Genomic DNA, 45,861 nt, shown 5'->3' on the forward strand with positions numbered 1-45,861 from the left:
GGACCCGGGGCTCGGCCCCGGGTCCCTCTTCTCACGCGTACAGCGCCGGCTTCTCCACCAGGTCGATCTCCACCCGGCCGCCGTTCTCCAGCGCCCTGACCCCCGCCTCGCACACCGCCGCCGCGGCGTAGCCGTCCCAGGCGCTCGGGCCGGTGACCTCACCGCGGCGGGTGGCGTCGACCCAGGTCTGGATCTGCCGGTCGTAGGCCGTCTCGAAGCGTTCGGTGAAGTCCTGGGCGATGGTGCCGCCCCAGCGGCCGGCCATGTTGGTGACCAGGGCGTGGCCGTCGCCGATGCGGGCCGTGCCGCGTTCGCAGACCACCTCGGCCTGGACCTGGTAGCCGAAGCCGCAGTTGACGAAGATCTCGACGTCGCTGAGGGCGCCGCCGTCGGTCTCGAAGACGACGAACTGGGGGTCCTGCAGCGCGTCCGGGGCGTTGGCCGACGGGGTGGGGCGCAGCACCGTGACGGCGGTGATCTCGTGGCCCAGCAGCCAGCGGGTCGCGTCGGCCTCGTGGGCGACGGAGTCGCTGATCAGCATGGAGCTGGTGAAGAAGGGCGGGCTGGCCGCGTTGCGGTGCCGGTTGTGCACCATGAGCGGGCGGCCCAGCTGCCCCGTGCCCAGCAGGGCCTTCAGCTTCGCGTACTCGGGGTCGTAGCGGCGCATGAAGCCGACCTGGACCCGGCGGTGGCCGAGGCGCAGTTCGGCGTCGAGGACGCGCAGGGCGGAGGCCGCGTCGGGGGTGAGAGGCTTCTCGCACAGGACGGGCAGATCGTGCTCGAAGGCGGCGAGGAGGGTGGCCTCGTGGGCCGGGCCCGGGGAGGCGATCAGGACGGCGTCGACGTCGGACGCGGCCATCGCGGCGGCCGGATCGGTGTGGGCGGTGCAGCCGTCGACATGGGCGGCGACGGCCTTCGCGCGCTCCGCGTCGACGTCCACGACGGCGGCCACCCCTGCTCCGCTGGTGACGTCGTGGATGCGGCGCACGTGGTCGGCGCCCATCCGTCCGGTACCGATGACCGCGATTCCCAGCGGGGCACGCTCCGTCATGGCCGTCCTTTCGGGTCGTCAGGCGCCGCAGGACCTCAGGAACTTGCGGGTGCGCACCGCAATCGGCAGCGGCTTGTCCGGCTCGCAGGGGTACATGTCCTGCTCGACGATGGCGAACAGGTCCACGCCCAGCTTCTGGGCGGCCGTGAGGACCGGGCCCAACTCGGGGACGCCTGCCGGCGGTTCGCACATCACACCGCGCGCCACCGCGGGGCCGAACGGCACCTCGTTCTTCACCACGTCGGCCAGGATCTCCGGGTCGACCTGCTTGAGGTGCAGGTAGCCGATGCGCTCGCCGTACGTCTCGATCAGCTTGACGCTGTCGCCGCCGCAGTAGGCGTAGTGCCCGGTGTCCAGGCACAGGTTCACCGCGTCGGAGTCGGTCGAGTCGAGGAACCGCTCGACGTGCTCCTCGGTGTCGATGTGCGTGTCGGCGTGCGGGTGGACGACGATGTCCAGGCCGTAGGTGTCCTTGACCTCGCGGCCGAGGCGCTCCATGCCCGTGGTGAGGTTGCGCCACTGCTCGACGGTGAGTTCCGGCGCTTCCAGGATCTCGGCGGTCTTGTCGTCGCGCCAGAAGGACGGGATGACGACCAGGTGCTTCGCGTCCATGGCCTGGGTGAGGGCGGCGACCCGGCTGACCTGCTCCCAGGTGGAGTCCCACTCGGAGGGGCCGCGGTGCAGGCCGCAGAAGATGGTTCCGGCGGAGACCTTGAGGTTCCGCTTGGTCACCTCGTCGGTGAGCCGCGCCGGGTCGGTGGGCAGGTAGCCGTACGGGCCGAGTTCTATCCAGGAGTAGCCGGCCTCGGTGACCTCGTCGAGGAAGCGTTCCCAGGGCACCTGCTGGGGGTCGTCGGGGAACCAGACTCCCCAGGAGTCGGGGGCGGAGCCGACCCGGATGCGGTCGAGCGCGAGGGCCATGTCAGGACTTTCCTTCCGAAGAGGTGGCTACGGGTGCGGTGAGGTCTCCCTCTTCGGGGAGCTCTTCGACGTCGACACCACGAACCTGCGACAACTCATGCTTGAGAGAAGCCAGTTCGGCGCCGCCGGCCATGTGGTTGGTCAGTTCCTCGAGGGAGACGTCGCTGCGGGAGGCGGACAGCTCCATGGTCCCGAGGCGCAGCACGCTGAAGTGGTCGCCGACCATGTAGGCGTGGTGCGGGTTGTGGGTGATGAAGATGACGCCCAGGCCCTTCTCGCGGGCGGCGGCGATGTACTTCAGCACCACACCGGACTGCTTGACGCCGAGGGCGGCGGTCGGCTCGTCCAGGATGAGGACGCGGGCGCCGAAGTAGACGGCGCGGGCGATGGCGACGCACTGGCGCTGGCCGCCGGAGAGCGTGCCGATGGGCTGCTCCAGGTCGTCCAGGACGATGCCCATGTTGCGCAGCTCTTCGTCCGCGGTCTTCTTCATCCGCTCGATGTCGAGACGGCGCAGCGGCCAGGGGCCCTTGGTCATCTCGGAGCCGAGGAAGAAGTTGCGCCACACCGGCATCAGCGGGACGACCGCGAGGTCCTGGTAGACCGTGGCGATGCCCTTGTCGAGGGCCTCGCGCGGGGTGGAGAAGCGCACCGGCTCGCCGTCGACGAGGAACTCGCCCTCGGTGTGCTGGTGCAGTCCCGAGATGATCTTGATGAGGGTGGACTTGCCGGCGCCGTTGTCGCCGAGGACGCAGGTCACCTTGCCGGGGTGGACTTCGAGGTCCACGCCGTGCAGGGCGCGGATGTTGCCGTAGGACTTGCCGGCGCCGCGGAGTGCGACGAGAGGACGCTCACCGGCGGGCGGGGCGTCTTCGAGGACGGCACCGTGGGTGCCCGTTTCTTTGCTGGTCATCGCGGTCACCTCCGGGTCGCCGTGCGCTGGACCCACAGATTGATGAGGACGGCGCCGAGGAGCATCACGCCGAGGAAGGCCTTGAACCAGTCGGGGTTCCAGCCGGCGTAGACGATGCCCTGCTGCACCATGCCGAACATGAAGGCGCCGAAGACCGTGCCGATCGCGGAGCCGTAGCCACCGGTCAGCAGGCAGCCGCCGATGACGGCAGCGGCGATGTAGATGAGCTCCTGGCCCACGCCCTCGCCGGACTGCACGGTGTTGAAGGAGAACAGCTGGTGCATGCCGACGAACCAGGCGCCGAAGCCGACCAGCATGAACAGGGAGATCTTGGTGAAGGTCACCGGGACGCCGACGGCCCGGGCGGAGTCCTTGTTGCCGCCGACGGCGAAGATCCAGTTGCCGTACTTGGTGCGCAGCAGCACCCAGGTGGCCAGGGCCGCGAAGACCAGCCACCACACCACGGTGATCTTGACGTTGACCCCGCCGACGGTGAAGGTCGAGGCGAAGAGCTTCTGCGCCTGGGTGAAGCCGTCCATGTCGCTGATGTCGTCGGTGGCGACGTTGTCGGTGATCAGCTTGGTCACGGCGAGGTTCACGCCCTGAAGGATCAGGAACGTGCCGAGGGTGACGAGGAAGCTCGGCAGGCCGGTCTTGACCAGCAGCCAGCCGTTGAAGGCGCCGATCGCGAGCGACACGAGCAGGGCGACGATCACGCCGACCCAGACGTTCATGGTCAGCTGGTAACTGAGCATCGACGCGGTCAGTGCCGAGGTGACCACGGCGACACCGGCCGACAGGTCGAACTCGCCGCCGATCATCAGCAGGGCCACGGGCAGCGCCATGATCCCGATGGTCGACGACTGGTACAGGATGTTGGCCATCGAGCCGCCGTCGCGCACGGGCGGTGCCGCGAACAGGAAGAACACGAGCACGGCCACCGCACCGAGGAACACACCGACCTCGGGCCGGGCGAGCAGCCGCAGCGCCAGGGGGCGCTGCCGGGTCCGGCCGTCGGTCTGCTTCGGGCCGGGGGCCGGCGGTGTGTCCACCGCCGGCTCAGCCTGCTGGGTCATGCTCATCACCGGGTGCCCTTCGCGGCGAACTCCCCGATCTTGTCGACGTTGGACTTGTCGACGAAGGCCGGGCCGGTCAGCACGGGCTGCTCGCCGCCGCCGCTGTAGTTGCCGTTGTTCTTGTAGAGCCACAGGCCGTCGACGGCCAGGTAGCCCTGCAGGTACGGCTGCTGGTCGACGGCGAACTGGATCGAGCCGCCCTTGATGGCCTTGATCAGGTCCTTGTTGAGGTCGAAGGTGGCGACCTTCGCCTTGCTGCCGGCGTCCGAGACCGACTGCACCGCGGTCAGCGCGAAGGGGGCGCCGAGCGTCACGACGTAGTCGATGGACGGGTCCTGCTTGAGCTTGGCCGTGATCGTCGACTTCACGGACGGCATGTCGGTGCCGTTGACGTTCTGCGGGTCGACCTTGCCGTCGAAGGTCTTCGCGACGCCGTCGCAGCGCTGGGTGAGGCCCACGTTGCCCTGCTCCTGCATGACGCAGAGGACCTTCTTGGCGCCGACCTCGTTGAGCTTCTTGCCGAAGGCCTCGCCCGCGACGGACTCGTCCTGGCCGAAGAACTCCAGCAGGTTGAGGTTCTTCCAGTCGCTCAGGCCGGAGTTGAGTCCGACCACGGGTATGCCGGCCTTCTCGGCCTTGCCTATGACGCCCTTGAGGGCGTCGGGCTTGGCGAGGGTGACGGCGATACCGTCGACCTTCTGGTCGATCGCGTTCTGGACCAGGTTGGCCTGGGTGCCCGCGTTCGGGTCGGCCGAGTAGATGAGCTTGATGTTGTCCTTGGCCGCGGCGGCCTGGGCGCCCTTGCGGACGGTGTCCCAGAAGGTGTCGCCGGGAGCCTGGTGGGTGACGAGGGCGACGGTCATGCGCGGCGTGGTCGCCTTGCCGGCCGAGGCGTTCGCGGCACCTTCCTCGGACTTCTTGCCTCCGGAACTGCTGGAGCAGCCGGCGAGGGTCAGGGCCGCTGCCGCGGCCACGGCGACGACGGGCGCGAACCTGCGAGAGCGGGAGTGGGAAGAGCGGTCCATCTTTCCTGGCACCTCACTGTGCTACTGCGGGGGAAAGGAAGGGATCACGAAGGGATCCGTGGTCCCGGAGCCTTACGGAGTCCGGATCATGATGCCGCAAACGGACTGTCGTGATGCCACGGGATACAAGTCCCTGCCACGCCCGCTGTCAATACTTTGTTAAGACATCATTTCACGAGCAGGTCCGAATGTAAGTACAAACTATTGACAGCGCCGCCCTCCGGGACCTACACCTGGGGGCGGCAGGTCCCGTGGATCCACGCCCCCACCGTGTCAGGGCGTCCCAGGACCCGCATCCCCAGCTTCCCGAGGAGGTCGCGCATGGCCGGGCCAGCCCAGTATTTCGATGTGATCACGATGGGCCGCATCGGGGTCGACCTCTACCCCCTGCAGACCGGCGTCCCCTTGGAGAAGGTGGAGACGTTCGGGAAATTCCTGGGAGGTTCCGCGGCCAACGTGGCGGTCGCCGCCGCCCGCCTCGGGCGCCGTACGGCGGTGATCACGCGCACCGGCGAAGACCCCTTCGGCACCTATCTGCACGAGGAACTCAAGGGCTTCGGCGTCGACGACCGCTGGGTCACCCCGGTCGGCGCGTACCCGACGCCGGTCACGTTCTGTGAGATCTTCCCGCCGGACGACTTCCCGCTGTACTTCTACCGCCGCCCCAAGGCACCGGACCTGGAGATCCACACCGACGAGCTGGACTTCTTCGCCATCCGCGGCGCCCGGATCTTCTGGATCACCGGCACCGGCCTGAGCGAGGAGCCGAGCCGCTCCGCCACGGTCGCCGCCCTCAAGGCACGCGACAAGTCGGGGATCACCGTCTTCGACCTCGACTGGCGCCCGATGTTCTGGCGCGACCCCGAGGAGGCCCGCCCGTACTACCGCGAGGCCCTGCGGCACGCCACGGTCGCCGTCGGCAACCTCGACGAGTGCGAGATCGCCACCGGCGTGCGCGAGCCGCAGGCCTGCGCGGACGCCCTGCTGGAGGCGGGCGTGGAACTGGCCGTCGTCAAGCAGGGCCCCAAGGGCGTCCTGGCCGTGCACCGCGACGGGACCCGGGCCGAGGTGCCGCCGGTGCCGGTCGAGGTGGTCAACGGCCTCGGCGCGGGTGACGCCTTCGGCGGCTCGCTCTGCCACGGTCTGCTCGCCGGCTGGGACCTGGAGCGGACCATGCGCCACGCCAACGCCGCCGGCGCCCTCGTCGCCTCCCGCCTCGCCTGCTCCTCCGCGATGCCCACCGAGTCCGAGGTCGCCGACCTCCTCGCCGGGGTGCCGTCGCCGAGCACGAGCCACTGAAACGGAGCCTTCCTTGAACATCGGCATCCCCGACCTCACCACGGTCCGCGCCCGCAATCCCGAGGCCGTCGCCGAGGCGGCGGCCCGCCGGGTGCGCCGCCCGCTGGTCGGCGACAGCGGCCGCCTGATGATCGTGGCCGCCGACCACCCGGCCCGCGGCGCCCTCGGGGTCGGAGACCGGAGCCTGGCCATGGCCAACCGCGCGGACCTGCTGCAGCGGCTGTGCACCGCGCTGTCGCGGCCCGGCGTCGACGGGGTGCTCGCCACCGCCGACATCCTGGAGGACCTCCTGCTCCTCGGCGTCCTCGACGACAAGGTTGTCATGGGCTCCATGAACCGCGGCGGCCTGGCCGGAGCGTCCTTCGAGATGGACGACCGCTTCACCGGCCACCGCGCCGAGGACATCGCCCGGCTCCGCTTCGACGCGGGCAAGCTCCTGGTCCGCATCGACTACGACGACCCGGGCTCGCTGACCACGCTGGAGTCCACCGCCCGGGCGATCGACGCCATGGCGGCTCAGCGCCTCCCCCTGTTCGTCGAGCCGTTCATCTCCCGGCGGGTCGACGGCAGGGTCCGCAACGACCTGTCCGCCGAAGCCGTCACCAGGTCGATCGCCATCGCCTCGGGCCTGGGCGGCACTTCCGCCTACACCTGGCTGAAGCTGCCCGTCACCGACGACCCGGACGACATGGCCGAGGTCCTGGAGACCTCCACGCTGCCCGTCGTCCTGCTCGGCGGCGAGGTGGGCGACGACCAGGAGGGCGCCTACGAACGCTGGCGCAAGGCCCTGCGGCTGCCCACCGTCCAGGGCATGGTGGTCGGACGGTCGCTGCTCTACCCGGCCGGGGGCAGCGTGGAAGAGGCGGTCGACACGGCCGTCGGTCTGCTGTGATCCGGAGGATGCAATGACGTACCACCTTCCCGCCGGCAAGGCCCTCGGCGGCCCCTACGCCGTCGACGTGACGCCCGAGAAGGCCGGCTGGGGCCACTCCAGTCTGCGGATCCTGGAGCTGCCGCCGGGCGGCACGCACTCCTTCGACACGGGCGACAGCGAGTGGATCGTCGTCCCGCTGAGCGGCGGCTGCACGGTCGCGGCGGCGGACGACTTCGGCCAGGACACCTTCGAACTCCGGGGCCGCGCCGATGTGTTCAGCGGTGTCAGCGACTTCGCGTACGTGCCGCGCGACGCCCGTGCGACCGTGACGTCCGCCGCGGGCGGCCGGTTCGCGCTGACCGGCGCGCGCTGCACCCGCCGACTGCCCGCCCGCTACGGCCCGGCGTCCGAGGTGCCGGTGGAGCTGCGGGGCACCGGCAGCTGCTCCCGGCAGGTCAACAACTTCGGGGCGGCCGGGGTCTTCGAGTGCGACAAGCTCATCGCGGTCGAGGTGATCACCCCGGGCGGCAACTGGTCGTCGTTCCCGCCGCACAAGCACGACGAGCACCGGCCCGGCGAGGAGTCCGTGCTGGAGGAGATCTACTACTTCGAGTTCGCCGGGCACGACGGCACCCCCGGCCTCGGCTACCAGCGTGTCTCCCCCTCCGGCCCGGGCCGGGACACCGACGTCCTGGCGGAGGTGCGCGACGGCGACGTCGTCCTCATCCCGGACGGCTGGCACGGGCCGTCGATGGCCACGCCCGGCCACCACATGTACTACCTCAACGTCATGGCGGGCCCGGAGGCCGAGCGCGCCTGGCTGATCTGCGACCACCCCGACCACGCCTGGGTCCGCGACACCTGGCCGGACCAGCCGGTCGACCCCCGGCTCCCCCTCTACACCGCCCCGGAGACTTCCGCATGAGCGCCCCCACCCGCCGACTGACGACCGCCCAGGCACTGGTGCGGTTCCTGTCCGCCCAGTACACCGAGCGGGACGGCGTGCGCCGCCGGCTGATCGCCGGGACCTGGGGCATCTTCGGACATGGCAACGTCGCCGGAGTCGGCCAGGCGCTGGTCGAGTACGCCGAGGTGATGCCGTTCCACCAGGGCCGCAACGAGCAGTCCATGGTGCACGCCGCGGTCGGTTACGCCCGGCAGCTCAACCGCCTGTCCGCGCAGGCGGTGACGACCTCGATCGGCCCGGGCGCCACCAACCTGGTCACCGGCGCGGCCCTGGCGACGATCAACCGGCTGCCGGTGCTGCTCCTGCCCGGGGACTACTTCGCCTCGCACGCCCCCGACCCGCTGCTCCAGCAGCTGGAGCACCCGGTCGAGGCCGACGTGTCCGTCAACGACACGCTCCGTCCGGTGTCGCGGTACTTCGACCGGATCACCCGCCCCGAGGCGCTGATCCCCTCGGCGCTCCAGGCGATGCGGGTGCTGGCCGACCCGGCCGAGACCGGAGCCGTCACCCTCGCCCTGCCCCAGGACGTGCAGGCGGAGGCGTACGACTGGCCGGAGGAGTTCTTCGCCGAGCGCGTCTGGTACGTACGCCGCCCCGCGCCCGACCCCGTGGAACTGACCGCCGCGGTCGAGGCGATCCGGGCGGCCGAGCGGCCGCTGATCGTGGCGGGCGGCGGCGTGCACCACAGCGAGGCCGAGGAGGCCCTGAAGGCGTTCGTGGAGGCCACCGGCGTCCCCGTCGCCTCCACCCAGGCCGGCAAGGGCTCGCTCCGCCACGACCACCCCGCCGACCTCGGCGGCATCGGCCACACCGGTACGGCGGTCAGCGACGAACTCGCCCGCACCGCCGACCTCGTGATCGGTGTCGGCACCCGCTACACCGACTTCACCACCGCCTCGGGCACCCTCTTCCAGAACCCGGACGTGCGGTTCCTCAACCTCAACATCACCGGTTTCGACGCGCACAAGCTGGCTGCGCGGACGCTGGTGTGCGACGCGCGGTCCGGCCTGGAGAGGCTGGCCGAGGGGCTGGCAGGGCACCGGGTGCCGGAGGCGTACGAGGCCGAGTACCGCGCCGGCAAGGAGCGTTGGGACGAGGTCGTGGAGGCCGCCTACCGCGCCGCCGACGAGAACGCGGCGCCGACCCAGACGCAGGTGCTCGGCGCGCTGGACGCGGCGGTCGGCGACGAGGACGTGGTCATCAACGCGGCCGGTTCGCTCCCCGGCGACCTGCACAAGCTGTGGCGCTCGCGCAGCCCGCGCCAGTACCACCTGGAGTACGGCTACTCCTGCATGGGCTACGAGATCCCGGCCTGCATCGGCGTCCAGCAGGCCGCCCCGGGCACGCCGGTGTGGGCGCTGGTCGGTGACGGCACCTACCTGATGATGCCGACGGAGATCGTCACCGCGGTGCAGGAGGGCCTGCCGGTCAACATCGTCCTGATCCAGAACCACGGCTACGCCTCCATCGGCGGCCTGTCGCAGGAGACGGGCGGCGAGCGCTTCGGCACCGCCTACCGCTTCCGGGCCGCCGACGGCACCTTCACCGGCGCCCCGCTGCCCGTCGACCTCGCGGCCAACGCGGCCAGCCTCGGGATGGACGTGCTGCGCGCCAAGACCGTGCGCGAGCTGCGCGAGGCGCTCGCCGCGGCCCGCGCCTCGGACAGGCCGACGTGCGTGTACGTCGAGACCGACCCGGCGCCGACCGCTCCCCCGGCCGAGGCCTGGTGGGACGTGCCGGTGGCCGAGACCGCCTCCCGGGAAGCCGCCGTCGAGGCCCGTGAGCGCTACGACCGCCAGGTGGCGGACCGTCGCCGCCACCTCTGACCTCCCTCTGAACTCAAGCTCCGTGAAAGGCCCGTGCGCACCATGAAGACCATCACCCACTGGATCGACGGCAAGCCCGTCGAGGGCACCTCCGGCCGGTTCGGCCCCGTCTACAACCCGGCGACCGGCGCCCAGGAGAAGCAGGTCGCGTTCGCGTCCGTCGACGAGGTCGATGCCGCGGTCGCCTCCGCCAAGGCCGCCTTCGCGAGCTGGGGCGAGTCATCTCTGGCCAAGCGCACGGCGATCCTGTTCAAGTACCGCGAGCTGCTCGACGCCCACCGCGACGAGATCGCCGAGCTGATCACCGCCGAGCACGGCAAGGTGCACTCCGACGCGCTCGGCGAGGTCGCGCGCGGCATGGAGATCGTGGAGCTGGCGTGCGGGATCTCCGTCCAGCTCAAGGGCGAGCTGTCCACCCAGGTCTCCACCCGGGTGGACGTCGCCTCGATCCGCCAGCCGCTGGGCGTGGTCGCGGGCATCACGCCGTTCAACTTCCCGGCGATGGTGCCGATGTGGATGTTCCCGCTGGCGATCGCCTGCGGGAACACGTTTGTGCTGAAGCCGTCGGAGAAGGACCCGTCGGCCTCCCTGCGGCTGGCCGAGCTGGCCGGCGAGGCGGGTCTGCCGGAGGGCGTCCTGAACATCGTGCAGGGCGACAAGACGGCCGTGGACCGCATCCTGGAGCACCCGGACATCGAGGCGGTGTCCTTCGTCGGCTCGACGCCGATCGCCAGGTACATCCAGCGAGCGGCCGTCGAGCACGGCAAGCGGGTGCAGGCCCTGGGCGGCGCCAAGAACCACATGCTGGTGCTGCCCGACGCCGACCTGGAACTCGCCGCGGACCAGGCGATCAACGCCGCGTACGGCTCTGCGGGCGAGCGCTGCATGGCCGTGTCGGTGGTGGTGGCCGTCGGTGACATCGGCGACGAGCTGGTCGGCAAGATCGCCGAGCGGGCGAAGAACCTGAAGATCGGGCCCGGCAACGACCCGGCGTCCGAGATGGGCCCGCTGATCACCCGCGAGCACCGCGACAAGGTGGCGTCGTACGTGGCGTCGGCCGCCGAGCAGGGCGCGGAGGTCGTGGTCGACGGCACGGGCTTCTCGGTGGACGGCCACGAGAACGGCTTCTTCCTCGGCGTCTCCCTGCTGGACCGGGTGCCGCTGACGGCGGACGCGTACCGGGACGAGATCTTCGGCCCGGTGCTCGCGGTCGTACGGGCACAGACGTACGACGAGGCCATCGAGCTGATCAACTCCTCCCGCTGGGGCAACGGCACCGCGATCTTCACCCGGGACGGCGGCGCGGCCCGCCGCTTCCAGTTGGAGGTCAAGGCGGGCATGGTCGGCGTCAACGTGCCGATCCCGGTCCCCGTCGGCTACCACTCCTTCGGCGGCTGGAAGGACTCCCTCTTCGGAGACCTGCACGTCTACGGCAACGACGGCATCGCCTTCTACACCCAGGGCAAGGTCATCACCACCCGCTGGCCCGACCCGTCCGACGGCGGCATCAACCTCGGCTTCCCGAGCAACTCCTGACACCCGTGAGGGGGTTCATCCATGGCGAAGTCCGGTGACCGGGCCCGCACCACGGCCGCCCCGGCGCTCGGCGCGCTGGACTTCGCCCTGGACCGGAGCAGTCCCGTGCCGCTCTACCACCAGCTCGCGCAACAGCTGGAGGCGGCGATCGAGCGCGGGGTCCTCGCCCCGGGGAACCTCCTGGGCAACGAGGTCGACCTGTCGGTCCGCCTCGGCCTGTCCCGCCCCACCGTCCGCCAGGCCATCCAGTCCCTCGTCGACAAGGGGCTGCTGGTCCGGCGGCGCGGCGTGGGCACGCAGGTGGTGCACAGCCAGGTCAGGCGCCCGCTGGAACTGAGCAGCCTCTACGACGACCTGGAGGCGGCCGGGCAGGGGCCGACCACCGAGGTCGTGCGCAACGAGGTCGTCCCGGCCGCCTGCGACGTGGCCGCCGCCCTCGGTGTGCCGGAGGGCGGCGAGGTGACCGTCCTCGACCGGCTGCGCCGCACCCACGGCCGGCCGGTGGCACTGCTGCGCAACTACCTGCCGGCGTCCCTGCTGGAGCTCGACAGCGCCCGTCTGGAGTCGACGGGCCTGTACCGCGTGATGCGCTCGGCGGGCATCACCCTGCACAGCGCCCGCCAGACCGTCGGCGCCCGCGCGGCCACGGCGGACGAGGCGTCCCGCCTGGACGAGGCGGAGGGGGCGGCGCTGCTCACGATGCAGCGCACGGCGTACGACGACACCGGGCGCGCGGTCGAGTACGGAACGCACATCTACCGGGCCTCGCACTACTCGTTCGACTTCCAGTTGCTGGTGCGGCCGTAAGCGGCGGCCCGCCCTGCTGGACAGCTTCACGAGCGGTTCCCCCTCCGCAGCATCCTGCTGAACGGCGTGTCCGGCCGCTCCAGGCGCTCGCCGTCCAGCGTGATGTCGACGACCTCGTTGAAGAAGGCGACGCGCCCCCGGATCGCCGCCACGGCGGGCAGCGGTTCGGGATAGGTCCACACGAGGTTGGGCGGCACGTCGGCCCCGCCGCGCCAGGACCAGTAGGAGGCGGTGCCCTTGTAGGGACATCCGGTGTGGTGGTCGGTGGCGTCGAACAGGTCGAGGCGGACGTCGTCGCGGGGGAGGTAGTACCGGGTGGGCAGGGACGTCTCGAAGAGCAGGACGGGAGCGTGGCTGTCCGCGACGACCTGCCCGTCGATCTCGACCTGCACGTGCCGGCTGCTCGGCAGCGCGTCGACGCGTTTGTGCGGGTCACGGGGATGGATGAAGATCTCCTCGTCCTCCTCGTACCAGTGGTCGAGGCCCGTGTCGGTGCGCAGGAACCATTCGAAGGCGATGTGGCCGGCCAGGTCGTCGGCGGGGAACGTCCAGGCCGCGTTCTCGCGCACCTCGCCGTCGGCGTCGAGGTCGTAGAAGACCCGGGAGCCGGTGTGGGCGCCCATGGGCGGGCTCTCGGCCGGGCGGAGCAGGTCGGTGCGGACGTCCTCCTTCGGGAAGGCGTACTGCGGCACGGGCAGGTGGGGTTCCCAGACGAGCACCGGGTGCCGGCTGTCGACGACGGTGACGTCGCCCTTGCGGCCGCGCACCCAGCGCTCGCTGGGCTCCCACATGAGGCCTTCCGGGGTGGTCCTGATCGAGCGGGCGGCGGGGTGGGCCGGGCGTGTGGTCATGGCCGGTGCTCCTTCCGGAGGTCCGGATGCCGTTCCCCTCCACGGTCCACGGTGTCAGTGCACCGCGTCCAGCCGGGAGCGCTGCCCCGGGTCCACCGCGGCCGGGTTCTCCCCGGCCGGCGACTTGGAGTGCTCTTGAGGTCGCGGGCGTACGCACTCGCACACGCGCACGACAAAAGGGTCCCGCAGGCATCTGCCTGCGAGACCCTTCGTACCGTCGGGACGACAGGATTTGAACCTGCGACCCCTTGACCCCCAGTCAAGTGCGCTACCAAGCTGCGCCACGTCCCGGTGCGCGCCACCCGCGGTGAGCCGCGTGATCGCGCGAACAGCACCTTACCCCACACCCCTGGCCGCGCCGAAAACGGGCCGGGCGGGACAATCGGCGTATGGGCAGCACAGGAGAGACCGGATCGGGCCGGACGGGCGGCACACGAGACCGCGACGGCGAGGGGCGGGCGCGCAACGCCCGCCCCCGGGACGGACTCGGACGGCCCCTGCCGTACGGCGCGGACGGTGTGCCCCGGCAGCCCGAGGGCGTCGTCCGCACCCCCGAGGAGACCGTCGCGGAAGCGCAGCGGCTGCTGGACGAGGGCAAGCCGTTCCACGCGCACGAGGTCTTCGAGGACGCGTGGAAGTCGGGGCCCGACCAGGAGCGCGAGCTGTGGCGCGGGCTCGCCCAGCTCGCCGTGGGGCTCACGCACGCCGCGCGGGGGAACCTGACCGGCGGGGCCCGGCTCCTGAGGCGCGGGGCGGGAGCGGCCGAGGCCTGGGCGTCCGAGGCCGGGCAGGCCCTGCCGCACGGGATCGACGTCGCGAGCCTGGCCGCGTGGGCGCGGGAGCTGGCCGGGGAGGTGGAACGGGACGGCAGCGCGGTGGACGCGGGGGCGCGGGCGCCGCGGCTGCGGGGTGAGGCGGCCGGAGCTGACCCGCACGCCTGAACCAGGACCCGTGAAAGAGCCGTCGAACCCGTGCGGCAGACTCGGGGGGTGCGAAAGATTCATGTCATCGGTATCGGCGCGGGCGACCCCGACCAGCTCACCCTCCAGGCGGTCAGGGCACTGCGGAGCACGGACGTGTTCTTCATCCTGGAGAAGGGCGAGGTGAAGGCGGACCTCACCGGGCTCCGCCGGGACATGCTCGACGCGCACGTGCCCGAGGGGACGTACCGCGTCGTCGAGGCGCGCGACCCGGAGCGCGACCGGAGCGCCGGCGGCTCGGCCTACTCACCCGCCGTCGGGGACTGGCGCAGCGCCCGTGCCGACATCTACGAGCGGCTGATTGCCGAGGAGCTCGGCGAGGAGCAGACCGGCGCGTTCCTGGTGTGGGGCGACCCGTCGCTGTACGACAGCACGCTGGGGATCCTGGAGGAGGTGCTGGAGCGGGGCGCCGTGGCGTTCGAGTACGACGTCGTGCCCGGCATCAGCAGCGTCTCGGCGCTCGTCGCCCGGCACCGCACGGGCCTCAACCGCGTCGCCCGGCCCGTGCAGATCACCACCGGCCGGCGGCTGGCGGAGGGCTTCCCGGAGGGCGTGGACGACGTGGTGGTCATGCTCGACGCCCACCAGACTTTCCGGCAGTACGCGCAGGAGGACGTCGCCATCTACTGGGGTGCCTACATCGGCACGCCGGACGAGATCCTCGTCTCCGGCCCGATCGCCGAGGCGGCACCGCGCATCGAGCGGTTGCGGGCCGAGGCCCGTGAGCGCAAGGGCTGGATCATGGACACGTATCTGCTGCGCCGGCATCCCCGCGACTGACGGGACTCGCGGGACTGACGGGCCCATCACCGGGCACCCGTGCGGACGTTCTGGCATGCGCACGTAGCCCACAGGTGTGAAGGTGACGACGTGACCGTCGTGGAGGAAACCGCCCTGCCCGCCTCCCAGCCGCCGGTGCTGGACGCCCGTCGCCGCAACGTCGTCTTCGTGACGATCATGCTGGGGATGCTGCTCGCGGCCCTCGACCAGACCATCGTCGGGACCGCATTGCCGACCATCGTGTCGGATCTGGGCGGGGCGGACCACATGTCGTGGGTGGTCACGTCGTACCTCCTCGCGGAGACCGTCGCGACCGTGCTGGTCGGCAAGTTCGGCGACCTGTTCGGCCGCAAGGTGGTCTTCCAGGTGTCGGCGGTCGTGTTCATCACCGGCTCGTTCCTGTGCGGACTGGCGACGAACATGTCGCTGCTGATCGCCTGGCGGGCGATGCAGGGCATCGGCGCGGGCGGGCTGATGGTCACCTCGATGGCGCTGATCGCGGACGTGATCCCGCTGCGCGAGCGGGGCAAGTACCAGGGCGCGATCGGCGCGGTGTTCGGGGTGGCCACCGTCATCGGGCCGCTGCTGGGCGGGCTGTTCACCGATCACCTGACGTGGCGCTGGGCGTTCTACGTGAACGTGCCCATCGCGATCGTGGTCGTCGTGGCGGCGGCCAGGACCATTCCGGTGGTGAAGGCGGTCTCCCGGCCGGTCATCGACTATCTGGGCATCGCGCTCGTCGCGGTCGGCGCCAGCGCCCTGATCCTGGCGACGAGTTGGGGCGGCAACGAGTACGCGTGGGACTCGGGGGTGATCATCGGGCTGTTCGTGGGCGGCGTCCTCGCACTCGCGCTGTTCTGCCGGGTGGAGACCCGGGCGCGTGAACCGATGCTGCCCATGCGGCTGTTCGCCAACCCGGTGTTCACCGTCTGCTCGGTGCTGAGCTTCATCGTCGGCTTCGCGATGCTCGGCGCGCTGACGTACCTGCCGACGTATCTCCAGTATGTCGACGGCGACTCGGCCACGATCTCCGGTGTGCGGACGCTGCCGATGGTGGCGGGGCTGCTCATCGCGTCGGTCTTCAGCGGCACCGTGGTCAGCAGGACCGGGCGGTACCGGATCTTCCCGATCGTCGGCGCGCTGGTGATGGGCGTCGGCCTGTTCCTCATGTCGCTCATGGGGCCGGACACCGGATCGTGGCTGGAATCCCTGTACATGTTCGTGCTGGGCAGCGGCATCGGCCTGTGCATGCAGGTGCTGACGATCGCGGTGCAGAACACCGTCGACTACGCCGACCTGGGCACCGCGACCTCCGGGGTGACCTTCTTCCGCACGCTCGGCAGCTCCTTCGGCACGGCCGTGTTCGGCACGATCTACACCAATACGCTGGCACCCAACCTCCGTGACGGGGTGGCGCAGGCGGCGCGGGCCGGTGAGCTGGACCCGGACACGCTCAGCCGGGCGGCGACCAGTCCGGAAGGCGTCCACGAACTGCCGTCGGCCGCGGCGGGGCCGATCGTCGGCGCCTACGCCGACACGCTCCAGACCGTGTTCCTGTGGACGGTGCCGGTCGCCGCGGTGGGCTTCCTGGTAGCCCTGTTCCTCAAGCAGGTCCGGCTGCGCGACACCGCGCGGACGGGCTCGACCGACATGGGCGAGGGTTTCGGCTCGCCGAGCGGCGCGGACTCCCGGCGGGTGCTGGAGGCCGCCGTCGGCAAGATCATCGGCTCTACGGATCTGGACACCGCGCGGCGGATCGTCCTGGAGTCCGACACCCGGCTCGACGTGGCCGGGGCCTGGGCGGTGATGCAGGTCGAGCTGTTCACCCGCATGGTCGGCCACGCGAGCCTGGGGTTGATCGCAGCGCGGCGCAGGCTGCCTCCGGAGGTGCTGCTGCCGGTCTTCGAGCGGATGGTCGAGGAGGGGTTCCTGACCCGCGCCGGCTCCCTGCTCTCCCACACCGAGGCGGGCGCGCGGGAGGCCGCGGTCCTCACGCGGGCCTGGGCCGACTGGCTGGAGGACCGGCTGGGTCGGGACATCGGCCGTCCCTCGGACAGCGACCTGCGCGTAGCGGTCGACGCGATCGCGAAACGGCTGCTGGTGGAGGATCTGAGCCATGGGCTGCCGCGCAGTCAGGAGAAGTCCCTCACGGCCGGCTCACGGTGACAGCCACGGAACCCGGCCAAGTCCCTCGCGGCCGGCCCGGTGTGAGCGCCCTACGCGAGCCCCAGCCGTTCCAGCACGCCCTCCACATCGGGTACGGCCGTCACGCCGTCCGGCAGCGGCGGCCGCCGTACGACCACGACCGGCAGCCCGAGGTCCCGGGCCGCCGTCAGTTTGGCCGCCGTGGCCGTTCCCCCGCTGTCCTTGGTCACCAGGACGTCGATACGGTGCTCGCGCAGCAGGGCCGTCTCCCCGGGGACGGTGAACGGGCCGCGGGCGAGCAGCACATGGGTGTCGGGGGGCATCGGCGGCTCGGGGGGATCCACCGACCGCACGACGAAGCGGAGTCGCGTCAGGTGGGCGAAGGAGGCCAGGCCGAGGCGCCCGGTGGTGAGGAACACCCGGCGGCCGAGGCGCGGGAGCAGGTCCGCGGCGGCGTCCAGTGAGGGGACCGGATGCCAGTGGTCCCCGGGGCCGGGCCGCCATCCAGGGCGGCGGAGCACCACGGCGGGTACGCCGGTCTCGGTGGCGGCGCGGGCGGCGTTGGCCGTGACCGACTCGGCGAAGGGGTGCGTGGCGTCGACAAGCGCGTCCACGCCCTCCTCCCGCAGCCATCCGGCCAGTCCCCGGGTCCCGCCGAAGCCCCCTACGCGTACCTCCCCGTCGAGCGCCCCCGGCTTGGCGACGCGCCCCGCGAGGGAGGTCGTGACGCGGACGCCGGGGCGGGTGGACAGCGCCGTGGCCAGGGCGCGGGCCTCGGTCGTGCCGCCGAGGATCAGGACGTGAGGGGACACGGCGTCGAGCGTACGAGGTCCGGTTCCGCCCGGGGCGGGGCGGGTGCCGACCGGCGATCACCACTCAAGGTCGTTATCGTCCTGGCATGGAGTCCGTGCGTGCCGTGCTCGTGGACATCGACGGGGTGCTCACCGTCTCGTGGCGGCCGTTGCCCGGGGCCGTCGAGGCGTTGCGGGAGATCCGGGAGGCCGGGCTCGGCGTCCTGCTGGTCACCAACACCACCTCACGTACCAGGGCGTCGATCGCCGGGACACTGGCGAAGGCGGGTTTCCCGGTGTCCGCCGAGGACATCCTCACGGCGCCCGCCGCCACCGCCGCGTACCTGGCCGAGCACTGTCCCGGGGCCCGGTGCGCGCTGCTGAACAGCGGCGACATCGCGGAGGACCTGGACGGTGTCACCGTCGTCGAGGCGGGCGACACCGCCAGCGTGCCGGATGTCGTGCTGGTCGGCGGGGCCGGTCCCGAGTTCGGCTACGAGGCGCTCGACCGGGCCTTCGGGCATCTGCAGCGCGGGGCCCGGCTGGTGGCGATGCACCGCAACCTGTACTGGCGTACGGCCGAGGGGCTGCGGCTGGACTCCGGAGCGTTCCTCGCCGGGCTGGAGCGGGCCGCGCGGGTGGAGGCCGAGATCACCGGCAAGCCGGCGCGGGCGTTCTTCGCGTCGGCGCTCGCCCGGCTGGGCGTCGGCGCGGACGAGGCGGTGATGGTCGGCGACGACGTCGAGTCCGACGTGCTCGCGGCGCAGCGGGCCGGGGTCAGCGGGGTGCTCGTGCGGACCGGGAAGTTCCAGGAGGAGACGCTGCGGACCGCCGACGGCCCGCCCGACCACGTGATCGACTCCTTCGCGGACCTTCCGGCGCTGCTGCGGGAGTCAGCGCAGCAGTAGCTGCAGACCGCCCACGATGGTCGCCGCGATGACGAGCTGCTCGAACAGCCGCTGGTTGATCCGGTGCACGGCCCACTTGCCGAAGAGCGCGCCGGGCACGACGAACGCCACCAGCGCCAGGTCGAGCAGGAGCGAGCGGCCGTCGATCAGGCCGAGGCCCGCGCTGAAGGGCAGCTTGGAGACGTTGACGATGAGGAAGAAGAAGGCCGAGGTGCCGAGGAAACCGAGCTTGCGGAAGCCCGCGGAGAGCAGGTACATCGACATCACGGGGCCGCCCGCGTTGGCGACCATGGTGGTGAAGCCGCCGAGGACACCGTAGGAGCGGGCCTTGAGCCGGCCCGACCGGGTGGCGACCGACTCCGGCTCCTCCTCCTTGTCGGCCGTGCGCCGGCGCCACACCGTCACGGCGGCCATCAGCAGCAGGATCGCGCCGATCGAGGTCCGTACGATCGCGTCGTCGGCCCACAGAAGGAACACCGTGCCGACGACCACACCGGCGGCGACCGCGGGGAACAGCCGCCACAGCGTGGGCCAGTGCGCGTGCCGCCGGTAGGTGGCGACGGCCAGGAGATCGCCGGCGATCAGGATGGGCAGCAGCACGCCGGTGGAGGCGCGGGCGGGCAGCACGGCCGCGAAGATGGCGAGGCTGACCGTGTTGGCCCCGCTCACGGCGGTCTTCGAGAAGCCGACGAGCAGGGCCGCGAAGGCGAGGGCGGCGAACTCCCAGCCGGTGATGTGCCAGAGCGTCATGGTGTTCATGCGAACACTGATGCTATGTGCAACGAACCGGTGCTCGTAAGCGCTGTCTCGCCTGCTGGGCGCCCGCCGGGAGTGCTAGGTCCGCTCGACGAGGACCGCGCTGCCCTGGCCCACCCCGACGCACATCGTGGCCAGTCCCCGCCCCGCTCCCGTACGCCGCATCCGGTGCAGCAGCGTCGTCAGGATGCGGGCTCCGGAGCAGCCCAGGGGGTGGCCCAGTGCGATGGCGCCGCCGCTCGGGTTGACCAGCTCCGGGTCGATGCCGAGCTGGTCGACGCAGGCCAGGGCCTGGGCGGCGAAGGCCTCGTTGAACTCGGCCTCCTCCAGGTCGCCGACGCTCCAGCCGGCGCGGGTCAGCGCCTTGCGGGTGGCGGGGACGGGGCCGATGCCCATGACGTCGGGGTGGACACCGGCGGAGGCGCCGGCGACGTAGCGGCCCAGGGACTCCAGGCCAAGGTCGTTCAGGGCGTCCTCGCTGACGAGGAGCAGGCCGGCGGCGCCGTCGTTCATCGGTGAGGCGTTGCCCGCGGTGACCGTGCCGCCGTCGCGGAAGACCGGTTTGAGCCGGGACAGCTTCTCGGACGAGGTGTCCTCCCGGACGCACTCGTCGGTGTCGACGACCACACCGTCGGGGCGCTCCACGGGGAGGAGTTCGTCGTCGAAGTGGCCGTTCTTGCGGGCCAGGGCGGCGCGCTGGTGGCTGCGCAGGGCGAAGTCGTCCTGGCGTTCGCGCGGGATGCCGTACCGCGCGGCGACCTCCTCGGCCGTCTCGCCCATGGCCAGCAGGCCGTGCAGGTCGCGCATCGCCGGGTTGACCAGGCGCCAGCCGAGGCGGGTGTCGGCGGTCTCCATCCGGTGCGGCAGTGCCTCGTCGGGGCGGGGCAGGACGAAGGGGGCGCGGCTCATCGACTCGGAGCCGCCCGCGATCACGACGTCGGCCTCGCCGGCGGCTATGGTGCGGGCGGCCGTGGTCACGGCCTCCAGGCCCGACGCGCACAGGCGGTTGACGGTGGCGCCGGGCACGGACTCGGGGAGGCCGGCGAGCAGCGCGGCCATGCGGGCGACGTTGCGGTTGTCCTCGCCTGCCTGGTTGGCGGCGCCCCAGTAGACGTCGTCGATCCGGGCCGGGTCCAGCGCGGGCACACCGGTGACCAGGGCGCGGACCACGGTCGCGGCGAGGTCGTCGGGGCGGACCGAGGAGAGGGATCCCCGCAACTTGCCGATGGGGGTGCGGCGGGCGGCCGCGAAGTGGACGGGACGCACGAGAGGCTCCTCACGCCGCGCATCAACGCGCATTAATTAGCACTGCTAGTTTCAGACTATAGACCCTCTCTCCGCCCCCTGTGGAGATTCTGCGCCTCCCGGGGCTCCCCGCAGTCGTATCGCAGGTCAGGTGATGCCCATGCGTCGCGTTTGCACCAGAGCGCCCGGGGCACCCGCGCGTTCATGGAGTGGTTGCGGAGCGCCGCCTGCGTGGACGAGGACCCCGAGCTGTTCTTTCCCGTCGGCACCGCCGGCCCCGCCCTGCGCGACGTGAGCGCCGCGAAGCGGGTCTGCGCGCGCTGCCCCGTGACCGACCAGTGCCTGCACTTCGCGCTGGACAGTGGCCAGGCCGCGGGCGTGTGGGGCGGCACCGGCGAGGAGGAGCGCGACGCACTGCTCCGGACGACCAGGAACGACGCGAGAAGGAGAAGCGCCCTATGACGACTGTGAGGAGCACGCTGCCCGACGACGCCCGAAAGGTCGCCTGCGAGGCACTCCAGGACACCTTGGTGGATCTGCTCGGGCTCTCGCTGGTCGGGAAGCAGGCGCACTGGAACATCGTCGGACCGCGGTTCCGGTCCATCCACCTCCAGCTCGACGAGGTGGTCACGGCGGCCCGGGACTTCGCCGACACGGTCGCGGAGCGGTCCGCGGCGCTGGGTGTCCCGCCGGACGGCCGGCCGGAGACCATCGCCAAGGCCTTCACGCTGCCCGCCCCGCAGGAGGGCTGGGTGCGCGACTCGGACGCCGTGCGGGTGATGGTGGAGGCGCTGCAGGACGCGGTCGCCCGGCTGCGTGAGCGCATCGACGCGACCGAGAAGGCGGACCCGGTCACCCAGGACCTGCTGATCAGCATCACCGCGGAGCTGGAGAAGCAGCGGTGGATGTTCGACGCCGAGAACTTCCCCCGCTGACGCGCGGGCGGACCGGCGCAGAACACCCACGTACGGAAAGGGGCAGGCGATGACCGACGCCCTCGAACTCGACGCGCTGTGGGAGGACTTCCACCGCGTGGTGAACATGACCTCGCAGGAACTCGCGGCGTGGCTGCGGGTCCGCGACGCCGACGAGGCCACCGAGCCGCTGCCGGACCAGGCGGGCCCGGCCACCGGACAGCACGTCCTGGCCATCCTCCAGAAGCGGCGCACCGACCTGACCGAGGACGACCTGCGCGTGATGCGGAAGGTCGTGGACAAGGTCACCGACGAGGTGGACCTCGAGAACGAGCCCGAGCCCGAGGTGACGGCCGAGGACACCCGTCGCCGGCACCGGCTGATGACCGTCGGACACGATCCGCTGAAGGGGTAGACCGTGGACCGCCCGGAGCGCGTCGTGCGGAAACTCGTCGGCGCGCACGGCCGGACGTACGCCGAGGATGCGGGCATCGGGCTGAAGGACACGCCCCAGCCGTTGTACCGGCTGCTGGTGCTGTCCCATCTGCTCAGTGCCCGCATCCGCGGTTCGATCGCGCTGGCCACCGCCCGTGCGCTGCACGATGCGGGGCTGCGCGATCCGCGGCGTACGGCGCAGTCCTCCTGGCAGGAACGGGTCGACGCGCCGGGCCGGGGCGGTTACCGGCGCTACGACGAACGAACGGCCACCCTCCCCCAAGCTCTTCGAGCAGGGGGTACCCCCATTCGCTCCGGCTCCGCTCCGCTCGGTGACGCCGCCGAGCTGTTGACCGAACGGTGGGGCGGCGACCTGCGGCGGCTGCGCCGGGAGGCGGACGCCAAGGCCCTCCAGGGCGCCGAGCGGCTGAACCTCCCCGCGGATCCGGAGCGCCTCACCGAACTGGCCGGGGACACCGACCCGGCCGTCCTCGCCGCCGCGTTGGTGCGGGCGGCGATGGACAAGGAGGTGGCGCGGGACGCACTGCGCCGCGCCGGCTGACCGGTCACCGGCTGCCCCTCCGGCCGGCCACCGGCTCACCCCAGCAACCAGCCCCCGTCCACCGTGAGTTCGACGGCGTTGACGGACCGGTTGCGCAGCAGGAAGTCCACCGCGTCCACCACGTCCGCCATCACCGCGAGCCGCCCCGTGGGTGTTTCGGTGCGCAGCGCGGCGAGCACCTTCTCGGGTTTGGCCTGCCAGTACGGGCTGTCGCCCACGACACCGGGATGCACGGCGTTGACCCGGACGGGAGCGAGCTCGACGGCGAGGGAGTTCATCAGGCCCCGCACCCCCGCGTTGACCGTCGCCACCGTCGTCGCGCCCGGGTAGGGGCGTTCCTTGGCCTGGCCGCCGAACAGCACGATGGCGCTGTCGTCGTGCAGGCGGCCGCGCAGCGTGTGCACGACCTCCGTGTACCCGACGAGTTTGAGGGTGACCAGGCGCAGGGCGGCGTCGATGTCGTAGTCGGTCACCTTGTTGTCGTCCCGGGAGACGCCCGCGATCACCAGATGGTCGACGCGCCCCATGCCGGCCAGGGCCGCCGCGATCTCCAGCGGCCGGGCCAGGTCGAGGACGAGTCCGCGGGCGCCGACCTCCTTCGCGACCGCTTCGGCCCGCTGGGTGTCGCGGCCGGTGAGAACCACGTCGTCTCCGTTCCCGGCGCGCGACCGGGCGAACTCGAGCCCGATCCCGGACGTGCCGCCGACGACGAGCACACTGCTCATGACTTCTCCTCCAGTGCCGCGCGCAGGTAGTCCCAGTCCCGCGTGAACCGGTACGAGTGCCGTGACGGCGGTTGCGGCGCCTGTGTCTCCAGCCAGCGCAGCGGGCGGTGCCCGGCGTTGACGAACCCGTGCACACATCCGGCACCCGCCCAGGCCACATCGCCGGGCTCCAGCCGGTAGCGCTCGCCGTCCAGGGTGGCCTCGGCGACGCCCTCCAGGATCAGATACGTCTCCTCGAAGGGGTGGTCGTGGGTGCCGATGACCCCGTCGGACGCGTACTGGACCATGAACATGGTCGAGGCGACCGCGCCCAGATCGCCGTCGATCATCATCTTCACCGTGATCCCGCTGTAGACCAGCAGCGCGGTCCGCATGCTCGCCGTGGCGGCCAGCAGCTCCTGGGACTGCCTGCCGGGATCCATCTGGTCCGGCTCGAACCGGCCGAAGCAGCGGCTGCGCGGGTCGCGCACGTCCACCCGGACAGGCTCGCGAGCGGGCAGGTCCGGCACGGCGAGGGTGTCGTGCCCGTAGCGGGCGCGCGGCACGGGGGCCAGCATGTCCGCCCAGCGGCCGCCGGTGCTCCCGGCCCCGCGCCAGGCGTGCGGAACGCCGGTCGGCAGCAGGCCGTAGTCGCCCTTCTCCAGCAGGTACGAACCCTCGGGCAGGTCGAGGGTCACGGCCCCGTAGAGGAGGTGGAAGCTCTCCTCGTACGAGTGCACGTGGGCGGGCACCCGGCCGTCCGGGAGCAGTTCGCACAGGCCGAAGCCGGTGTGGACGCTGCCGTCCTCCTCGCCGACCAGCGCCCGGCGCCGGGCCCCGTGGCCGTCGTAGGGCGGCTCGGGCAGGCCGGCGGCGTGACGTACCAGGTGATTCGTCATGCCGGTGCCTTCGCTCCCTTGGCCTCCTTCGCCGCCAGGAGCCGGTCGCGGGACTCACCGACGAGCCGCAGGGCGCGGGCGGTGTCGCCGAGGAGCCGGCCGTCGCGCTTGTGGATCACGCCGTCGACGAGGACGGTGTCCACGTTGGAGACGTCGGCGGACAGGGTCACCGCGGCCACCGCGTCGTGCACCGGGGCGACATTGGGAGCGGTGGCGTCGATCGCGACGATGTCGGCGCGCTTGCCGGGCGTCAGAGAGCCGGTACGGTCCTCCAGACCGGCGACGTGGGCGCCGTTCACGGTGGCGATCTCCAGCATCTGACGTGCTGTCAGCATGGTTCCGGGGACAGGCATGTTGGCCTGCCAGCAGTCGGCGTTGACCCGGGCACGCTCGGCCGCGAAGGCCGCGCGGATCTGGGTGAACATGTCGCCGGGCACGGTGGTGACGACGTCGATGCTGAGCGCGGGCCGCAGACCGTGCTCGATGGCCTGCATCACGGGCGGCCAGCCGTGCCCCATCTGGAGCTCCACCTGCGGCGCGACCGAGATCGTGCCGCCGCTGTCGGCGACCATCCGCCACTCCTCCTCGCTGAGGTAGCAGCTGTGGACGTAGGTGGTGTCCGGGCCGAGCAGCCCCAGGCCGTGGAGCTGCTTCACCATGCCGAAGCGGCCGGCGAGGCGCCCCATGGCCACGTGCACGGTGATCGGGAGGCCGAGTTCGCGCGCCATGGCCCACTCGGCGGTGACGACCTCGTCGAGGCAGAAGCCGGGGCCGCGGGTGGCGAGACCCATGGTCAGCAGGCCGTCGTCGGACGCGAAGTGCGTCGACCGGATCCGCCGTACGTCGTCCGCGGGGATCGCGATCCTGCTCTCGAACCAGTACTCCGCGAGGGAGGTGTTGGCGCTGCCGTACGCGTACTGCGCCCGGATGCCGGACTCCGCCAGGCCCTGGACCGCCGCGTCCGGGTGCTCGGGGGTGTTGTTGATGTGCGACCAGTCGACGAGGGTGGTGATCCCGGCGTTGATGCACTCCAGCGCGCCCGCGAGGTTGCCGGCGTACACGTCCTCCGGGGTGTACAGGGGGGCGAAGGTGTCGAGGATGTCGACGAAGTAGTCGTCGAGGGTGGCGTCGGGGGCGACGCCCCGGATGGAGGCCTCCCAGGTGTGCCGGTGGGTGTCGACGAAGCCGGGGATCACGATGTGGCCGCTCATGTCGAGGACTTCGGCGTCGGCGCTGATCTCGGGTTCGACGGCCGCGATCCTGCCGTCCTCGACGAGGACGTCCCCCTGGGGCAGGTCCCCGATGCCCGGGTCCATCGAGATCACGTGACCGGAGCGCAGCAGTTTCCTGGTGGTCATCGCGCTTCCTCCCATGGGGTGTTCGGTGCGGGTGTGCGGCTCAGTACGCGGCGAGCCGGCGCACCTCCGCGACGATCTTGTCGACGGTGGGGATGACCTGCTCCTCCAGCGCGTCCGCGAACGGCAGCGGGACGCACTCCCCCGCCACCCGCCGCACGGGCGCGTCCAGCAGGCCGAATCCCTCGTCGGCGACGACCGAGACGACGGTGGCGCCCCAGCCGCCCTGGTACGGGTTCTCCTCGACGGTGACGAGCCGGGAGGTCTTGCGCAGCGAGGTGAGGACGGTCGCGGCGTCGAGCGGGACGAGGCAGCGCAGGTCGACCACTTCGGCCTCGATGCCCTCCCCCGCCAGGACGTCGGCGGCTTTCAGAGCCAGAGGGACCATCGAGGCGAGCGCGACGAGCGTGATGTCGCCGCCCTCGCGGACGACCGCGGCCCGGCCCAGCTCGACGACGTGATCGGACGGGGGCGGCGGGCCCTTGGTCGCGAGCAGCCCCTTGTGCTCGAAGAAGACCACCGGGTCGTCACTGCGGATCGCCGCCGCCAGCATGCCGATGACGTCGGCGGGTGTCGCCGGCGCCGCGACCTTCAGCCCGGGGACGGTCAGCGCCCAGTTCTCGGTGGCCTGGGAGTGCTGCGCGCCGAAACCGAGCCCGCCGCCGTTGGCGGTGCGCACGACGAGGGGCACGGTCACCTGGCCGCCGGTCATGTAGCGGACCTTGGGGATCTCGTTGGCGAGGTAGTCCCAGCAGCAGGCCAGGAAGTCGGAGAACATGATCTCCGCGACGGGCCGCATCCCGGTCATGGCGGCGCCCATCGCCGCGCCCACGATGGCCTGTTCGGAGATGGGCGTGTCCCACACACGCTCGGGTCCGAACTCCTCCAGCAGCCCCGTGGTCGTCTTGAACACGCCGCCGGCCGCGGCGATGTCCTCCCCGAGGCACACCACCGACGCGTCCCGCCGCATCTCGCGGGCGATGCCCTCGGCGACCGCGTCCCGGTAGGTGATCACGTCCGCCATGCGGCACCTCCGTCGGCCCACACGTCGGTCAGTGCCTCGCGCGGATCGGGCGCCGGCGCGGCCTTCGCCGCCGCCACGGCCCGCTCCACGACGGCCCGGGCCCGCTCGTCGGCCCCGGCGACCGTCTCCTCGTCCACACCCAGCTCGGCCAGGCGCCCCCGCGCGAGGTCCAACGGGTCGTGCTTCAGCCACCGTTCGACCTCCTCAGGCGGGCGGTAGGCCGCCGGGTCGGCGCGGCTGTGCCCGAAGTGCCGGTAGGTCTCGGCCTCCAGCACGGCGGGCCCGTCTCCGGCCCGGGCCCGCCCCGCGAGCCGCCCCACCGCCTCCTCGACCGCCACCACGTCGTTGCCGTCGACGACCTCGCCAGGGATGCCGTGGGCCGGGGCCCGGTCTGCGGCGGGGCGGGGCACGGCCGTGACGTCGGCGATCGGCGTGTACTCCATGTACAGGTTGTTCTCGCACACGAACAGCACCGGCAGCTTCCACACGGCGGCCAGGTTGAGCGACTCGTGGAAGGCACCGATGTTGGTCGCGCCGTCGCCGAAGAAGGCGACCGCGAGCTGCTCGGTGCCGCGCAACCGGGCCGACCAGGCAGCGCCCACCGCCACCGGGAGATGGGCGCCGACGATGGCGTACGAGCCGAGCATGCCGGTGGCCGCCTTGGTCAGGTGCATGGAGCCGCCCTTGGCCCGGCACAGCCCGGTCGCCCGACTCATCAGCTCGGCGAGGCACTCCTCGGGGGTGGCGCCCCGGGCGAGGGCGTGGTGGTGGCCCCGGTAGGTGGCGAACACATAGTCGTCCGGGCGCAGGGCGGCGCTCGCGCCCACGGCGATCGCCTCCTGTCCGGCGGCGAGGTGGGTGGTGCCCTTCACCAGCCCCTGCAGGAACAGGTCGTGGGCGGCCTTCTCCGTTCGGCGGACGACGTTCATCCGCTCGTACCGGTCGAGGAGCGCGGTGGCGTCCATCAGCGGTCCCCGTGGCTCGTCCGCCGACGGTCCGCGGTGTGCGCGTGTGAGCGCTCCCCGGCGCCCGCGCGTGAGCGGTCCTCGCCGTCCGCCCGTGAGGCATCCCCGGTGTCCGCGTGTGCGCGGTCCGCGGTGTCCGCGTGTGCGCGCTCCCGGGTGACCGCGCGGGTGCGGTCACCGAAGTCCGCCCGCGCGCGGTCCCCGGTGTTGAGGTGGGACTGCGCCTCGCGGCGGGTGTTCAGCTCGCCGCCCACCGTCCAGTACTTGCGTCCGGCCACCAGCAGTTCCTCGGCGGGGAACTTGGTGATGACCTCGCAGCCCTCGACGGTGACGACCAGTTCCTCCTCGATCCGGGCGGCGGACCAGCCGTCGGCGGCCGGCCAGTACGTCTCCAGGGCGAACACCATGCCCTCTTCGAGGACTTCGGGGTGGTCGAGGGAGACCAGACGGCTGAAGATCGGCTTCTCCCAGATCGACAGGCCGACGCCGTGGCCGTACTGGAGGGCGAAGGCGGCGGTCTCGTCGGCGAAGCCGAACTCCTCGGCGCGCGGCCAGACCCGCACGATGTCGGCGGTGGTGGCGCCCGGCCGGACCAGGGCGATCGCCTCGTCCATGTACTCCCGGCAGCGCACGTACGCGTCCCGCTGCGCCCGCGACGCGCTGCCCACGGCGAACGTGCGGTAGTAGCAGGTGCGGTAGCCGAGGTGGCTGTGCAGGATGTCGAAGAAGGCCGGGTCGCCGGGGCGGATCAGGCGGTCGCTGTAGACGTGCGGATGCGGCGAACAGCGTTCGCCCGAGATGGCGTTGACCCCTTCGACGTACTCGCTGCCGAGGTCGTACAGCACCTTGCTGACCACGCCGACGCACTCGTTCTCGCGCACTCCCGGGCGCAGGTACCCGTACAGCTCCTCGTAGGCCGCGTCGACCATGGCGCAGGCCTGGGTGAGCAGGGCGATCTCGTCACCGGTCTTGATGCGGCGGGCCTCCAGGAACACCTGCTGTCCGTCGACGACGTCGATGCCCTCGGCGCGCAGCGCGGCGAGGACCGGCATCTCGGCGACGTCCACGCCGAGGGGTTCGCCCGCGAGCCCATGGTCGCGCAGCTCGGCGGCGATCTTGGCCGCCACGTCCTCGGCTATCCCGGCGTCCGGGTGGAAGGCGCCGCGCAGGGTCGAGATGCCGGCGCGGGCGCCGGTGGGCGGGCCGCCCTCGCCGTCGCCGTAGTCGAGCCAGGGGTTGTACAGCTGGTGGTGGCGGGCGGCGGAGCCGAAGTCCCAGACGACCGGTCGGCCGTCGCGCACCAGCAGGGCGAAGCGGATCAGTTTGTCCATCGCCCACGTGCCGATGTGGGTGGCCGTCATGTAGCGGATGTTGGCGAAGTCGAAGCTGAGCACCGCGCCGAGCCGGGAGCGGTTCAGGGATTCACGCAGCCGGGCCGACCGCTGTCCGCGCAGCCGGTCCAGGTCGATGCGCTCTTCCCAGTCGACGGCGTTGGGGCCATATGTGCGGATCGCCATGGCGACCACCCCCACTTCGGAGTGAACGCCCGTGTGCGATGGGTGTCAAGTGTCACTGAACATCGCCGGACACGAACCAGACGCCCACCGCCGGTACCTCTCCATCGTTGCGGTAGCGGTGGGGGGTCGTCGACTCGAAGCAGACGGAATCGCCCGGCCGCAGCGTGTACTCCTCGAAGGCGAGGGTGAGGATCAGCTCGCCGGCGGTCAGATAGCCGTACTCGGTGCCGGGGTGCCGCATCAGCGCTCCCGAGCCGGAGGACGAGCCGCCGGGCCGGTACGTCACCAGCAGGAAGTCGGTCTCCGCGCCCGGGACCCGCCCGAGCCGCTCCCACACCACCCCCGAGTCCAGTTCCAGCGTCTCGCGACCGCCCGCGGCGACCAGCGGCCCGATCCGCCGCCCGGGCTCGGCGGCGAAGGCGGAGAGGGCGAGCGGCACGGTGGCGGGTGTCACGGTGGCGGAGGGCACGGCGGGCGGGACCGCCCCGGCCCCCTCCCGGACGCTCTGGCGGACCATCTTCTGTGCCCTCTCCCGGGCGTCGAAGAGCGACTCCACGGAAATCCCCAGCGCCGTGGTGATCGCGTACAGCGTGCTGACGGACGGCTGGCTCTTGCCGGTCTCGATCTGCGACACGAGGCTCGCCGACACACCGACCTCCCGGGCCAGCGCGCGCAGGCTCGTCCCGCGCTCCAGGCGCGCCTGCCGGATGCGCGCGCCGACGGGCGGCACGACGGCGGGGGACACGGGCGGCTCCTTCGTTCGGGAAGACGGGCTCGGGAAGACGGGCTCGGGAAGACGGGCTCGGGAAGACGGGCACGCTGTGCAGCTTCATTGAACAGCGCGCGCGAGCCCTGACGCCAGAGCCCGGCGGGTGAGCCCCCAGCGCCCCCTGGCGGCGATCACCCGAACGGTCCGACGCCGGTGGTGGGCCGCCGGTGGCGGTGGTGCGCTGAGGGCACGCGTCACGTTCTCAGGAGGCACTCCCGATGACCCGTCCGTCCAGGCTCGTCCGCGTTCTCTCCTCCTCCCTGGCGGCAGGCACGCTGCTCTCCACCGTCGCCTGCTCGGACGACGGCGGCACGGACGGCCCGCGCGTTTCCGGCGTCACCGCGTCGCGGGTCGCCGAGGTGCGGCAGACCCCCTCCCCCACGGCCACCCTCTCCACGGACGGCGCGCGCACCGCGCTGATCACCGAGGCGGACATCGAGGACGACTGGACGCAGGTCAAGGACACGGAGGCGGAGAACTGGCACGACAGCCTCCTCATCGGCACCGTCGACGTCTCCGACTTCCTCACCGCCAAGGCCCAGGCCTCCGACTGCCAGCGGCTCCTCGACTCCCTGTTCGACGACGATCTGCTGGGCAGGCCGTCGGGCGCGTCCGAGCTGCGCGGCTTCGAGCAGGGCGACTCCCGCCTGCTGTACCAGGTCGCCTCCTACGACCGGACCGATCCGCAGGACTCCCTTAACTGGATGGCGACCCTGCCGGAGAAGTGCGACCAGTTCACCGTGACCGACGGCAACGAGAAGCGCACTGTCCAGGTCATCGAGATCTCGCTGCCCGGGGTGGGCGACGCCCGGCAGGGCCTGCGCGTGACGGTGCAGGGCTCGGCCGGCGGCGACGACGCCACACTGACCCTGGACGTCGCCGCCGTACGGGTCGGCGACGACGCGATCACCGTCACCGCGGGCGGACTCGACGGGGACGAGAACGACTCCGCCGAGCAGGCCGTGCGGCAGGGTACCCAGCGGCTGGAGGACGTCCTGGCCGGGAAGTCGCCCGCCGCGAGCCCCACCTGAGCCGTTCGTTCGGCACGCCGGGAAGCTCCTTTCCAGCGCCGACCGCCGTTCCCGCTCCGCCGATTCCCGGGACAGCTGATCATCGGAGCGGGACAATGACGGCGATGACCGGCTTGGGTCGTGCGGGCGAGGAGAGGACGAGTCGTGAGTGATGTCCACACCCCTTCGGGAGGGTCGGCGAGACTGAACACCGGTGTGGCGCACAACGCGCGCGTGTGGAACTACTGGATCGGCGGCAAGGACAACTACGAGGTCGACCAGCGGGTCGGCGAGCACGTCGCCGGCATGTTCCCGATCATCCGGGACATCGCCCGGGCGGACCGCGACTTCCTCGGCCGGGCCGTGTCGTACCTCGCCGGCGAGCGCGGAGTGCGGCAGTTCCTCGACATCGGCACGGGACTGCCGACGGCGGACAACACCCACGAGATCGCCCAGCGGCTCGCGCCCGACTCGCGCATCGTCTACGTCGACAACGACCCGATCGTCCTGGTGCACGCCCGCACCCTGCTCACCGGCACCCACGACGGCGTCACGGCCTACATCGACGCCGATGTGCACGACCCTGACGCCATCGTCGAACGGGCAGGGCACACCCTGGACTTCACCGAGCCCGTCGCCGTGATGATGCTGGGCATCCTCAACTTCGTCCTGGACGTCGACAAGGCCCGGGACATCGTGCGCCGGGTGATGGCCGCGGTGCCCTCCGGCAGCTTCCTGGTGCTCACCCACCCGACCTTCGACGACGAGCTCGGCGGCGCGGGCCAGATCCCGGCCATGAAGTTCTGGAACGAGAACGCCACTCCCCCGATCACGGCCCGCAGCGGCGCGGACATCGCGGCGTTCTTCGAGGGCCTTCAGCTGCTCGAACCCGGGATGGTGTCGTGCGGGCAGTGGCGAGCCGAGCCCGGATCGGCCGTACTGGTTCCGCAGTACGGCGCGGTGGCCGTCAAGCCCTGACGGCGCCGCCCGCGTCGCAGAAGTCCGGAGAACCGCGGGAGGACGCATGACCACCCTGGCCGATCCCGTGCCCGGCGGCCGTCCCGGCGACGTCGAGCGGGCCACCGCGCTGAGCGGCGAGCTCGCCGGCCGGGGTGTGCACGGTGTGGTGCTGGCCTATGTCGACACCGCGGGCATCGGCCGGGTGAAGACCGTTCCGACGGCCCGGCTCTCCTCCGCGTCGGCCTGGGGCGTCGGCATGTCGCCGGTGTTCGACACGTTCCTCGCGAACGACTCGATCGTCACCACCGACGTCCTGGGCTCCCCCGACGGCGATCTGCGCCTGTACCCGGATCTGGACCGGCTCGTCGTCCTGGCCGGGCAGCCCGGCTGGGCCTGGGCGCCGGTGGACCGCATCACCCAGGACGGCGATCGGCATCCGGGCTGCACCCGTACGCTCCTGCGCCGGATCGTCACCGAGGCGGCCGAGCGGCACGGCCTCACCTTCAAAGCGGCCATCGAGGTCGAGTGGACGGTGGCCCGGGGCGACGCCCCCGACGACACGTTCGTGCCGGCGACGACCGGACCGGCGTACGGGGCGACCCGGCAGGTCGAGCTCGGTGACTACACGGCCGACGTGCTGGCCGCGTGTGCGGCCCAGGGCATCGAGGTCGAACAGGTCCATCCCGAGTACGCGGCCGGGCAGTTCGAGATCTCGGTGGGTGCCCTCGACCCGGTGGCGGCAGCCGACCGCAGTGTGCTGGTCCGGCAGACCGTCAGGGCGGTCGCCGGGCGGCACGGGCTGAGGGTGTCCTTCGCCCCCGCCGTCGTGGGCCGGGGCGTCGGGAACGGCGGGCACGTCCACCTCTCCGCCTGGCGCGACGGGGCCAATCTGCACTCCGGCGGCCCGGGACGGTACGGCATGACGGCCGAGGCGGAGTCGTTCACGGCCGGCATCCTCGCCCACCTGCCCGCCCTCACGGCCGTCACCGCCCCGAGCCCCGCCAGCTACCTGCGGCTCAGGCCCTCCCAGTGGGCCGGGGTGTTCACCGCCTGGGGCCGTGAGACCCGGGAGACCGCGCTCCGCGTCGTCACCGGCACCGCGGGCCTGCGCGACCGGGCCGCCAACCTGGAGATCAAACCCGTCGACCTGGCCGCCAACCCCTACCTCGCGATCGGCTCCCTGATCGTCGCCGGGCTGGACGGCCTGACCTCGTCCGCCGCCCTCCCCGACGAGACCACCGGCGACCCGGCCCACCTGGGCGAGGCGGAGGCGGCGGGCCGGGGCGTGCGGCGGCTGCCGGTGTCGCTGGAGGGGGCCGTCGAGGAGTTCCGCGCGGACGGAGCCCTGCGCGCGGCCCTCGGCCCGGTCCTTGCCGACGCGGTGATCGCCGTACGTCTCGGAGAGCTGGCGTCCGTCGCCGGGCTGGACGACGACCGGGTGGCGGCGGCGTACCGCTGGACGTACTGACATGACCGCGGTCCGCGAGGCGCTCGACTCGGTACGGCTGGTCGACCACCACTGCCACGGCACCGTCACGGCCGACCTCGGCCGGGACGCCTTCGAGTCCCTCCTCACGGAGGGTGAGGCGTGGCCCGGTGTCTCGCCTTTCGACAGCCCCGTGGGCGTGGCCGTGCGCCGGCACTGCGCTCCCCTGCTCGACCTGCCCCGTCACGCTCCCCCCGCGGAGTACCTCGCCCGCCGCTCGGAACTGGGCTGGCGCGAGGTGCAGCGCCGCTTCCTGCGCGCGACGGGCACGGACGTCTTCTGCGTCGACACCGGATACGCCCCCGAACGCATCACCACGCCCCGGGACATCGCCGAGGCCGCGGGCGGGACGTCGTACGAGGTCGTACGGCTGGAAGGCGTCGCGGAGTCGGTGGGGGCCGCGGGGGTCGAACCCGAGGCGTACGCGGACGCCTTCCACGCAGCCGCGCTGGACGCCGTGCGGCGGCCCGGCGTGGTGGCCGTGAAGTCGGTGGCGGCCTACCGCACCGGCTTCGACCTCGACCCGGCCCGCCCGTCGGACGCGGAGGTCACGGAGGCGGCCCGGTCCTGGCTCGGCGGAGGCGGACGTCTCGACCACCCGGCCCTCGTACGTCACCTGCTGTGGACCGCCGTCGACCTCGGTCTGCCGCTCCAACTGCACACCGGCTTCGGCGACAACGACATCCGGCTGCACCGCGTCGACCCGGCCCACCTCACGGACTGGCTGCACCTCACCGCCGGGACGATTCCCGTCCTGCTCCTGCACTGCTGGCCCTACCAGCGGCAGGCCGCCTATCTGGCGGCGGTCTTCGAGCAGGTGTACCTCGACGTCGGCCTCACCCTGCACCACGTCGGCCCCGCCCGGGCCGGTGCGGTCCTCGCGGAGGCCCTGGAGATCACACCGTTCCGCAAACTGCTGTACAGCTCCGACGCCTACGGTGTGCCCGAGTTCCACCATCTCGGAGCGCTCACCTTCCGGCAGGGGCTCGCGGGGCTGCTCCAAGAGCGGGTGGACGCCGACGAGCTGGCCCTGCCGGACGCCCTGCGGATCGCCCGCTGGGCCGCGCGGGACAACGCCCTGCGGGTCTACCGGCTGCAGGACGAGCGGCCCCAGGACGATTGAACAGGCGTGGGGCCGGTCACAGTTCCCCTGAAGCGGCTACCCAGGAAGTCCGAACGGCTGAAAGTATGATCAAGCAATGTCTGACATGACCGAAACCACGCCCGGCTGGCTGTCCTCCGACGAACTGGAGATGACACGTGCCCGCATGCCGATCCTGTACGTCGAGGCCGTCCCGGTACGCGTCGACGACAGCGGCGAAGTGACCAGTGTCGGCCTGCTGCTGCGCATCGGGCCCGACGGTACGGTCAGCCGGACGCTGGTCTCCGGCCGTGTACTGCACCACGAGCGCGTCCGCGACGCCCTCCTGCGCCACCTGGAGAAGGACCTCGGCCCGGTCGCCCTGCCCCGCGTTCCGGCGTCGCTCCAGCCGTTCACGGTCGCGGAGTACTTCCCGACGCAGGGCATCACGCCGTACCACGACCCGCGCCAGCACGCGGTGTCCCTCGCCTACATCGTGCCGGTGACGGGCGACTGCCGGCCTCGGCAGGACGCACTCGACCTGGTGTGGTTCAGCCCGCAGGACGCCGTCTCCGACGCGATGCAGAGCGAGATGCCGGGCGGGCACGGGGTGCTCCTGAAGCAGGCACTGGCGCATGCGGGCTGCGCGATCTGAGGCGGCCGGGATGGCCACCGCCTCGCCGTCCTGTCGCAGCGCATGAGATCGGCGTCGAGCAGCTCCTCGCCTGTGTGATGCAGGACGAGCCACGCTCGGCGCCGGAGTGATCCCGGAACCGGCCACGGGGCCGGAAACCATCGAGCGGCCGTATCGGATTGCTCCGATACGGCCGCCGACCTGCTGATCACAAGTCGGGACGACAGGATTTGAACCTGCGACCCCTTGACCCCCAGTCAAGTGCGCTACCAAGCTGCGCCACGTCCCGTTACCCGTCTGACCTGGGGATTCCCTCGGCCGAACGCGCAGGAAAACAATACCGCACTCGGACCGGTGATCGCGCACCCGTTTCCGGGAGTGCACCGCTTGACCTCGACTTTGGTTGAGGTTGCACGCTCGTCCTCATGACCGACGCGACACTCACCACGACGTACACGTATGCCGACCTGCCGGGGCTGATGGGCCTGATGACCGGCGACGAGAAGCACGGCCCGGCCGCGACGTCCACGCTGGACGTGCTGTGGGTGCTCTACGACCGGGTGCTGCGGGTGAGCCCGGAGGGCAGGGGCGACCCGGACCGGGACCGGTTCCTGCTGTCGAAGGGGCACGGGCCGATGGCCTACTACGCCGTACTGGCCGCCAAGGGCTTCCTGCCGGTGGAGTGGCTGCCCGGCTTCGGCGCGTACGACTCCCCGCTCGGCCACCACCCCGACCGGACGCTCGTGCCCGGGGCCGAGATCGGCAGCGGATCACTGGGGCACGGGCTGCCGATCGCCGTCGGCACGGCGCTGGGGCTGCGGGCCCAGGAGCGGGACGAGCCGCGGGTGTGGGCGCTGATCGGGGACGCGGAGCTGGACGAGGGCAGCAACCACGAGGCGATCGCCTTCGCCGGACCCGCGGGGCTCGACCGGCTGCACACCGTCGTCGTCGACAACTCCTCCGCCACCTACGCGCGGCCCGGTGGGATCGCCGCCCGTTTCGAGGCGGCGGGCTGGTCCGCGCTGACCGTCGACGGACGTGACCACGAGGCGCTGTACGCCGCCTTCACCGCGCCGCATCCGGGCCGCCCGCAGGTGATCGTGGCCCGGGTCGAGCCGAAGTCCGCCTGAGCCCCCTCTTGGAAAGGAACTCTTCTCCATGGACACCATGCGTGACCGCTTCGCCCCCGTCGTCTCCCGACTGCTCGACGAAGATCCCCGGGTCGCCGTGGTCCTCGCCGCGATCGGCACGGACGGCTTCGCCGGGGCGGCCCGCCGCCATCCCGGCCGGGTCGTCGACGTCGGCATCCGCGAGCAGCTGCTGGTCGGGGCGGCGGCGGGGCTGGCGCTGACGGGGTTGCGGCCTGTCGTGCACACCTTCGCCAGCTTCCTCGTGGAGCGGCCCTTCGAGCAGATCAAGCTGGACCTCGGGCACCAGGGCGTGGGCGCGGTACTGGTGAGCGCCGCCGCCTCCTTCGACTGGCCGGCCGGCGGCTACACCCACATGGCGCCGGGCGACGTGGCGCTGCTCGACACCCTGGACGGCTGGACCGTCCATGTGCCGGGGCACCCGGACGAGGCCGAGACACTGCTGCGGCACGCGGTCGCCGCGGGCGACGACAAGGTGTACGTACGGCTGTCCGTGCAGTCCAACGGGCGGGCGCTGCCGGTCGACGGGCAGCGCTTCCACACGGTCCGGGAGGGGCGCTCCGGCGTGGTGGTCGCCGTCGGGCCGATGCTCGATGCCGTGCTCGCCGCCACCGAGGGGCTGGACGTCACCGTCCTGTACGCCGGCACCGTCCGCCCCTTCGACGCGGCCGCCCTGCACCGGGCCACCGAGGCGGCCGGGACGGATGTCGTCCTCGTCGAGCCCTACCTGGCGGGCACGTCGACGGCCGCGGCGAACGACGCGCTGTCGGATGTGCCGCACCGGGTCCTCGGGCTGGGTGTGGACCGTCGCGAACTGCGGCGTTACGGGCGGCTGGAGGAGCATGTCGCCGCCCACGGTCTCGACGCCCGGTCGCTGCGGGAGCGCATCACAGGCTTCGTCGGGGCGGCGGTCGCCGTGTGAGGGCCGGGTGCCTCGGTGCGCCGGGCGCCTCAGTCCGCCGGGAGGCCCAGGCGGGGATGGGCCTCCAGGAGCCGGGTCGGGGCCGCCTGACGCCAGGAGTCGGCCAGGATGTCGCGCAGTTCGGCCTCGTCCTCGACGGCGTCGAGCCGGGCCCGCACCCAGGCGAACTGGGACTCGTGGTCCGCGATCCAGAACTTGCCCGGCTCGGCGAGCACCAGCTCGTTCCGCTCCTCCTTGGGGCAGCGCACGGCGATGGAGGTCTCGTCCTCCGGCAGCGTGGCGAACATCTTCCCCGCGACCCGGAACGTGGGCATGCTCCAGGCGATCTTCTCCGTGGTGTCCGGCAGGGACAGGGCGATCCGTCGTACGTCTTCGGCATCCGGCATGGCAGGCACCGTATCGGCTCCCACCGACAATCACCTGGTGAGAGTGGCTGCCGGGAGACGTTTGTAGTAGATCGTCGTCGGCCGCAGCACCCCGCCGGGGTCGGCCGCGTAGTCGGGGATGGCGCCGATCGGGGTCCACCCGGCGGACCGGTACAGGCGCTCGGCGGGGCTGCCGGTCTCGGTGTCAAGGTGCAGGAGGCTGACACCGGACGCCGCCGCCGCGTCCTCCGCCGTCGCCAGGAGCCCGCGGCCGAGGCCGCGTCCACGGGCCTCCCGGTGCACCATCAGCTTCACCAGTTCGGCCCGGTGCCGGCTGTTGGTCTTGCCGGGGAAGGCCAGGCTCACCGTGCCGAGCACCCGCTCCCCCTCGCACGCGGCCCAGACGGCGAGCCGGCCCGCGGCGACGTCCGCGGCCCGCTCCTCCCACCAGGCCAGGGCCTCCGCCCGGGTGAGCGGGGCGAGGAATCCGACCGAGGCACCACCGTTCACGGTGTCGGCCAGCAGATCCGCCAACGCCCCCGCGCGTTCCGGGAGCCGGGCCTCGTCCAGCCGGATCACGGCCGCACCACCGCCAGCAGGTATCGCACGCCCTCGGGAGCGGCGCACCGGAACCGGGTCGGGCCCCACACGCGCATCCTCAGGCAGTCGCCGGTCGCCAGGTGGTGCTCGGTGTCCTGCGCGGTCACGTCCAGGGCTCCCTCCAGGATCCAGATGTGCTGCTCCAGCCCGGTCAGGGGCGGACGGTCGTAGGCGATGTCGGCGCCGGGCGAGAGGCGGGCCTCGATCAGTTCGCCGCGCAGGGCGGTGTGCGGGGGCGACACGGACCGCCGTACGAAGCCGGAGGCCCGGTCCTGCCACACGGGCTGCCCGGCGGAACGGACCACGGTCTCCGGTTCCGCCTCGACCTCGCTGAGCAGCTGGGACATGGTGCGTCCGTAGACGGCGCAGAGGCGGTTCAGCAGGGCGGCCGTCGGGCTGATCTCCGCCCGCTCGGCCCGGGACAGGGTGGACCGGCTCACCCCGCTGCGGTCCGCCAACTCACCCAGGGACCACTTGTGTTCGGCCCTCAGTTCGGCCAGGCGTGCGCCCAGCCGGGCGTCGACGGGGTCCTCTTCGTCATGTCTCATATCCGGGACGCTATCCCGGATATGAGACAGCAGCGTTACGGGGCGCTCACACCTGGGCCGCGGCGCCGAGCGCGTCCAGCACGGGCCGGATGAGGGGGTGCTCCTCGGCTCCCCTGCGTACGGCGGCGAAGACCCGGCGGGTGGGGGGCGTCCCGTCGACGGGGCGGACGACCACCCCGGTGAGGTCCATGCCGCGCAGCGCCGAGCGCGGTACCAGGGCGACGCCCGCGTCGGCCGAGGCAATGGCGACGACCGCGCGGAAGTCGTCCGAGGAGTGCTCCATGCGTGGCTGGAACCCGGCGTTCTCGCAGGCCAGGACCACCACGTCATGGCAGGGATTGCCGGGGTAGGGGCCGATCCACGCGTCCTTGGCCAGTTCGGCGAGCGGCACCTCGGCCGCACCGGCCAGGCGGTGGGTGACCGGCAGGACCGCGTCGAAGGGCTCGGCGTACAGCGGCAGGTGGGCCAGTCTCGGGTCGTCGGCGGGCGGGGCCCCGCGGTACTCGACGGCGACCGCGACATCGACCTGCCGGTCCAGCACCATCGGCAGGCTGGCGTCGCCCTCGGCGTCCTGGACGCGGATGCGGATCCCGGGTGCCGACCGGGCGAGACCGGCCACGGCGGGCGCGACGACCAGGGCGATGCCGGTGGCGAAGGAGGCGACCGTGACGGTGCCGGCCGCGCCCGAGCTGTACGCGGCGAGCTCGGCCTCGGCCCGCTCCAGCTGGGCGAGGACCGCGTTGGTGTGGTTGAGCAGGATCTCTCCGGCGGGGGTGAGCCGTACGCCCTTGGCGCCGCGCTCGACGAGCCGGTGGCCGGTCTCCTGCTCCAAGGCGGCGAGCTGCTGGGAGACGGCAGACGGGGTGAGGTACAGCGCGGCGGCAGCCGCCGTCACCGTACGGTGGTCGGCCACCGCCCGGAGGATGTGGAGCCGCCGCGCTTCGATCATGCGATCGATTGTCTCAAATGCGCCCTGCGCTGCCGGTCAGCCCTCCAGCTCGGCCCGGGCCGCCACGAAGGCGTCGACCGCGCGGTTGACGTCGTCCGTGGAGTGCGCGGCCGACAGCTGGACACGGATGCGGGCCTGGCCCTGCGGCACCACGGGGTACGAGAAGCCGATGACGTAGACGCCGCGCTCCAGCAGCAGCTCCGCCATGCGTCCGGCGACCGCCGCGTCGCCGATCATCACCGGGGCGATGGCGTGGTCGCCGGGGAGCACGTCGAAGCCCTCCTCGGTCATGCGGCGGCGGAACAGGGCCGTGTTCTCGGCGAGCCGGACGCGCAGGTCGTCCGCGGCCTCCAGCAGGTCGAGGACCTTGAGGGAGGCCGCCGCGATGACGGGGGCGAGGGTGTTGGAGAAGAGGTACGGCCGGGAGCGCTGGCGCAGCAGGGCGACGATCTCGGCGCGGGCGGCGACGTAGCCGCCGGAGGCGCCGCCGAGGGCCTTGCCGAGGGTGCCGGTGATGATGTCGACGCGGTCCATGACGCCGTGCAGCTCGGGCGTCCCCCGGCCGCCGGGGCCGACGAAGCCGACCGCGTGGGAGTCGTCGACCATGACCATCGCGTCGTAGCGGTCGGCGAGGTCGCAGATCTCGCTCAGCGGGGCGACGTAGCCGTCCATGGAGAAGACGCCGTCGGTGACGATCAGGCGGCGGCGCGCGTCGGAGGCCTCCTTGAGCCGGGCCTCCAGCTCGGCCAGGTCGCGGTTGGCGTAGCGCAGGCGGCGGGCCTTGGACAGGCGGATGCCGTCGATGATGGAGGCGTGGTTGAGCGCGTCGGAGATGACCGCGTCCTCCGGGCCTAGCAGCGTCTCGAACACGCCGCCGTTGGCGTCGAAGCAGGAGGAGTAGAGGATCGTGTCCTCCTGGCCGAGGAAGGCGGACAAGCGCGCCTCCAGCTCCTTGTGCACCTCCTGGGTGCCGCAGATGAAGCGGACGGAGGCCATGCCGTAGCCCCAGCGGTCCAGGGCCTCGTGGGCGGCGGCGACGACCTCGGGGTGGTCGGCGAGACCGAGGTAGTTGTTGGCGCAGAAGTTGAGGACCTCGCCGGGGCGGCCGCCCGCGGTGACGCTGACGGTGGCGGACTGCGGGGTGCCGATCACGCGCTCGGGCTTGTGCAGGCCGGCGGCGCGGATCTCGTCGAGGGTGGCGCGCAGGTCGTCGCGCACGGAGTCGAACATGGGGAAAGCTCCTGAGGTGCTTGCGGGACAGGGGAGTTACGCGGTCCAGTCGAGGATGACCTTGCCGCCGCGGCCGCTCGCCGCGTCCTCGAACGCCGCCTCGAAGTCGCGGTGGCCGTAGCGGCCGGTGATGACGGGTGCGAGGTCCAGGCCGGCTTCCAGCAGGACCGACATGGCGTACCAGGTCTCGAACATCTCGCGGCCGTAGATGCCCTTGATGGTGATCATCGAGGTGACGATGCGGGCCCAGTCGACGGGGAACTCCTGTGCCGGCAGGCCGAGCATGGCGATGCGGCCGCCATGCGTCATGTTGGCGATCATGTCGCGCAGGGCCTCGGGACGGCCGGACATCTCCAGGCCGATGTCGAAACCCTCGCGCAGTCCGAGGGTGCGCTGCCCGTCGGCGATGGTGGAGCCGGAGACGTCGAGCGCGAGACTGACTCCGATCTTGCGGGCCAGATCCAGCCGCTCCGCGCTGACGTCGGTGATCACGACGTTGCGGGCGCCGGCGTGCTTGGCCACGGCGGCGGCCATCAGGCCGATGGGGCCCGCGCCGGTGATCAGGACGTCCTCGCCGACGAGCGGGAAGGACAGGGCGGTGTGCACGGCGTTGCCGAACGGGTCGAAGATCGCGGCCACGTCGAGGTCGACGGGCACCCGGTGCACCCAGACGTTGGTGGCGGGCAGGGCGACGTACTCGGCGAACGCCCCGTCCCGGCCCACGCCCAGCCCCACGGTGGCCCGGCACAGGTGCCGGCGGCCGGCCTGACAGTTGCGGCACTTGCCGCACACCAGGTGGCCCTCGCCGCTGACGCGGTCGCCGATCGCGATGTCGCTGACGTCCCGCCCGGTCCCGACGACCTCGCCGACGAACTCGTGCCCGACCACGAGCGGGGCGCTGATCGCCTGCTGGGCCCAGCCGTCCCAGGCCCTGATGTGCAGGTCGGTGCCGCAGATGCCGGTGCGCAGCACCTTGATGAGCACGTCTTTGGGCCCGACGGTGGGCTCGGGGACGTCCGCGAGCCACAGCCCGGGTTCCGCCTTCTGCTTGACCAGCGCCTTCACCGCTACGGCTCCTGGGGGTGAGTCCCGGCTCCGGGTATGCCGAAGGAACCCCTGGGCCGGGAGAGGAGTGGGATCGCACTGCAATCTGCCGTACGGCGGCCTGCCGGTCCATCGAGGTTTTCTTAAGCGCCGCCTCAGCTTTCCTTCACGCCCTCAGGGGTCCAGCCGGAACCCCCGGCTTCAGTAGGGCGGCAGGCCGTCCCGGCTCTCCAGCTCCACGACGAGCAGCGCGGCGTGCTCCTTGATCGCGGTCAGGCCGGGCTTCCCCCACGGCCGCGGCGAGACGTCCGCGACGCTGACCGTGCCCAGTACCAGGCCGGTGCCGTCGATGAGCGGTGCCCCCAGATAGGAGCGGATGCCGAACTCGTCGACCACCGGGTTGCCCGCGAACCGCGGATAGTCGCCGACGTCCTCCAGCGCGAGGGCCTTGCGGCGCGCCACCACATGGGGGCAGAAGCCGTGGTCACGGGGCAGGGCACGGCCGAGGCGCGGGCTGGTGCCGTCGCTGCGCACGACCGGGGCGACAGCCGGCACGTACAGGCCCGCGTAGAACTGCCCCTCTTCGCCGGGGAAGTTGACCATGGCGTACGGCGCCCCGGTGAGCTCGGCGAGGCGGTGCGCGAAGGCGTCGAGTGCGGGTTCGGGGTGCTCCCCCAGGCCCAGTCGGCGCAGTCGGCTGATGCGGGCGGGGGCCTCCTTGTCCTCGGGTGTGAGCAGCAGACGACCGGCCGGGCGCGGCGGGTCGTAGGTCATGGGCATGCTCCTGCGCTGCGGGCTGGCGTCATATACGGGCTCCCTGGTGGGTGTGGAGGGGTCACGTGTGGGCGCCATACCCCGAAGCGGGGGCCGGCGTGTGGGCGATGAGATGGCGCACCAGGGTCAGCAGGGTCTGGACCCCGGAGCTGGAGATCCGCGCGTCGCAGCACACGACGGGGACGTCCGCGTTCAGGTCCAGGGCACCGCGCACCTCCTCGGGGTCGTAGCGGTAGGCGCCGTCGAACTCGTTGACGGCGACGATGAAGCCGAGGCCACGCTGCTCGAAGAAGTCGACGGCCGCGAAGCACTCCTGGAGCCGGCGGGTGTCGGCGAGGATGACCGCGCCGAGCGCGCCCTCGCACAACTCGTCCCACATGAACCAGAACCGCTCCTGCCCGGGCGTGCCGAACAGGTACAGGACGTGCTGCGGATCGAGGGTGATGCGGCCGAAGTCCATGGCCACGGTCGTCTCGAGCTTGTTCTCGATGCCCTCGAGGTTGTCGGTCGCGGCGCTGACGGTGGTGAGCAGCTCCTCCGTGCTGAGCGGCGCGATCTCGCTGACCGCGCCGACGAAGGTCGTCTTGCCCACGCCGAACCCGCCCGCCACCAGGATCTTCAGCGCGGTGGGGAACGGGTCGGCGCCGTGGCCCGGTCCGTCGGTGTAGTCAGAGCTGTCGTCGTAGTCCATCGAGCACTGCCTCCAGAAGGGCCCGGTCCGTCGGGTTGTGGTGGAACGCGGGGGGCTTGGTCGTCAGCGCCCCGCAGTCGACGAGGTCCGCCAGCAGCACCTTGGTGACGGCCACCGGCAGTTTGAGATGGGCGGCGACCTCGGCGACGGCGACGGGCACCCGGCACCGTTCGATCGCCTGCGCGTGCTCCGGGCCGAGATAGCCGAGGGGGGTCGCCCCGGTGGCCATCACCTGCGACACGAGGTCGAGCGCGACGGTCGGACGGGTGCGGCCGTTGCTGACCGTGAACGGCCGCACCAGCCGCCCGGCCGCATCGTCGAGCCAGGGCCCGTCACCGGCCGCCGTCACGCTCAAGGCCTCATCGCCGGGGAATCGACGGACTGCCGGGGAGCGGTCACCAGGTAGGGGCGGACGCTCTTGACCAGCATCGCCATTTCGTAGCCCAGCACGGCCGCGTCGGCCTCGCGGCCTGCGAGCACGGCCAGGCAGGTGCCGGAGCCCGCGGTGGTGACGAACAGCAGGGTCGAGGCGAGTTCGACGACGACCTGCCGCACGTCGCCGCCGTCGCCGAAACGGACACCGGCGCTACGGCCGAGGGAGTACAGGCCGGAGGCCAGCGCTGCCATGTGGTCGGCGCTGTCCGGGTCGAGGCCGTGCACGGACTTCACGAGCCCGTCGCAGGACAGGAGCACCGCGGCCGTCGTGTGCGGTACGCGCTGCACGAGGCCGCTCATCAGCCAGTCGAGGTCGGAAACATGGGCGGTCGGCGCATCGCTCGCCATGGTGGATCGACTCCTTGGGGTACGAAGGTCTGTGGGAGCGCTGGGGGTGGGGGTGGGAAGGGGGGTGCTCATCCGGCGGGTGCGCTCCCGTCCTGCCGGGTGGTGGTCGTGCGGTGGTCGGAACGGTGTCCGGGCTTGGGCCCGTTCGAGGGGGACAGCTCCGAGGGGAGCGCCTCGAGGTGAACCGGCCGGACGGGCATCGGCTCCTCGGGTACGGACCCGCTGGGTGCGGGGTCCGTGTGGGCCTGGCCTGTGTAGGCGGAGTCCATGTGTGCGAAGCCCATGTCTGCGGAGCCCATGTGGGAGGGGTCCGTGTGGGCCGAACCCACGTGGGAGGGACCGGTGTGGGCCGGGTCCGTGTGGGAGGACTCCATGTCCTCCCGATCCGTGTGCCCGGCCTCCATGTTCTGCTGGGCCTCCGCGAGGCCGATGCCGCGCTGGAAGGCCGCCATCAGGCCGGGGTCGTGGCCGACGAGGTGGTCGGGGTCCTGGCGTGGCGTCGGGCCGTCGCGCAGCTGGGGTGCGATGTGCTCCTGGGCGCGTCGACGGGGCAGTTGGGGTTTGCCCATGGTGCCGCGCACGGTGCCGTTGCGGGGGGTGGGCAGCTCGGTGACGTTCTCGGCAAGTACGCGCCGGTCGTCGGGACTGATGCCGGGCCGTGCGTCGGCCGGGGTCGGACGCTCCCGACGGGCACCGCGCATGGGCAGGGGTGCGGGCCGGCCGCCCGGCGCGTTCCCGCCCGGGGCTGGTTCGGCTTCCCGTTCGTGCCCGCGCGAGGTCCCGGGTGCCGCGAGCGGCATCGACGCCCCAAATCCGGACGCGGGCAGCTGGCGGGAGGAGGCCCCGAATGTGGTCTCCTCGACCGAGGAAAGCCCCGTGGACGTGGCATCGGCAACGGAACTCGCCCCGGTTCCGGCACCGGCCGCGGCCTGCCCGGTCCGGCCCTGCCGCCCGGCTTGCCCACGCTGCCCGGCTTGGCCTCCCTGCCCGGCCTGCCCGGCCGGTGGCCCCGCCACGTCCGGACGCTCCGCACCAGCCGCTCCGTCCTCCGGCTGACCCGCTCCTCCGGCCGCCCCCGCCCCGGCCTCCGTCCCCGCCTCCGCTCCCAGCAGCGCCTGCGGCACGACGAGCACCGCCTGCACTCCGCCGTAGATGTTGGTCTGGAGCCGGACGGTGATGCCGTGCCGACGGGCGAGCTGGGAGACGACGAACAGGCCGATGCGGCCGTCCGCCAGGAGCCGGGCGACGTTCACCTGGTCGGGGTCGGCGAGCAGCGCGTTCATCCGCGTCTGCTCCTCCAGGGGCATGCCGAGTCCGCGGTCCTCGACCTCGACGGCGAGCCCGGAGGTGACGAGGTTGGCGCGCAGCAGGACGTGGGTGTGCGGGGCGGAGAACACCGTGGCGTTCTCGACGAGTTCGGCCAGGAGATGGATGACGTCGGCGACGGCGTGTCCGCGCAGCTGTCCGTCGATCGGCGGCACGAGCTTGACCCGCGAGTACTGCTCGACCTCGGCGATGGCCGAGCGCAGCACCTCGGTCATGGAGACCGGGTTGCTCCACTGGCGGCGCGAGACGGCCCCGCCGAGCACGGCGAGGTTCTCGGCGTGGCGACGGATGCGGGTGGCCAGGTGGTCGACGTGGAAGAGAGTCGTGCATGGCGTTGAAGGTCGTGCCGCCGCCGGCCTCGTTGCCGAGGGACCAGATGACCACCGAGGCGTGGTTCTTGTCGCGGTGGACCATG

Annotated in this window: 47 protein-coding genes, 2 tRNA genes and 2 pseudogenes; 21 read left to right on the plus strand and 30 right to left on the minus strand. The window is 72.0% G+C overall.

Features of this window, described 5'->3' with window-relative positions:
• Positions 1-31 precede the first annotated feature (31 nt).
• The 5 genes from ABT116_RS09585 to ABT116_RS09605 are packed head-to-tail and all read right to left on the minus strand — an operon-like array spanning position 32 to position 4,986.
• Entirely contained in the window at positions 32-1,051 is a 1,020-nt protein-coding gene (locus ABT116_RS09585; protein ID WP_351630193.1) for a Gfo/Idh/MocA family protein, read from the minus strand.
• Positions 1,052-1,069: 18 nt separating this feature from the next.
• Positions 1,070-1,972 (minus strand): sugar phosphate isomerase/epimerase family protein, encoded by a 903-nt coding sequence (locus tag ABT116_RS09590; protein ID WP_351630196.1) that lies wholly within the window; start codon positions 1,970-1,972, stop codon positions 1,070-1,072.
• A 1-nt stretch (position 1,973) separates the two neighbouring features.
• Positions 1,974-2,885: an ATP-binding cassette domain-containing protein gene (locus ABT116_RS09595; protein ID WP_351630198.1), complete on the minus strand. Its 912-nt coding sequence runs from the start codon at positions 2,883-2,885 to the stop codon at positions 1,974-1,976.
• Positions 2,886-2,890: 5 nt separating this feature from the next.
• On the minus strand, positions 2,891-3,967 hold the full coding sequence (locus ABT116_RS09600) for an ABC transporter permease (RefSeq protein WP_351630201.1): 1,077 nt from the start codon (positions 3,965-3,967) through the stop codon (positions 2,891-2,893).
• A complete protein-coding gene (locus ABT116_RS09605; RefSeq protein WP_351630203.1) occupies positions 3,967-4,986 on the minus strand; it encodes a sugar ABC transporter substrate-binding protein in 1,020 nt (339 codons plus the stop codon). The genes ABT116_RS09600 and ABT116_RS09605 overlap by 1 nt, the downstream gene beginning before the upstream one ends.
• 321 nt (positions 4,987-5,307) lie before the next feature.
• Here ABT116_RS09605 and iolC point away from each other — a divergent pair, with 321 nt between their 5' ends.
• The 6 genes from iolC to ABT116_RS09635 are packed head-to-tail and all read left to right on the plus strand — an operon-like array spanning position 5,308 to position 12,295.
• Positions 5,308-6,285 carry a 5-dehydro-2-deoxygluconokinase gene (gene iolC / locus ABT116_RS09610; protein WP_351630206.1) on the plus strand — a complete coding sequence of 326 codons (978 nt, stop codon included), beginning with the start codon at positions 5,308-5,310 and terminating at the stop codon, positions 6,283-6,285.
• Between the two features lie 13 nt (positions 6,286-6,298).
• A complete protein-coding gene (locus tag ABT116_RS09615) occupies positions 6,299-7,177 on the plus strand; it encodes a Cgl0159 family (beta/alpha)8-fold protein (protein ID WP_351630208.1) in 879 nt (292 codons plus the stop codon).
• Between the two features lie 13 nt (positions 7,178-7,190).
• On the plus strand, positions 7,191-8,084 hold the full coding sequence (gene iolB, locus ABT116_RS09620; protein WP_351630211.1) for a 5-deoxy-glucuronate isomerase: 894 nt from the start codon (positions 7,191-7,193) through the stop codon (positions 8,082-8,084).
• Entirely contained in the window at positions 8,081-9,952 is a 1,872-nt protein-coding gene (iolD, locus tag ABT116_RS09625; protein ID WP_351630213.1) for a 3D-(3,5/4)-trihydroxycyclohexane-1,2-dione acylhydrolase (decyclizing), read from the plus strand. The genes iolB and iolD overlap by 4 nt, the downstream gene beginning before the upstream one ends.
• A gap of 42 nt (positions 9,953-9,994) precedes the next feature.
• Entirely contained in the window at positions 9,995-11,488 is a 1,494-nt protein-coding gene (locus tag ABT116_RS09630; RefSeq protein WP_351630215.1) for a CoA-acylating methylmalonate-semialdehyde dehydrogenase, read from the plus strand.
• Between the two features lie 21 nt (positions 11,489-11,509).
• A complete protein-coding gene (locus tag ABT116_RS09635; RefSeq protein WP_351630218.1) occupies positions 11,510-12,295 on the plus strand; it encodes a GntR family transcriptional regulator in 786 nt (261 codons plus the stop codon).
• Positions 12,296-12,321: 26 nt separating this feature from the next.
• Here the strand turns inward: ABT116_RS09635 and ABT116_RS09640 are convergent, their stop codons facing one another.
• Both ABT116_RS09640 and ABT116_RS09645 read right to left on the minus strand, forming a co-directional pair.
• The gene (locus ABT116_RS09640) at positions 12,322-13,146 is read right to left on the minus strand and encodes a DUF427 domain-containing protein (RefSeq protein WP_351630220.1); all 825 of its coding nucleotides are present in this window, start codon (positions 13,144-13,146) and stop codon (positions 12,322-12,324) included.
• A 217-nt stretch (positions 13,147-13,363) separates the two neighbouring features.
• Positions 13,364-13,437: transfer RNA gene (locus ABT116_RS09645), tRNA-Pro, on the minus strand.
• Between the two features lie 98 nt (positions 13,438-13,535).
• Between ABT116_RS09645 and ABT116_RS09650 the strand changes: the two genes are divergently transcribed.
• The 3 genes from ABT116_RS09650 (at position 13,536) to ABT116_RS09660 (ending at position 17,072) form a co-directional block, all read left to right on the plus strand.
• Positions 13,536-14,087, plus strand: a complete 552-nt coding sequence (locus ABT116_RS09650; protein ID WP_351630223.1) for a DUF309 domain-containing protein — start codon at positions 13,536-13,538, stop codon at positions 14,085-14,087.
• Between the two features lie 48 nt (positions 14,088-14,135).
• On the plus strand, positions 14,136-14,906 hold the full coding sequence (gene cobF, locus ABT116_RS09655; RefSeq protein WP_351630226.1) for a precorrin-6A synthase (deacetylating): 771 nt from the start codon (positions 14,136-14,138) through the stop codon (positions 14,904-14,906).
• A gap of 90 nt (positions 14,907-14,996) precedes the next feature.
• A complete protein-coding gene (locus tag ABT116_RS09660) occupies positions 14,997-17,072 on the plus strand; it encodes an MDR family MFS transporter (RefSeq protein ID WP_351630227.1) in 2,076 nt (691 codons plus the stop codon).
• Between the two features lie 50 nt (positions 17,073-17,122).
• Here ABT116_RS09660 and ABT116_RS09665 read toward each other — a convergent pair whose 3' ends face one another.
• Complete coding sequence (locus tag ABT116_RS09665) at positions 17,123-17,863, minus strand: cobalt-precorrin-6A reductase (protein ID WP_351630230.1); 741 nt, start codon at positions 17,861-17,863, stop codon at positions 17,123-17,125.
• An 86-nt stretch (positions 17,864-17,949) separates the two neighbouring features.
• On the opposite strand from ABT116_RS09665, the gene ABT116_RS09670 reads away from it, so the two are divergent.
• Positions 17,950-18,750: a TIGR01458 family HAD-type hydrolase gene (locus ABT116_RS09670; RefSeq protein WP_351630233.1), complete on the plus strand. Its 801-nt coding sequence runs from the start codon at positions 17,950-17,952 to the stop codon at positions 18,748-18,750.
• On the opposite strand, the gene ABT116_RS09675 is transcribed toward ABT116_RS09670, so the two are convergent.
• Together ABT116_RS09675 and ABT116_RS09680 are read right to left on the minus strand one after the other, a co-directional pair.
• A complete protein-coding gene (locus ABT116_RS09675) occupies positions 18,736-19,509 on the minus strand; it encodes a sulfite exporter TauE/SafE family protein (RefSeq protein ID WP_351630236.1) in 774 nt (257 codons plus the stop codon). The two genes, ABT116_RS09670 and ABT116_RS09675, sit on opposite strands and share 15 nt — an antisense overlap.
• A 75-nt stretch (positions 19,510-19,584) precedes the next feature.
• Entirely contained in the window at positions 19,585-20,772 is a 1,188-nt protein-coding gene (locus ABT116_RS09680; protein WP_351630239.1) for a thiolase family protein, read from the minus strand.
• A 183-nt stretch (positions 20,773-20,955) separates the two neighbouring features.
• Here ABT116_RS09680 and ABT116_RS09685 point away from each other — a divergent pair, with 183 nt between their 5' ends.
• From ABT116_RS09685 to ABT116_RS09700, 4 genes are read left to right on the plus strand one after another with little or no spacing between them, the layout of a single operon-like run.
• Positions 20,956-21,213, plus strand: coding sequence for a WhiB family transcriptional regulator (locus ABT116_RS09685; protein ID WP_351630241.1), 258 nt, complete (start codon positions 20,956-20,958; stop codon positions 21,211-21,213).
• A complete protein-coding gene (locus ABT116_RS09690; protein WP_351630244.1) occupies positions 21,210-21,686 on the plus strand; it encodes a Dps family protein in 477 nt (158 codons plus the stop codon). The genes ABT116_RS09685 and ABT116_RS09690 overlap by 4 nt, the downstream gene beginning before the upstream one ends.
• 49 nt (positions 21,687-21,735) lie before the next feature.
• Entirely contained in the window at positions 21,736-22,080 is a 345-nt protein-coding gene (locus ABT116_RS09695) for a DUF3140 domain-containing protein (RefSeq protein WP_351630246.1), read from the plus strand.
• Between the two features lie 3 nt (positions 22,081-22,083).
• Positions 22,084-22,662, plus strand: coding sequence for an endonuclease (locus ABT116_RS09700; protein WP_351630249.1), 579 nt, complete (start codon positions 22,084-22,086; stop codon positions 22,660-22,662).
• 35 nt (positions 22,663-22,697) lie between these two features.
• Here ABT116_RS09700 and ABT116_RS09705 read toward each other — a convergent pair whose 3' ends face one another.
• From ABT116_RS09705 to ABT116_RS09735, 7 genes are read right to left on the minus strand one after another with little or no spacing between them, the layout of a single operon-like run.
• Positions 22,698-23,387 carry an SDR family oxidoreductase gene (locus ABT116_RS09705; RefSeq protein ID WP_351630252.1) on the minus strand — a complete coding sequence of 230 codons (690 nt, stop codon included), beginning with the start codon at positions 23,385-23,387 and terminating at the stop codon, positions 22,698-22,700.
• Positions 23,384-24,265 (minus strand): cupin domain-containing protein, encoded by an 882-nt coding sequence (locus ABT116_RS09710; RefSeq protein ID WP_351630254.1) that lies wholly within the window; start codon positions 24,263-24,265, stop codon positions 23,384-23,386. Before ABT116_RS09710 ends, ABT116_RS09705 begins: the two co-directional genes overlap by 4 nt.
• Positions 24,262-25,623, minus strand: a complete 1,362-nt coding sequence (locus ABT116_RS09715) for an amidohydrolase family protein (protein ID WP_351630257.1) — start codon at positions 25,621-25,623, stop codon at positions 24,262-24,264. Before ABT116_RS09715 ends, ABT116_RS09710 begins: the two co-directional genes overlap by 4 nt.
• A 40-nt stretch (positions 25,624-25,663) precedes the next feature.
• Positions 25,664-26,644 carry an alpha-ketoacid dehydrogenase subunit beta gene (locus tag ABT116_RS09720; RefSeq protein ID WP_351630260.1) on the minus strand — a complete coding sequence of 327 codons (981 nt, stop codon included), beginning with the start codon at positions 26,642-26,644 and terminating at the stop codon, positions 25,664-25,666.
• Entirely contained in the window at positions 26,632-27,609 is a 978-nt protein-coding gene (locus ABT116_RS09725) for a thiamine pyrophosphate-dependent dehydrogenase E1 component subunit alpha (protein WP_351630263.1), read from the minus strand. The genes ABT116_RS09720 and ABT116_RS09725 overlap by 13 nt, the downstream gene beginning before the upstream one ends.
• Positions 27,609-29,126 (minus strand): M24 family metallopeptidase, encoded by a 1,518-nt coding sequence (locus tag ABT116_RS09730; RefSeq protein WP_351630266.1) that lies wholly within the window; start codon positions 29,124-29,126, stop codon positions 27,609-27,611. The genes ABT116_RS09725 and ABT116_RS09730 overlap by 1 nt, the downstream gene beginning before the upstream one ends.
• A gap of 52 nt (positions 29,127-29,178) precedes the next feature.
• Positions 29,179-29,871: a helix-turn-helix domain-containing protein gene (locus ABT116_RS09735; protein ID WP_351630268.1), complete on the minus strand. Its 693-nt coding sequence runs from the start codon at positions 29,869-29,871 to the stop codon at positions 29,179-29,181.
• Positions 29,872-30,113: 242 nt separating this feature from the next.
• Between ABT116_RS09735 and ABT116_RS09740 the strand changes: the two genes are divergently transcribed.
• The 5 genes from ABT116_RS09740 to ABT116_RS09760 all read left to right on the plus strand — a co-directional run bounded on the left by ABT116_RS09740 (position 30,114) and on the right by ABT116_RS09760 (position 35,087).
• Positions 30,114-30,926: a hypothetical protein gene (locus ABT116_RS09740; protein ID WP_351630271.1), complete on the plus strand. Its 813-nt coding sequence runs from the start codon at positions 30,114-30,116 to the stop codon at positions 30,924-30,926.
• Between the two features lie 144 nt (positions 30,927-31,070).
• Positions 31,071-31,883 (plus strand): SAM-dependent methyltransferase, encoded by an 813-nt coding sequence (locus tag ABT116_RS09745; RefSeq protein WP_351630274.1) that lies wholly within the window; start codon positions 31,071-31,073, stop codon positions 31,881-31,883.
• Positions 31,884-31,929: 46 nt separating this feature from the next.
• The gene (locus ABT116_RS09750) at positions 31,930-33,333 is read left to right on the plus strand and encodes a type I glutamate--ammonia ligase (RefSeq protein WP_351630276.1); all 1,404 of its coding nucleotides are present in this window, start codon (positions 31,930-31,932) and stop codon (positions 33,331-33,333) included.
• A gap of 1 nt (position 33,334) precedes the next feature.
• Positions 33,335-34,474, plus strand: coding sequence for an amidohydrolase family protein (locus ABT116_RS09755; protein WP_351630279.1), 1,140 nt, complete (start codon positions 33,335-33,337; stop codon positions 34,472-34,474).
• Between the two features lie 76 nt (positions 34,475-34,550).
• Entirely contained in the window at positions 34,551-35,087 is a 537-nt protein-coding gene (locus tag ABT116_RS09760; RefSeq protein WP_351630282.1) for an NUDIX hydrolase family protein, read from the plus strand.
• 194 nt (positions 35,088-35,281) lie between these two features.
• On the opposite strand, the gene ABT116_RS09765 is transcribed toward ABT116_RS09760, so the two are convergent.
• A tRNA-Pro gene (locus ABT116_RS09765) sits at positions 35,282-35,355 on the minus strand.
• 136 nt (positions 35,356-35,491) lie between these two features.
• On the opposite strand from ABT116_RS09765, the gene ABT116_RS09770 reads away from it, so the two are divergent.
• Both ABT116_RS09770 and ABT116_RS09775 read left to right on the plus strand, forming a co-directional pair.
• On the plus strand, positions 35,492-36,196 hold the full coding sequence (locus tag ABT116_RS09770; RefSeq protein WP_351630285.1) for a thiamine pyrophosphate-binding protein: 705 nt from the start codon (positions 35,492-35,494) through the stop codon (positions 36,194-36,196).
• A 28-nt stretch (positions 36,197-36,224) separates the two neighbouring features.
• Positions 36,225-37,136 carry a transketolase family protein gene (locus tag ABT116_RS09775; protein ID WP_351630288.1) on the plus strand — a complete coding sequence of 304 codons (912 nt, stop codon included), beginning with the start codon at positions 36,225-36,227 and terminating at the stop codon, positions 37,134-37,136.
• A gap of 29 nt (positions 37,137-37,165) precedes the next feature.
• Here ABT116_RS09775 and ABT116_RS09780 read toward each other — a convergent pair whose 3' ends face one another.
• The 12 genes and pseudogenes from ABT116_RS09780 to ABT116_RS09835 all read right to left on the minus strand — a co-directional run.
• Positions 37,166-37,522, minus strand: coding sequence for an MmcQ/YjbR family DNA-binding protein (locus tag ABT116_RS09780; RefSeq protein WP_351630291.1), 357 nt, complete (start codon positions 37,520-37,522; stop codon positions 37,166-37,168).
• A gap of 30 nt (positions 37,523-37,552) precedes the next feature.
• On the minus strand, positions 37,553-38,080 hold the full coding sequence (locus tag ABT116_RS09785; RefSeq protein ID WP_351630293.1) for a GNAT family N-acetyltransferase: 528 nt from the start codon (positions 38,078-38,080) through the stop codon (positions 37,553-37,555).
• The gene (locus ABT116_RS09790; RefSeq protein ID WP_351630295.1) at positions 38,077-38,649 is read right to left on the minus strand and encodes a helix-turn-helix domain-containing protein; all 573 of its coding nucleotides are present in this window, start codon (positions 38,647-38,649) and stop codon (positions 38,077-38,079) included. Before ABT116_RS09790 ends, ABT116_RS09785 begins: the two co-directional genes overlap by 4 nt.
• A 46-nt stretch (positions 38,650-38,695) precedes the next feature.
• A complete protein-coding gene (locus ABT116_RS09795) occupies positions 38,696-39,598 on the minus strand; it encodes a LysR family transcriptional regulator (protein ID WP_351630298.1) in 903 nt (300 codons plus the stop codon).
• Positions 39,599-39,634: 36 nt separating this feature from the next.
• Positions 39,635-40,828, minus strand: coding sequence for a glycine C-acetyltransferase (locus tag ABT116_RS09800; RefSeq protein WP_351630300.1), 1,194 nt, complete (start codon positions 40,826-40,828; stop codon positions 39,635-39,637).
• Positions 40,829-40,864: 36 nt separating this feature from the next.
• Positions 40,865-41,893, minus strand: a complete 1,029-nt coding sequence (tdh, locus tag ABT116_RS09805) for an L-threonine 3-dehydrogenase (protein ID WP_351630303.1) — start codon at positions 41,891-41,893, stop codon at positions 40,865-40,867.
• A 180-nt stretch (positions 41,894-42,073) separates the two neighbouring features.
• The gene (locus ABT116_RS09810; protein ID WP_351630305.1) at positions 42,074-42,646 is read right to left on the minus strand and encodes a GAF domain-containing protein; all 573 of its coding nucleotides are present in this window, start codon (positions 42,644-42,646) and stop codon (positions 42,074-42,076) included.
• Positions 42,647-42,707: 61 nt separating this feature from the next.
• The gene (locus ABT116_RS09815) at positions 42,708-43,337 is read right to left on the minus strand and encodes a GTP-binding protein (RefSeq protein ID WP_351630307.1); all 630 of its coding nucleotides are present in this window, start codon (positions 43,335-43,337) and stop codon (positions 42,708-42,710) included.
• Positions 43,315-43,686, minus strand: a complete 372-nt coding sequence (locus ABT116_RS09820; RefSeq protein WP_344465379.1) for a DUF742 domain-containing protein — start codon at positions 43,684-43,686, stop codon at positions 43,315-43,317. The genes ABT116_RS09815 and ABT116_RS09820 overlap by 23 nt, the downstream gene beginning before the upstream one ends.
• A gap of 2 nt (positions 43,687-43,688) precedes the next feature.
• Complete coding sequence (locus tag ABT116_RS09825) at positions 43,689-44,120, minus strand: roadblock/LC7 domain-containing protein (RefSeq protein WP_053671618.1); 432 nt, start codon at positions 44,118-44,120, stop codon at positions 43,689-43,691.
• Positions 44,121-44,188: 68 nt separating this feature from the next.
• Positions 44,189-45,766: pseudogene (locus ABT116_RS09830) on the minus strand (sensor histidine kinase); the annotation flags it as partial.
• A gap of 43 nt (positions 45,767-45,809) precedes the next feature.
• Positions 45,810-45,860 (minus strand): annotated as a pseudogene (locus ABT116_RS09835) (glycoside hydrolase family 2 TIM barrel-domain containing protein); the annotation flags it as partial.
• Between the last annotated feature and the right edge of the window lies 1 nt (position 45,861).

It is taken from the genome of Streptomyces sp. NPDC002130, assembly GCF_040296465.1.
Lineage (GTDB): Bacteria > Actinomycetota > Actinomycetes > Streptomycetales > Streptomycetaceae > Streptomyces.

Bases quoted from the DNA above. Each gene is read 5' to 3' on its own strand.
- iolC (WP_351630206.1), top strand. From the start codon at position 5,308: ATGGCCGGGCCAGCCCAGTATTTCGATGTGATCACGATGGGCCGCATC.
- ABT116_RS09815 (WP_351630307.1), bottom strand. From the start codon at position 43,337: ATGGACTACGACGACAGCTCTGACTACACCGACGGACCGGGCCACGGC.
- ABT116_RS09790 (WP_351630295.1), bottom strand. From the start codon at position 38,649: ATGAGACATGACGAAGAGGACCCCGTCGACGCCCGGCTGGGCGCACGC.
- ABT116_RS09800 (WP_351630300.1), bottom strand. From the start codon at position 40,828: ATGTTCGACTCCGTGCGCGACGACCTGCGCGCCACCCTCGACGAGATC.
- iolB (WP_351630211.1), top strand. From the start codon at position 7,191: ATGACGTACCACCTTCCCGCCGGCAAGGCCCTCGGCGGCCCCTACGCC.
- ABT116_RS09635 (WP_351630218.1), top strand. From the start codon at position 11,510: ATGGCGAAGTCCGGTGACCGGGCCCGCACCACGGCCGCCCCGGCGCTC.
- ABT116_RS09690 (WP_351630244.1), top strand. From the start codon at position 21,210: ATGACGACTGTGAGGAGCACGCTGCCCGACGACGCCCGAAAGGTCGCC.
- ABT116_RS09650 (WP_351630223.1), top strand. From the start codon at position 13,536: ATGGGCAGCACAGGAGAGACCGGATCGGGCCGGACGGGCGGCACACGA.
- ABT116_RS09685 (WP_351630241.1), top strand. From the start codon at position 20,956: ATGGAGTGGTTGCGGAGCGCCGCCTGCGTGGACGAGGACCCCGAGCTG.
- ABT116_RS09750 (WP_351630276.1), top strand. From the start codon at position 31,930: ATGACCACCCTGGCCGATCCCGTGCCCGGCGGCCGTCCCGGCGACGTC.
- ABT116_RS09795 (WP_351630298.1), bottom strand. From the start codon at position 39,598: ATGATCGAAGCGCGGCGGCTCCACATCCTCCGGGCGGTGGCCGACCAC.
- ABT116_RS09775 (WP_351630288.1), top strand. From the start codon at position 36,225: ATGGACACCATGCGTGACCGCTTCGCCCCCGTCGTCTCCCGACTGCTC.
- ABT116_RS09630 (WP_351630215.1), top strand. From the start codon at position 9,995: ATGAAGACCATCACCCACTGGATCGACGGCAAGCCCGTCGAGGGCACC.
- ABT116_RS09605 (WP_351630203.1), bottom strand. From the start codon at position 4,986: ATGGACCGCTCTTCCCACTCCCGCTCTCGCAGGTTCGCGCCCGTCGTC.
- ABT116_RS09770 (WP_351630285.1), top strand. From the start codon at position 35,492: ATGACCGACGCGACACTCACCACGACGTACACGTATGCCGACCTGCCG.
- ABT116_RS09595 (WP_351630198.1), bottom strand. From the start codon at position 2,885: ATGACCAGCAAAGAAACGGGCACCCACGGTGCCGTCCTCGAAGACGCC.
- ABT116_RS09600 (WP_351630201.1), bottom strand. From the start codon at position 3,967: ATGAGCATGACCCAGCAGGCTGAGCCGGCGGTGGACACACCGCCGGCC.
- ABT116_RS09705 (WP_351630252.1), bottom strand. From the start codon at position 23,387: ATGAGCAGTGTGCTCGTCGTCGGCGGCACGTCCGGGATCGGGCTCGAG.
- ABT116_RS09760 (WP_351630282.1), top strand. From the start codon at position 34,551: ATGTCTGACATGACCGAAACCACGCCCGGCTGGCTGTCCTCCGACGAA.
- ABT116_RS09725 (WP_351630263.1), bottom strand. From the start codon at position 27,609: ATGGACGCCACCGCGCTCCTCGACCGGTACGAGCGGATGAACGTCGTC.
- ABT116_RS09825 (WP_053671618.1), bottom strand. From the start codon at position 44,120: ATGGCGAGCGATGCGCCGACCGCCCATGTTTCCGACCTCGACTGGCTG.
- ABT116_RS09640 (WP_351630220.1), bottom strand. From the start codon at position 13,146: ATGACCACACGCCCGGCCCACCCCGCCGCCCGCTCGATCAGGACCACC.
- ABT116_RS09810 (WP_351630305.1), bottom strand. From the start codon at position 42,646: ATGACCTACGACCCGCCGCGCCCGGCCGGTCGTCTGCTGCTCACACCC.
- ABT116_RS09730 (WP_351630266.1), bottom strand. From the start codon at position 29,126: ATGGCGATCCGCACATATGGCCCCAACGCCGTCGACTGGGAAGAGCGC.
- ABT116_RS09710 (WP_351630254.1), bottom strand. From the start codon at position 24,265: ATGACGAATCACCTGGTACGTCACGCCGCCGGCCTGCCCGAGCCGCCC.
- ABT116_RS09675 (WP_351630236.1), bottom strand. From the start codon at position 19,509: ATGAACACCATGACGCTCTGGCACATCACCGGCTGGGAGTTCGCCGCC.
- iolD (WP_351630213.1), top strand. From the start codon at position 8,081: ATGAGCGCCCCCACCCGCCGACTGACGACCGCCCAGGCACTGGTGCGG.
- ABT116_RS09670 (WP_351630233.1), top strand. From the start codon at position 17,950: ATGGAGTCCGTGCGTGCCGTGCTCGTGGACATCGACGGGGTGCTCACC.
- ABT116_RS09590 (WP_351630196.1), bottom strand. From the start codon at position 1,972: ATGGCCCTCGCGCTCGACCGCATCCGGGTCGGCTCCGCCCCCGACTCC.
- ABT116_RS09740 (WP_351630271.1), top strand. From the start codon at position 30,114: ATGACCCGTCCGTCCAGGCTCGTCCGCGTTCTCTCCTCCTCCCTGGCG.
- ABT116_RS09695 (WP_351630246.1), top strand. From the start codon at position 21,736: ATGACCGACGCCCTCGAACTCGACGCGCTGTGGGAGGACTTCCACCGC.
- ABT116_RS09720 (WP_351630260.1), bottom strand. From the start codon at position 26,644: ATGGCGGACGTGATCACCTACCGGGACGCGGTCGCCGAGGGCATCGCC.
- ABT116_RS09585 (WP_351630193.1), bottom strand. From the start codon at position 1,051: ATGACGGAGCGTGCCCCGCTGGGAATCGCGGTCATCGGTACCGGACGG.
- ABT116_RS09780 (WP_351630291.1), bottom strand. From the start codon at position 37,522: ATGCCGGATGCCGAAGACGTACGACGGATCGCCCTGTCCCTGCCGGAC.
- ABT116_RS09755 (WP_351630279.1), top strand. From the start codon at position 33,335: ATGACCGCGGTCCGCGAGGCGCTCGACTCGGTACGGCTGGTCGACCAC.
- ABT116_RS09715 (WP_351630257.1), bottom strand. From the start codon at position 25,623: ATGACCACCAGGAAACTGCTGCGCTCCGGTCACGTGATCTCGATGGAC.